The sequence below is a fragment of the Nonomuraea sp. NPDC050404 genome (assembly GCF_040655495.1).
Taxonomy (GTDB): domain Bacteria; phylum Actinomycetota; class Actinomycetes; order Streptosporangiales; family Streptosporangiaceae; genus Nonomuraea.
In genome coordinates this window covers 1-56,355 of the sequence record NZ_JBFAKB010000041.1, presented here as the reverse complement: position 1 = coordinate 56,355, position 56,355 = coordinate 1, and the positions used below count along the sequence as shown (strand labels likewise).

At 69.1% G+C, this 56,355-nt stretch carries 53 protein-coding genes and 2 tRNA genes (1 of these 55 only partly in view); 21 read left to right on the top strand and 34 right to left on the bottom strand.

Annotated elements, in window-relative coordinates; genetic code table 11:
• A protein-coding gene (locus AB0I81_RS57795) for a hypothetical protein (RefSeq protein ID WP_360677830.1) crosses the window boundary here: on the top strand, nucleotides 1-617 show its 3' portion. 19 nt of this gene lie to the left of the window's left edge; only the last 617 of its 636 coding nucleotides appear in the window; its start codon lies off the left edge, out of view; its stop codon occupies nucleotides 615-617.
• Here the strand turns inward: AB0I81_RS57795 and AB0I81_RS57790 are convergent.
• The gene (locus tag AB0I81_RS57790) at nucleotides 607-1,785 is read right to left on the bottom strand and encodes a pyridoxal-phosphate dependent enzyme (RefSeq protein ID WP_360677828.1); all 1,179 of its coding nucleotides are present in this window, start codon (nucleotides 1,783-1,785) and stop codon (nucleotides 607-609) included. The genes AB0I81_RS57795 and AB0I81_RS57790 overlap by 11 nt on opposite strands.
• Before the next feature lie 55 nt (nucleotides 1,786-1,840).
• On the opposite strand from AB0I81_RS57790, the gene AB0I81_RS57785 reads away from it, so the two are divergent.
• Together AB0I81_RS57785 and AB0I81_RS57780 are read left to right on the top strand one after the other, a co-directional pair.
• Nucleotides 1,841-3,283: an amidase family protein gene (locus tag AB0I81_RS57785; protein WP_360677826.1), complete on the top strand. Its 1,443-nt coding sequence runs from the start codon at nucleotides 1,841-1,843 to the stop codon at nucleotides 3,281-3,283.
• 23 nt (nucleotides 3,284-3,306) lie between these two features.
• The gene (locus tag AB0I81_RS57780; protein WP_360677824.1) at nucleotides 3,307-4,659 is read left to right on the top strand and encodes a hypothetical protein; all 1,353 of its coding nucleotides are present in this window, start codon (nucleotides 3,307-3,309) and stop codon (nucleotides 4,657-4,659) included.
• Nucleotides 4,660-4,677: 18 nt separating this feature from the next.
• Here the strand turns inward: AB0I81_RS57780 and AB0I81_RS57775 are convergent, their stop codons facing one another.
• The 3 genes from AB0I81_RS57775 to deoC all read right to left on the bottom strand — a co-directional run bounded on the left by AB0I81_RS57775 (nucleotide 4,678) and on the right by deoC (nucleotide 8,054).
• A complete protein-coding gene (locus AB0I81_RS57775; RefSeq protein WP_360677822.1) occupies nucleotides 4,678-5,523 on the bottom strand; it encodes an aldehyde dehydrogenase family protein in 846 nt (281 codons plus the stop codon).
• A 179-nt stretch (nucleotides 5,524-5,702) separates the two neighbouring features.
• Complete coding sequence (locus tag AB0I81_RS57770; RefSeq protein WP_360677820.1) at nucleotides 5,703-7,121, bottom strand: aldehyde dehydrogenase family protein; 1,419 nt, start codon at nucleotides 7,119-7,121, stop codon at nucleotides 5,703-5,705.
• A 3-nt stretch (nucleotides 7,122-7,124) separates the two neighbouring features.
• A complete protein-coding gene (gene deoC, locus AB0I81_RS57765) occupies nucleotides 7,125-8,054 on the bottom strand; it encodes a deoxyribose-phosphate aldolase (RefSeq protein ID WP_360677931.1) in 930 nt (309 codons plus the stop codon).
• A 202-nt stretch (nucleotides 8,055-8,256) separates the two neighbouring features.
• On the opposite strand from deoC, the gene AB0I81_RS57760 reads away from it, so the two are divergent.
• The 4 genes from AB0I81_RS57760 to AB0I81_RS57745 all read left to right on the top strand — a co-directional run bounded on the left by AB0I81_RS57760 (nucleotide 8,257) and on the right by AB0I81_RS57745 (nucleotide 13,893).
• Nucleotides 8,257-8,403 (top strand): hypothetical protein, encoded by a 147-nt coding sequence (locus tag AB0I81_RS57760; RefSeq protein WP_360677818.1) that lies wholly within the window; start codon nucleotides 8,257-8,259, stop codon nucleotides 8,401-8,403.
• 110 nt (nucleotides 8,404-8,513) lie between these two features.
• Complete coding sequence (locus AB0I81_RS57755; protein ID WP_360677816.1) at nucleotides 8,514-11,363, top strand: AAA family ATPase; 2,850 nt, start codon at nucleotides 8,514-8,516, stop codon at nucleotides 11,361-11,363.
• A gap of 344 nt (nucleotides 11,364-11,707) precedes the next feature.
• Nucleotides 11,708-12,886, top strand: a complete 1,179-nt coding sequence (locus tag AB0I81_RS57750; protein ID WP_360677814.1) for an ATP-binding protein — start codon at nucleotides 11,708-11,710, stop codon at nucleotides 12,884-12,886.
• Complete coding sequence (locus AB0I81_RS57745; protein WP_360677812.1) at nucleotides 12,883-13,893, top strand: ParA family protein; 1,011 nt, start codon at nucleotides 12,883-12,885, stop codon at nucleotides 13,891-13,893. Before AB0I81_RS57750 ends, AB0I81_RS57745 begins: the two co-directional genes overlap by 4 nt.
• A 26-nt stretch (nucleotides 13,894-13,919) precedes the next feature.
• Here the strand turns inward: AB0I81_RS57745 and AB0I81_RS57740 are convergent, their stop codons facing one another.
• From AB0I81_RS57740 to AB0I81_RS57685, 12 genes are all read right to left on the bottom strand, one after another.
• The gene (locus AB0I81_RS57740; protein ID WP_360677810.1) at nucleotides 13,920-14,486 is read right to left on the bottom strand and encodes a TMEM165/GDT1 family protein; all 567 of its coding nucleotides are present in this window, start codon (nucleotides 14,484-14,486) and stop codon (nucleotides 13,920-13,922) included.
• 226 nt (nucleotides 14,487-14,712) lie between these two features.
• Complete coding sequence (locus AB0I81_RS57735) at nucleotides 14,713-15,750, bottom strand: UDP-N-acetylmuramate dehydrogenase (protein ID WP_360677808.1); 1,038 nt, start codon at nucleotides 15,748-15,750, stop codon at nucleotides 14,713-14,715.
• 11 nt (nucleotides 15,751-15,761) lie between these two features.
• Nucleotides 15,762-16,844, bottom strand: a complete 1,083-nt coding sequence (locus AB0I81_RS57730; RefSeq protein ID WP_360677806.1) for a hypothetical protein — start codon at nucleotides 16,842-16,844, stop codon at nucleotides 15,762-15,764.
• Between the two features lie 86 nt (nucleotides 16,845-16,930).
• Nucleotides 16,931-17,359, bottom strand: coding sequence for a MaoC family dehydratase (locus AB0I81_RS57725; protein WP_360677804.1), 429 nt, complete (start codon nucleotides 17,357-17,359; stop codon nucleotides 16,931-16,933).
• A gap of 1 nt (nucleotide 17,360) precedes the next feature.
• Complete coding sequence (locus tag AB0I81_RS57720) at nucleotides 17,361-17,810, bottom strand: MaoC family dehydratase N-terminal domain-containing protein (RefSeq protein ID WP_360677802.1); 450 nt, start codon at nucleotides 17,808-17,810, stop codon at nucleotides 17,361-17,363.
• A 201-nt stretch (nucleotides 17,811-18,011) separates the two neighbouring features.
• Nucleotides 18,012-18,176: a 50S ribosomal protein L33 gene (gene rpmG / locus AB0I81_RS57715; protein ID WP_101786011.1), complete on the bottom strand. Its 165-nt coding sequence runs from the start codon at nucleotides 18,174-18,176 to the stop codon at nucleotides 18,012-18,014.
• Between the two features lie 71 nt (nucleotides 18,177-18,247).
• Nucleotides 18,248-18,321, bottom strand: a tRNA-Met gene (locus AB0I81_RS57710).
• Nucleotides 18,322-18,636: 315 nt separating this feature from the next.
• Nucleotides 18,637-18,709: transfer RNA gene (locus tag AB0I81_RS57705), tRNA-Thr, on the bottom strand.
• Nucleotides 18,710-18,748: 39 nt separating this feature from the next.
• Entirely contained in the window at nucleotides 18,749-18,991 is a 243-nt protein-coding gene (locus AB0I81_RS57700) for a transposase (RefSeq protein WP_360677800.1), read from the bottom strand.
• An 81-nt stretch (nucleotides 18,992-19,072) separates the two neighbouring features.
• Entirely contained in the window at nucleotides 19,073-19,594 is a 522-nt protein-coding gene (locus AB0I81_RS57695; RefSeq protein ID WP_360677798.1) for an NlpC/P60 family protein, read from the bottom strand.
• 42 nt (nucleotides 19,595-19,636) lie between these two features.
• The gene (locus AB0I81_RS57690; protein ID WP_360677796.1) at nucleotides 19,637-20,599 is read right to left on the bottom strand and encodes a GH25 family lysozyme; all 963 of its coding nucleotides are present in this window, start codon (nucleotides 20,597-20,599) and stop codon (nucleotides 19,637-19,639) included.
• Nucleotides 20,600-20,649: 50 nt separating this feature from the next.
• Complete coding sequence (locus AB0I81_RS57685) at nucleotides 20,650-21,192, bottom strand: ATP-binding protein (RefSeq protein ID WP_360677794.1); 543 nt, start codon at nucleotides 21,190-21,192, stop codon at nucleotides 20,650-20,652.
• Between the two features lie 240 nt (nucleotides 21,193-21,432).
• On the opposite strand from AB0I81_RS57685, the gene AB0I81_RS57680 reads away from it, so the two are divergent.
• Genes AB0I81_RS57680 through AB0I81_RS57670 form a run of 3 tightly spaced genes read left to right on the top strand, consistent with a single transcriptional unit; the run spans nucleotide 21,433 to nucleotide 23,651 of the window.
• Nucleotides 21,433-22,374, top strand: coding sequence for an ATP-binding cassette domain-containing protein (locus tag AB0I81_RS57680; RefSeq protein WP_360677792.1), 942 nt, complete (start codon nucleotides 21,433-21,435; stop codon nucleotides 22,372-22,374).
• Nucleotides 22,355-23,098 (top strand): ABC transporter permease, encoded by a 744-nt coding sequence (locus tag AB0I81_RS57675; protein WP_360677790.1) that lies wholly within the window; start codon nucleotides 22,355-22,357, stop codon nucleotides 23,096-23,098. Before AB0I81_RS57680 ends, AB0I81_RS57675 begins: the two co-directional genes overlap by 20 nt.
• 43 nt (nucleotides 23,099-23,141) lie before the next feature.
• On the top strand, nucleotides 23,142-23,651 hold the full coding sequence (locus AB0I81_RS57670; RefSeq protein ID WP_360677788.1) for an NUDIX hydrolase: 510 nt from the start codon (nucleotides 23,142-23,144) through the stop codon (nucleotides 23,649-23,651).
• Between the two features lie 37 nt (nucleotides 23,652-23,688).
• On the opposite strand, the gene AB0I81_RS57665 is transcribed toward AB0I81_RS57670, so the two are convergent.
• Nucleotides 23,689-23,925, bottom strand: coding sequence for a hypothetical protein (locus AB0I81_RS57665; protein ID WP_360677786.1), 237 nt, complete (start codon nucleotides 23,923-23,925; stop codon nucleotides 23,689-23,691).
• Between the two features lie 126 nt (nucleotides 23,926-24,051).
• Between AB0I81_RS57665 and AB0I81_RS57660 the strand changes: the two genes are divergently transcribed.
• Nucleotides 24,052-25,362, top strand: coding sequence for a family 43 glycosylhydrolase (locus AB0I81_RS57660; protein ID WP_360677784.1), 1,311 nt, complete (start codon nucleotides 24,052-24,054; stop codon nucleotides 25,360-25,362).
• 11 nt (nucleotides 25,363-25,373) lie between these two features.
• On the opposite strand, the gene AB0I81_RS57655 is transcribed toward AB0I81_RS57660, so the two are convergent.
• From AB0I81_RS57655 to AB0I81_RS57630, 6 genes are read right to left on the bottom strand one after another with little or no spacing between them, the layout of a single operon-like run.
• Complete coding sequence (locus AB0I81_RS57655) at nucleotides 25,374-26,579, bottom strand: HAMP domain-containing sensor histidine kinase (RefSeq protein WP_360677782.1); 1,206 nt, start codon at nucleotides 26,577-26,579, stop codon at nucleotides 25,374-25,376.
• Complete coding sequence (gene cseB / locus AB0I81_RS57650) at nucleotides 26,576-27,253, bottom strand: two-component system response regulator CseB (RefSeq protein ID WP_360677780.1); 678 nt, start codon at nucleotides 27,251-27,253, stop codon at nucleotides 26,576-26,578. The genes AB0I81_RS57655 and cseB overlap by 4 nt, the downstream gene beginning before the upstream one ends.
• 15 nt (nucleotides 27,254-27,268) lie before the next feature.
• Nucleotides 27,269-28,450, bottom strand: a complete 1,182-nt coding sequence (locus AB0I81_RS57645) for an ABC transporter permease (RefSeq protein WP_360677778.1) — start codon at nucleotides 28,448-28,450, stop codon at nucleotides 27,269-27,271.
• Nucleotides 28,451-28,481: 31 nt separating this feature from the next.
• The gene (locus AB0I81_RS57640) at nucleotides 28,482-29,156 is read right to left on the bottom strand and encodes an ABC transporter ATP-binding protein (RefSeq protein ID WP_360677776.1); all 675 of its coding nucleotides are present in this window, start codon (nucleotides 29,154-29,156) and stop codon (nucleotides 28,482-28,484) included.
• Nucleotides 29,149-30,861, bottom strand: a complete 1,713-nt coding sequence (locus AB0I81_RS57635) for a peptidoglycan-binding protein (protein ID WP_360677774.1) — start codon at nucleotides 30,859-30,861, stop codon at nucleotides 29,149-29,151. Before AB0I81_RS57635 ends, AB0I81_RS57640 begins: the two co-directional genes overlap by 8 nt.
• Nucleotides 30,858-31,664: a hypothetical protein gene (locus AB0I81_RS57630; RefSeq protein ID WP_360677772.1), complete on the bottom strand. Its 807-nt coding sequence runs from the start codon at nucleotides 31,662-31,664 to the stop codon at nucleotides 30,858-30,860. Before AB0I81_RS57630 ends, AB0I81_RS57635 begins: the two co-directional genes overlap by 4 nt.
• Before the next feature lie 214 nt (nucleotides 31,665-31,878).
• On the opposite strand from AB0I81_RS57630, the gene AB0I81_RS57625 reads away from it, so the two are divergent.
• Nucleotides 31,879-32,538, top strand: a complete 660-nt coding sequence (locus AB0I81_RS57625) for an SDR family NAD(P)-dependent oxidoreductase (RefSeq protein ID WP_360677770.1) — start codon at nucleotides 31,879-31,881, stop codon at nucleotides 32,536-32,538.
• Between the two features lie 131 nt (nucleotides 32,539-32,669).
• On the top strand, nucleotides 32,670-33,932 hold the full coding sequence (locus tag AB0I81_RS57620; RefSeq protein ID WP_360677768.1) for an erythromycin esterase family protein: 1,263 nt from the start codon (nucleotides 32,670-32,672) through the stop codon (nucleotides 33,930-33,932).
• Here AB0I81_RS57620 and AB0I81_RS57615 read toward each other — a convergent pair.
• Nucleotides 33,907-34,578 (bottom strand): L-2-amino-thiazoline-4-carboxylic acid hydrolase, encoded by a 672-nt coding sequence (locus AB0I81_RS57615; RefSeq protein WP_360677766.1) that lies wholly within the window; start codon nucleotides 34,576-34,578, stop codon nucleotides 33,907-33,909. The genes AB0I81_RS57620 and AB0I81_RS57615 overlap by 26 nt on opposite strands.
• 213 nt (nucleotides 34,579-34,791) lie before the next feature.
• Between AB0I81_RS57615 and AB0I81_RS57610 the strand changes: the two genes are divergently transcribed.
• A complete protein-coding gene (locus tag AB0I81_RS57610; RefSeq protein WP_360677764.1) occupies nucleotides 34,792-34,983 on the top strand; it encodes a hypothetical protein in 192 nt (63 codons plus the stop codon).
• Here the strand turns inward: AB0I81_RS57610 and AB0I81_RS57605 are convergent.
• Both AB0I81_RS57605 and AB0I81_RS57600 read right to left on the bottom strand, forming a co-directional pair.
• Nucleotides 34,970-35,887 carry a GNAT family N-acetyltransferase gene (locus tag AB0I81_RS57605; protein ID WP_360677762.1) on the bottom strand — a complete coding sequence of 306 codons (918 nt, stop codon included), beginning with the start codon at nucleotides 35,885-35,887 and terminating at the stop codon, nucleotides 34,970-34,972. The two genes, AB0I81_RS57610 and AB0I81_RS57605, sit on opposite strands and share 14 nt — an antisense overlap.
• Nucleotides 35,884-36,747, bottom strand: a complete 864-nt coding sequence (locus tag AB0I81_RS57600) for a hypothetical protein (protein ID WP_360677760.1) — start codon at nucleotides 36,745-36,747, stop codon at nucleotides 35,884-35,886. The genes AB0I81_RS57605 and AB0I81_RS57600 overlap by 4 nt, the downstream gene beginning before the upstream one ends.
• Before the next feature lie 119 nt (nucleotides 36,748-36,866).
• Here AB0I81_RS57600 and AB0I81_RS57595 point away from each other — a divergent pair, with 119 nt between their 5' ends.
• From AB0I81_RS57595 to AB0I81_RS57565, 7 genes are all read left to right on the top strand, one after another.
• Entirely contained in the window at nucleotides 36,867-37,385 is a 519-nt protein-coding gene (locus tag AB0I81_RS57595; RefSeq protein WP_360677758.1) for a CGNR zinc finger domain-containing protein, read from the top strand.
• A 302-nt stretch (nucleotides 37,386-37,687) separates the two neighbouring features.
• The gene (locus tag AB0I81_RS57590; RefSeq protein WP_360677756.1) at nucleotides 37,688-40,498 is read left to right on the top strand and encodes a BTAD domain-containing putative transcriptional regulator; all 2,811 of its coding nucleotides are present in this window, start codon (nucleotides 37,688-37,690) and stop codon (nucleotides 40,496-40,498) included.
• 87 nt (nucleotides 40,499-40,585) lie between these two features.
• Nucleotides 40,586-40,816, top strand: coding sequence for a hypothetical protein (locus tag AB0I81_RS57585; RefSeq protein WP_360677754.1), 231 nt, complete (start codon nucleotides 40,586-40,588; stop codon nucleotides 40,814-40,816).
• Between the two features lie 219 nt (nucleotides 40,817-41,035).
• A complete protein-coding gene (locus tag AB0I81_RS57580) occupies nucleotides 41,036-41,761 on the top strand; it encodes a LuxR C-terminal-related transcriptional regulator (RefSeq protein WP_360677752.1) in 726 nt (241 codons plus the stop codon).
• A 78-nt stretch (nucleotides 41,762-41,839) separates the two neighbouring features.
• Nucleotides 41,840-42,406, top strand: a complete 567-nt coding sequence (locus tag AB0I81_RS57575) for a hypothetical protein (RefSeq protein ID WP_360677750.1) — start codon at nucleotides 41,840-41,842, stop codon at nucleotides 42,404-42,406.
• A gap of 519 nt (nucleotides 42,407-42,925) precedes the next feature.
• Nucleotides 42,926-44,335, top strand: coding sequence for a hypothetical protein (locus tag AB0I81_RS57570; RefSeq protein WP_360677748.1), 1,410 nt, complete (start codon nucleotides 42,926-42,928; stop codon nucleotides 44,333-44,335).
• A 10-nt stretch (nucleotides 44,336-44,345) separates the two neighbouring features.
• Entirely contained in the window at nucleotides 44,346-44,693 is a 348-nt protein-coding gene (locus AB0I81_RS57565) for a hypothetical protein (protein WP_360677746.1), read from the top strand.
• Between the two features lies 1 nt (nucleotide 44,694).
• Here the strand turns inward: AB0I81_RS57565 and AB0I81_RS57560 are convergent, their stop codons facing one another.
• The 8 genes from AB0I81_RS57560 to AB0I81_RS57525 form a co-directional block, all read right to left on the bottom strand.
• Nucleotides 44,695-46,023, bottom strand: coding sequence for a hypothetical protein (locus AB0I81_RS57560; protein ID WP_360677744.1), 1,329 nt, complete (start codon nucleotides 46,021-46,023; stop codon nucleotides 44,695-44,697).
• Nucleotides 45,998-46,831 (bottom strand): PP2C family serine/threonine-protein phosphatase, encoded by an 834-nt coding sequence (locus AB0I81_RS57555; RefSeq protein ID WP_360677742.1) that lies wholly within the window; start codon nucleotides 46,829-46,831, stop codon nucleotides 45,998-46,000. The genes AB0I81_RS57560 and AB0I81_RS57555 overlap by 26 nt, the downstream gene beginning before the upstream one ends.
• Complete coding sequence (locus tag AB0I81_RS57550) at nucleotides 46,828-47,511, bottom strand: hypothetical protein (RefSeq protein ID WP_360677740.1); 684 nt, start codon at nucleotides 47,509-47,511, stop codon at nucleotides 46,828-46,830. The genes AB0I81_RS57555 and AB0I81_RS57550 overlap by 4 nt, the downstream gene beginning before the upstream one ends.
• 163 nt (nucleotides 47,512-47,674) lie before the next feature.
• Nucleotides 47,675-49,192: a hypothetical protein gene (locus AB0I81_RS57545; protein WP_360677738.1), complete on the bottom strand. Its 1,518-nt coding sequence runs from the start codon at nucleotides 49,190-49,192 to the stop codon at nucleotides 47,675-47,677.
• Nucleotides 49,193-49,278: 86 nt separating this feature from the next.
• Nucleotides 49,279-51,765, bottom strand: coding sequence for a GTPase-associated protein 1-related protein (locus tag AB0I81_RS57540; protein WP_360677736.1), 2,487 nt, complete (start codon nucleotides 51,763-51,765; stop codon nucleotides 49,279-49,281).
• Nucleotides 51,765-52,733 (bottom strand): hypothetical protein, encoded by a 969-nt coding sequence (locus AB0I81_RS57535; RefSeq protein WP_360677734.1) that lies wholly within the window; start codon nucleotides 52,731-52,733, stop codon nucleotides 51,765-51,767. Before AB0I81_RS57535 ends, AB0I81_RS57540 begins: the two co-directional genes overlap by 1 nt.
• A 223-nt stretch (nucleotides 52,734-52,956) precedes the next feature.
• The gene (locus tag AB0I81_RS57530) at nucleotides 52,957-55,092 is read right to left on the bottom strand and encodes a fibronectin type III domain-containing protein (protein WP_360677732.1); all 2,136 of its coding nucleotides are present in this window, start codon (nucleotides 55,090-55,092) and stop codon (nucleotides 52,957-52,959) included.
• Between the two features lie 71 nt (nucleotides 55,093-55,163).
• Nucleotides 55,164-55,319, bottom strand: coding sequence for a hypothetical protein (locus tag AB0I81_RS57525; RefSeq protein WP_360677730.1), 156 nt, complete (start codon nucleotides 55,317-55,319; stop codon nucleotides 55,164-55,166).
• Between the last annotated feature and the right edge of the window lie 1,036 nt (nucleotides 55,320-56,355).

The window sequence follows — 56,355 nt, the reverse complement described above, 5'->3', positions numbered from 1 at the left end:
TCGCGGCCCATGACAACGCGCAGTGGTGCGACGCGATGTGCCGCGCCCACGACATACCGGGCATCTTCACCGACCACGCCTGGACCAACCCCGTCAGGACTCCGCCCTTCTACCCCGACGCGGTCACACTCTCCCCGCAGACCACGGCGGACGAGGTGCTGGAAGGCATCGACGCGGGCCCGGGAGCGTCGATCAAGGACAGCTTCGCCACGCTCGACCTGCCGGGCTTCGACGTGCTGTTCGAGGCCCAGTGGATCTACCGCGAGGCCCCGGAACCCACCGGCGCCACGTGGCAGGTCGTCAGGGACGAGACGGCGCTGGCCCGCTGGGAGCAGGCGTGCGGTGTCAGCGACCTGTTCCGCCCCGCGCTCCTGGCCGAGGCGACGATCGTGCACGCCCCGGCCGACGGTTGCGGCGCGGTCCTGACCGCGACAGGCCCGGCCGTGGGCGTGTCCAACGTGTTCGGCGACCCGGACCTCGCCTGGCCCGGCGTCCTGGCGACGGCCGCGGAACTGTTCCCCGGCCGCCCTCTGGTCGGCTACGAGAGCGACCCGGATCCGGCCCTGCGCCACGGCTTCACCACGACGGGCGCACTCCGCGTATGGCTCAGGGCATGAGGTCGTCCAGGGTCGGGTTCTCGACGACGGGATAACGCTCGCCCCCGACCCCCACGTCCTTGAACCCGCTGGAGGTGGCCAGGCACACGACCGGCCCGTCGAAGTCGCGCCGCAACCGCCGGTGCCCGGCCAGCCCGGCCGCCCCCGACAACTCCTGCCACAACCCGGCCCGCGCCAGGTCCCGCTGTGCCCGCCGCATCTCGTCGTCGGTCACGAGCACGGCCTCACCACCGCTGTCACGCACGGCGAGCACGCCACGGTACCCGCCGACCGTCCCGCCCACCGAGTACGCGTCCGTCGGCCCCATCTCGACGATCGCGGCCGGCGCGCCGGTGGCCAGGGCCTTGGCGTGCGGCCCGCCCGCGGCCGACTCGCAGGAGAACATCCGCGGCGTCTTCTCCGTCAGCCCGAGCAACATCAGCTCCACGAACCCCTTCCACACCCCGAAGAGCAACTCGGCGTACCCCGTGGGCGCGAAGACGGCCGCGGGCACCTCGCCGAGCTGCAGGAACACCTCGTACGCGATCGTCTTGTACCCCTCGGGCCCGAACGGGTGCCCGGTGTGCGTCACGGTCTGATTGCTGACCGGGTGGTAGCCGAGCCGGTCCACGACCTCCCGCAACAACGGCCAGCGCGCCTCGGCGGGCACGGAGACGACCTTGGCCCCGTACGCCCGCACGAAAGCCTGCACCGCCGGCGGCGAGTCCGCGGAGGTGAGCACGATGGCGCGCAACCCGGCCCTGGCCGCGTAGGCCGCGGCGGAGGCGCCGTGGTTGCCCGAGGAGGCCACGACCACGCCAGGCGCGCCGGCGGCGACGGCGGCGCTGACGGCGACGCGGTTGAGCCGGTCCTTGTGCGACCAGGTCGGGTTGCGCGACTCGTCCTTGATGTGAACGTCCTCGAACCGCACCAGCGGCGTGCCGCCCTCGCCCAGCGTGGGCACCTCCAGCGGCGGCAGCAGCGGCGACCAGCGCGCCAGGTCGGGGCCCGGCTCCTGCTCGAACAGGCCGCGATCCACCTTCGCGTAGTCGTAGACGACCTCAAGCGGGTAGGCGATCTCATCGGTGCTGGTCTTGGGGCAGCCCCGCGTCAGCGGTGGAAACAGCGGATATTCGGCGGAGGGGTCGCTCAGGGAGCGCTGACGGAGGGCGAGCGAAGGTCCGTTCACGTGAATCGACCCTATCGACCTCGCCACGATGAGTGAAAACCTGCACACTCTAGTCATGTTGTGGGCAGGCAGGTCCGCCATCGAGATCGCGACGGCCGTCCGGCACGGGGACGTCAAGGCCACGACCGTCGTCGAGGAACATCTCCACGTCATCTCGGAGCGGGACACCAGGGTCGGGGCGTTCCGCCGGGTCAGGGAGCAGGCCGTGGACGAGGCGCGGCTGCTGCAGAAGCGGCGGGACCTGGCGGACCTGCCGCTGGCCGGGGTGCCGGTGGCGGTCAAGGACAACCTGGAGGTGGCCGGCGAGTCCACCCGTGGCGGTTCGGCCGCCACCCCGGACGCGCCCGCGCCGCAGGACCACGAGACGGTGGCGCGGCTGCGGGCGGCGGGGGCGGTCGTCGTGGGGGTGACGAATCTGCCGGAGCTGGGGCTGGTGGCGTTCGGCGACAGCGCGTACGGCACCGTACGCAATCCCTGGAACCTCTCGCGCACCTCAGGCGGCTCGTCGGCGGGCAGCGCGGCGGCGGTGGCGGCGGGCATGGTGCCGATCGCGCTCGGCAACGACGGCATGGGCTCCCTGCGCATCCCGGCGGCGTGCTGCGGCGTGCTGGCCGTCAAGCCGGGCACCGGCCTGGTGCCCCCGCCGTCGGACGACTGGGACGGCCTCACCGAGAACGGCCCGCTGGCCACGACCGTCGCGGACCTGTCGCTCGCGCTGTCGGTGCTGGCCGCGGACCCGGCGCTGGCCGAGGCGTGGCGCGGCGGCCGGCGGGCCGAGCCGCCGCCGCGCATGCTCCGCTCGGTGTGGGCCGACGACGACCAGGTGTGGGAGCCGCAGCCGCCGCCCGACAGCCCCGAGCCGTTCGACCTGCGGGTGGCCTACGCCCCGCAACCGCTGCCGGCGGGGCTGCGGATGGACAGGGAGTTCAGGTCCGCGGTACGCGGTGCGGCCGAGACGCTCCGGCTGGCCGGGCACACGGTGGTGGAGCACGGCCACCGGCTGCCCGCCTGGCTCGGCCCGGCCACGATCGCGACCTGGCTGGCCAGGGCCGCCGCGTCCGTCGATGGCCTGGACCGGGACCGGCTCGAACGCCGCAGCCGGGCGCTGGCCCGCGCGGGCAACACGTTGCGGGCGCTGCGGCTGACCGGCGTACGCGGCCGGGAGCGCTGGCGCGGTTACGGCGCCGACCAGTGGTTCGGCGAGGCCGACGCCCTCATCATGCCCGCGCTGGCCGCCATCCCGCCCAAGGCCGATCGCTGGGGCGAGCGTGGTTTCCTGCGCAACGCCTCGACGAACGTCACCTACGCCCCGGCCACCGGCGCCTGGAACATGTGCGGCTGGCCCGCGCTCACCGTCCCCGTGGCCACCCACTCCACCGCGCTGCCCATCGGCGTCCAGCTCATCGCGCCGCCCGGCGGCGAGCCGCACCTCCTGGGCCTGGCCGCCCAGCTCCAGGCCGCCCACCCGCCGCTCAGGCCGCCCGGTTTCTCCTACTGAAAAGCCGCGTAAGGTCTCGTGGCATGATCCAGCCATCAGACCTGACCGCCCTGCGCGCCAAGCTGGCGACCGCGTCCGAGGCCAACGCCTGGAAGGCGGTGCGCAAGCTGGTCCTGGGCGGGCGCGGCGACGACGTGTTCGACCTGGCCGCCGACTACGCCGAGATCGCCAAGCGGCCGTCGGACGACCTGCTCAAGCTCTGGTTCCAGGCACTCGACCGCGACGGCTTCGCCGAGCGCCTGCTCGCCCCGGCCTTCACCGCCGAGGGGCGCACCGAGCTGAGGCTGACCAGGCGCGACTCGCTCACCGGGCTCCGTCACCTGACGATGCTGGAGAGCCTGACCCTCGATCACTGCAAGCGCTTGACCGACCTGTCCGAGGTGTCCGCCCTGACCGGGCTGCGCGTGCTGGAGCTGGATGGTTGCGCGGCCGTCAGAGATCTCAAGCCGCTGTCCGGGCTCACCGGGCTCATGACGCTCCACCTGCCCAACTGCCGCATGGTGGCCGACCTCTCCCCGCTGTTCGGCCTGTATCGCCTGCGGCGGCTCGACCTGAGCGGTACCGGGGTGGTCAGCGTCGCGGGGTTCGGCGACGCCTTCTCCGACCTCGAAGAGCTCGACCTGGGCGGCTGCCGGTTCATCGAGGACGTGAGCGGCCTGTCGGGCCTGCGCCGCCTGACCGAGCTGGACCTGTCCCGCACGAAGATCACCTCGCTCGCGGGGCTGCGTGACCTGGACGCCGTCGCGAAGCTGACCATGTACTGCCCCCGCCTGACCAGCCTCGACGGCATCGCCGCCATGCCGGCGCTGGAGACCCTGTGGCTGAGCAGTTGCACGAAGCTGAAGAGTCTCGACGGCCTCGGCCACCACCCTCGACTCAGGGCGATCGGCCTGCCCAACGCGGCGCTCCCCGATCTGCGACCGCTGTCGCGGCTGCCCGCACTGACCAGGGTGACCATCGACAGGCACCAGGAGCTGACCTCGCTCGACGGGCTCGAAGGGCACCCGTCGCTCGAGGAGGTCAGCCTGGTCTACGCGACCGACCTGCGCGACTTCTCCGCGCTCGCCCGCATGCCCCACCTGCGCCTGCTGACCCTCCAGGGGATGGAGCAACTCGCCGACCTCACCCCGTTCTCAGGGTTGCTCCAGTTGGAGGAGCTCCACCTGGCCTTCATCGGTGACCTGCGCACGATCGGCGACCTCGACCGCCTGCCCGCCCTGCGCAAGCTGGACCTCTACGCCTGCGCCAAGCTGAGCGACCTGGGCACGGTCCCCGGCTTCCCGTCGCTCAAGGAGGTCCACGTGGACGACTGCCGCGCGCTGCCGCGCGACCTCCTCGCGGACCTGGATGCCCGGGGCCTGCTCACTCGGCGCTGAGGCCCCGGGCCGGGCGTCTCAGATGCCGACCGGATGCCAGACGGTCTTGGTCTCCAGGAAGCGCGTCATGCGGCCGGTCCCCGGATCGGCCGCCCAGTCCTCCCGTACGGGCCGCAGCACCCGCTTGAGGTTCTCCGCCGCCGCCTGCTCGCAGCTCAGCGCCAGGTCGGCGTCGCCCACCCCGGTCAGGTCGATGGCGTTGACGTCCATGTGCGCCGCCAGCCATGGAGCCAGCTCGGCCTGGTGCCCGGTCAGCACGTTCACCACGCCGCCGGGCAGGTCGGAGGTGGCCAGCACCTCGGCCAGGGTGATCGCGGCCAGCGGCGTGGTCTCCGAGGCGACCACGACGCAGGTGTTGCCGGTCACGATCACCGGCGCGACCACGGACACGAGCCCGAGCAGCGGATCGGCCGGCGCGACCACGGCCACCACGCCGGTCGGCTCGGGGGTGGACAGGTTGAAGTAGGGCCCGGCCACCGGGTTGGCCACTCCGTGCACCGAAGTGATCTTGTCGGACCAGCCCGCGTACCAGACCAGCCGGTCCACCGTCGCGTCCACCTGCTCCAGCGCGGCCCGCTTGCCGCCGCCGAGCTCCTCGGCGAACTGCGCGCGCCGCCCCTCCAGCATCTCGGCGACGCGGTAGAGGATCTGCCCCCTGTTGTACGGCGTCGCGCCCGACCAGCCGGAGAACGCCTTGCGCGCGGCCACCACGGCGTCACGGGCGTCCTTGCGCGAGGCCCGCGAGGCGTTGGCGAGGAAGTCGCCCTTTGCCGAGGTCACGGGGTAGGACCTTCCACTCTCCGAGCGCGGGAACGCCCCTCCGATGTACAGCTTGTAGGTCTTGTTGACGGACAACCTACTCATCGCCCCGGCCCCTCCACGTGGATTCCTGCGAGGTCTGGACCGGCGCGAAGACCTGCCCGCACCGGCTCACGCCGCAGCGATGGGCGTACCAGCCGGTGCGTACCGGACGTCCTGCCCTGGCGAAGGCGTGCCCCCTGGTCGCCTCCGCCCGCCGCCTGGCGCGACGGATCCGGCGGTGTTCACACATCAAGGTAGGCCTCCAACCCGAGCAACCCGCCTTCTCGGCCGTACCCAGACTCCTTGTAGCCCCCGAAGGGCGAGGTCGGATCGAACTTGTTGAACGTGTTGGCCCACACCACGCCGGCCCTGAGCCGGTCGGCCATCCACAGGATGCGTGAGCCCTTCTCGGTCCACACCCCCGCCGAGAGCCCGTACGGCGTGTTGTTGGCCTTCTCCACGGCCTCGGCCGGCGTACGGAAGGTCAGCACGGACAACACCGGCCCGAAGATCTCCTCCCTGGCGATGCTGTGCGACTGCGCCACCCCGGTGAACAACGTCGGCGGGAACCAGAAGCCCTTTCCGGGCAACTCACAGGCGGGCGACCAGCGCTCGGCCCCCTCCGACTCCCCGAGCTCGCTGAGCCGCCGGATCTTGGCGAGCTGCTCGGCCGAGTTGATCGCGCCGATGTCGGTGTTCTTGTCCAGCGGGTCGCCCAGGCGCAGCGTGCCCAGCCGGCGCTTGAGCGCGGCCAGCAGTTCCTCCTGGACCGACTCCTGCACCAGCAGGCGCGAGCCCGCGCAGCACACGTGCCCCTGGTTGAAGAAGATCCCGTTGACGATCCCCTCCACGGCCTGGTCGATCGCCGCGTCGTCGAACACGATGTTCGCGGCCTTGCCGCCCAACTCCAGGGTGAGCTTCTTGTCCGTGCCCGCCACCGACCTGGCGATGATCTTGCCGACCTCGGTGGAGCCGGTGAAGGCCACCTTGTTCACGTCGGGGTGCGCCACCACGGCGGCGCCGGTCTCGCCCGCGCCGGTGACGATGTTGACCACGCCGGGCGGCAGCTCGGCCTGCCGGCAGATGTCGGCGAACAGCAGCGCGGTCAGCGGCGTCGTCTCCGCCGGCTTGAGCACCACCGTGTTGCCGCAGGCCAGCGCGGGCGCGATCTTCCAGGCCAGCATCATCAGCGGGAAGTTCCACGGGATGACCTGGCCCGCGACGCCGAGCGGCTTGGTGCCGAAGCCCGCGTAGGCGAGCTTGTCCGCCCAGCCCGCGTAGTAGAAGAAGTGGGCCGCCACCAGCGGCACGTCCACGTCGCGCGACTCGCGGATGGGCTTGCCGTTGTCCAGCGACTCCAGCACGGCCAGTTCCCTGGCCCGCTCCTGGATGAGCCGCGCGATGCGGAACAGGTACTTGGCGCGCTCGGCGCCGGGCAGCGCGCTCCAGACGCCGAACGCCTTGCGCGCCGCCTGCACGGCGCGGTCCACGTCCTCGGAGGTCGCGGTGGCCACCTCCGCCAGCGTCTCCTCGGTGGCCGGGTTGACGGTCTTGAACGAAGGGCCGGAGCCGTCGACGAACTCGCCGTTGATGAACAGCCCGTAGGAGGACCTCAGATCAACGATGTCGCGCGACTCGGGTGCGGGTGCGTATTCGAACATCGTCTAGTCCTGGGTGAAGTAGTCGGGGCCCGCGTACCGGCCGGTGGACAGCTTCTGGCGTTGCATCAGCAGATCGTTCAGCAGCGAGGAGGCGCCCAGCCTGAACCAGTCGGGGGTCAGCCAGTCGTCGCCGGCGATCTCGTTGACCAGCACCAGGTTCTTGATGGCGTCCTTGGTCGTACGGATGCCGCCCGCCGGCTTCACGCCGATCTGGCGGCCGGTCACGTCGCGGAAGTCGCGCACCGCCTCCAGCATGATCAGCGTCACCGGCGGCGTGGCGGCCGGCGCCACCTTGCCGGTGGAGGTCTTGATGAAGTCGGCGCCGGCCAGCATCGCCAGCCAGGACGCCCGCCGGACGTTGTCGTAGGTGGACAGCTCGCCGGTCTCCAGGATCACCTTCAGGTGGGCCGCCCCGCAGGCCGCCTTCACCGCGACGATCTCCTCGAAGACCTTCATGTAGTGCCCGGACAGGAACGCGCCCCGGTCGATCACCATGTCGATCTCGTCGGCGCCCGCGGCCACCGCCAGCGCGGTGTCGCTGACCTTGACCTCCAGTGAGGTGCGCCCGCTGGGGAACGCCGTGGCCACCGAGGCGATCTTGACCTCGGCGCCCTTGAGTGCCTCCGCCGCCACGGAGACCAGGTCGGGATAGACGCAGACGGCCGCCACCGAAGGCGCGTCACCGCCGGGCCGCACGGCCTTGGCGCACATCGCGCGCACCTTGCCGGCCGTGTCGGCCCCTTCGAGGGTGGTCAGGTCGACCATGGAGATGGCCAGGTCAATGGCCTGTGCCTTGGCAGTGGTCTTGATCGAACGGGTGCCGAGCATCGCCGCCCGCTGGTCTGCGCCGACCCGGTCGACTCCGGGCAGGCCGTGCAGGAATGCTCGCAACGCGGTGTCGGACGAAGCGACGTCCGCGAGCGAGGTAGTCACAGTTGACACCTAGACAGCATCGCCGACCAGGGCCTCTACCTCCAAACCGGACCACCTTAGGGCACCGCGGGCGCAGGTCCTAGGTATGTCCGGGGCCCGCGTACGGCAGAGATAGGGCATCCACCCGATGTGGCGGGCGGGGCCTTAGCACGAACCTTGAAGGTGTCGGGAGAACGACACGAACACTCACACAGGAGACACCATGCACGCCGAGATCGAGTACGAGCTCATGAAGAACCAGGCGAGCGAGCTGCGCAAGGCCGCCGCCGAGCACCGTCGGGTACAGGAGGCCATGCGCGGCAACCGGAGCGAGCGCCGCTCGTTCTTCGGCAAGCGCCGTTCCTCGTGACCGCCCGCAGAAGGCCCGGCCACACCCTCGCTCGTGGCCGGGCCTCAGTACCTCCATAACTCTCATAAAAGCGTCGAAAGCATCGGATGTTGCATGACATGCTGGATGACATGCGGGGACGTTCTGTCAGTCCTGTCTTCGTCGGGCGGGAAGATGAGCTCGCGGCTCTGTCGGAAAGCTTCGACGAGGCCAACAAGGGCACCGTGACGGCCGTCCTTCTCGGCGGCGAGGCCGGCGTCGGCAAGACCAGGCTCGTCCAGCGCTTCGCCGAGCAGCGCGCGGCCGACGGCGCGCACGTGTTGTTCGGCGGTTGTGTCGAGCTGTCCACGGAGGGCCTGGCCTACGCGCCGTTCACCGCCGCCCTGCGCCAGCTCGTACGCGAGCAGGGCCCCGCCGCCGTGGCCGGCCTGCTGCCCGACGGCGCCGAACGCGACCTGGCCCGCCTGCTGCCCGAGTTCGGCGACCCCAGCGGCGACGGCGAGACCGGCACCGACCGCGCCCGCCTCTTCGAGCAGATCCTCACCCTGCTCGAACGCCTCGCGGACAACCGCCCCACCATCCTGGTCATCGAGGACATCCACTGGGCCGATCGGTCCAGCCGCGACCTCATCGCCTTCCTCAGCCGCAACCTGCACAGCCCGCAGGTGCTGATCCTGATGACCTACCGCTCCGACGACCTGCACCGCCAGCACCCGCTGCGGCCCGTGCTGGCCGAGCTGGGCCGGGTCAACGGCGTGCACCGGCTCGACCTGCCCCGCCTGTCGCGGGACGAGGTCGCCCAGCAGATGACCGGCATCCTCGGCAAGATCCCCGAATACACCAAGGTCGAGAAGGTCTACGAGCGCAGCGAGGGCATTCCGCTGTTCGTCGAGGCCATGCTGGAGAGCGGCGACGAGTGCACGTTCCCCGACTCCATGCAGGACCTCATACTCGACTCCGTCGAGCGGCTGCCCGAGGAGACCCAGCGCGTGCTGCGGGTGGCCGCCGCGGGCGGCAACCGGGTCGGCCACGCGCTGCTGGCGGCCGTCAGCGGCCTGTCCGACCTCGACCTGGAGGCCGCGCTGCGCCCGGCCATCGCGCGCAACGTGCTGCAGATCGCCGACAACCGCGCCTACGTCTTCAGGCACTCCCTCATCCGCGAGGCCGTGCACGACGAACTGCTGCCCGGCGAGCACCAGCGGCTGCACGCCGGGTTCGCCGAGGAGATCTCCAAGGACCGCACGCTCGTACCGCCCGGTCGCGCCGCCGTCGAGCTGGCACACCACTGGTACGGCGCCCGCGACGACCGCTGGGCGCTGATCTCGGCCTGGGAGGCGGCGCGCAAGTCGTTCAAGGCGTTCGCCTACACCGAGGCCGTACCACTGCTGGAACGCGTCCTGACGCTCTGGGACCGGGTGCCCGACGCCGCCGAGCAGATCGGCGCCGACCACACCGCCGTGCTGGAGCGGGCCGCCTCGGCCGCCAGCGCGGGCGGCGAGGTGGACAAGGGCACCAGGTTCGTCAAGGGCGCGCTGTCGGAGCTGGACGAGACCGTGGAGCCCGCCCGGGTGGCCCAGCTCCTCGTGCGCAGGGCGGGGCTCAAGAACTCCAAGGGCCAGCCCGGCGTCATCGACTGCCTCAGGGACGCGCTGCGGCTCGTCCCCGGCGACAGCCTCGACCGGGCCGAGGTCGTCACGTCGCTGAGCCGCCACCTGATGCTGCGCGGCAAGATCGAGGAGGCCGGCGAGCTGATCGCCGAGGGCCTGCGCCTGTCCAGAAAGTACGGCGACCGCTGCCTCGAAGGCGACCTGCTGATGAACCAGGCGCTCGGCCACTCGCTGAACGGCGAGACCGAGGCCACGATCGCGCTCAACGACCAGGCGCTGCGGATCGGCCACGAGGAGGGCTCCGGCCGGCTGATTGCGCGGGCGATCGGCAACAGCATCGACTCCCTGATCGAGATGGGCCGCGAACAGGACGCCCTGCGCACGGCGGAGGACGGCTGGCTGGTCGCCAAGAAGTACGGCCGGCTGCGCGTCAGCGGCACCTTCATCGCCAACAACTGGGCCGAGTCACTGGAGGTGCTGGGCCGCTGGGACGAGGCCATCGAGGTGGTCGAGAACGCGCTCAGCCACGGCCCCGCGCTGCGCACCAGGTTCGCCCTGCTGCGCGTGCGCGCCGACATCGCCATGGCCAGGGGCGAGGTGCAACTCGTAGAGGCCCTGCTGGCCGAGCTCGGCGCGTTCAAGGACCGCGCGGAGGAGTTCGTCCAGGACATCATCAACAACGCCCGCCTGCGCATGACCTACTACATGGCCACGGGCGCGCCCGGCACCGCGCTGCAGGAGGCGGAGCGGGTGCTCGCGCGCTACCAGCCGAGCAAGGGCATGCTCGGCTGGCGGCTGCTCTCCTCGGTGCGCGTGGTCTGCGACGCCGCCCAGGAGATCGAGCCGGAGCGCACCGCCGACGTACGCGCGCAGGCCGCGGCGGTGGCCGCCGAACTGCGGGTCAACGGGCCGGTCGTGGAGGCGTACCGGCTGACGTACTCCGGCGACTTCGACGCCGCCGCGGCGGCCTGGCAACGGCTCAAACGCCCGCACAACGAGGCCAAGGCCCTGCTGCGGGCGGCCGGCGTCGCCGCACGCGACGGCGACAGGGAAGGCGCGGCAAGCCGGCTGCGAGCGGCACACCCACTGGCCATGGCGCTGCGCGCGACCCCGCTGGTGGCCGAGATCGAGGCGATGTCACGCCGGGTGGGCGGCGCACAACCGGCCCAGGAACCATCGGAGCTGCTGACACCTCGTGAGCTGGAGGTGCTGCGGTTGGTGACACAGGGGCGCACCAACCGCGACATCGCCGCCGAACTGTTCATCTCGGCGAAGACGGTCAGCGTGCACGTCTCCAACATCCTGGCCAAACTCGGCGTCACCAGCCGCGGCGAAGCAGCCGCCGCCGCCCACCGCCTGTCACTGCTGTCGTGATGGGCGCATGCTCTTGGAGCAGGAGGCGACATTGCACGAGTCTTGCGACGGAGAGTAGCGTATCGGATACGCAATACACGGGATGAAGCGGTCCCGCCAGGCGGTGAAGCACCTGACAGGACCTGGACCCATCCTCATCGAGGCCCTCTACTCGGCTCCGGACCGCTTCAGGCCGGCATACGCAAACTGACGCTCCCGCCCATGACGGGACGCCGTGCCTCCGGCCCTCCCAACCTCCCTGTCCGGGACTGCGGCTTGGGGCCGGCCTCTGCAGGGCGATCCCGTGGACATCCGACTCAGCGCTCTAGACTGCGACTACGTGATCGGACGGCAGGGAGATGGGAATGACCACGGATCTTTTCGATCTCCTGGGCGATAGGGAATCGGCCGTTCTCGAGTTCAAGGAGTCCCAGAAGGACAAGGACAAAATCGGCCAGGCCATCTGCGCGCTCGCCAACGACCTCTCCGGGCGGGGAGGCGGCGACCTTCTCATCGGCGTGAAGGTCTCAGGGCAGCCGCTGCCAACCGTCGATACGGGTGACAGAGCCCTCCTTCAACTCAATGACCTACGTGACAACGGCCTGATCCTGGACCGGCCGTCGATCAGCGTTGAACGGGCGGCCTTCAAGGGACAGACCGTCATTCGCATCCATGTCAGGGCCTCATCGACCCCTCCCGTACGGCACAAGGGCGTCGTGTGGGTACGCCCGGGGCCTACAACTCGCCGAGCGACCCGAGAGGATGAGCGGGTCCTGGCCGAACGCCGCCGGTCACTCGACGGGCCGTTCGATGGGCGGTCCCTGATCGGCACAAGCTTGGATGACCTCGATCTCCCGGCCTTCCGCTCCACTTACCTGCCCTCGATGGTTGATCACGAGGTGATCGAGGAGAATGGCCGCCCCGAGTCTCTGCAGTTGGCCACGCTACGCATGACCGACCTGAACGAGTCCCCCACGGTTCTCGGACATTTGGTGCTGGGTTTCGATCCCAGTAAGTACATCCCAGGCGCCTACGTGCAGTTCATTCGCTATGACGGCACCGATCTGGACGCGGCCATAGCCGACGACCAAGAGCTCCGCAGCAACATGATCGACCTCACGAAGCAACTCGAGGCCACCCTGAAGGGGCATCTACATACCAGGATCGTCGACGACGGGGGATTTGCCGAGAGTCCTCGTCCCGACTATCCGATCATGGCGTTGCGCGAGGCATGCATGAACGCCGTCATGCACCGCAACTACGAGACCTCCAACGCGCCCACTCGTATCGCGTGGTTTTCAGACCGGATCGAAATCACCAACCCGGGCGGGCCATTCGGCCAAGTACGCGCCGACAACTTCGACAGGGTAAGTGACTTCCGAAACCCCTCACTCGCGGCGGCTTTGAAGTCGCTCGGCTACGTAAATCGCTTTGGGCGTGGCATTGGCAGGATCAGGAAGGCGCTCGGAGACAACGGAAACCCATCTCCCGAGTTCATTGTGGACAACGAGTCATGGTCGGTCACCATGCGGCGGGCCACATGATCTCGATTGCTCTGTTCAGCAACAAGAGCGGCGTTGGAACGACCACGCTGACATATCACCTGGCCCATATGTTCCAGAGAATGAACCATCGGGTGCTGGCGGTGGATCTGGATCCGCAGTCCAATCTGACTTCAGCCTTCCTGGACGAGGATGACCTGGCCATCATCTGGGAAGGGCCGGAAACCCCCGTGTGGGGCGAAGCTCGTGATCGCGGCAGCACAGGAACCGTCGCGACCTCGGTTCTGCCGATCATGGAGGGGACCGGAGACGTTCGGTCCTTCGACCCGGTTGAGATTCTCGACGGACTCTGGCTGATTCCAGGAGACTTGAGACTCAGCACATTCGAAGACCGGTTGTCAGCTGCCTGGCCTCGCTGTCGCACCGGAGAAGCAGACGCGCTTCGCACCACGACGGCCTTTTATCGGATCATCGTGGACGCGGCTGCCAGGGTCGACGCCGACATCGTTCTCATCGATGTCGGCCCCAACCTCGGCGCTGTCAGCAGAGCAGCTCTCCTTGCCGCAGACAACGTTCTCATCCCGCTGGCCGCAGACCTTCTCTCCTTGAGAGGCCTGCAAAATCTTGGTCCCACACTCCGACTTTGGCGCTCGGTCTGGCGCGGGGCGATCCTGCCGCAAGTTCCTCCGGGGATCGTCGCTCCAGAAGACGTCATGGCACCTCTCGGCTATGTCATCATCCAGCCAACCATGAGGCTGGACCGCCCGGTGAACGCTTATCGCCGCTGGCTGACCCGTATCCCCTACGTCTTTCACGATGCCGTCCTCGATGAGCCGGGCACAGCCGCGGAAGATACTCGCGACTACGAGATCGCCACGCTGAGGAACTACCAGAGCCTCATGTCCCTGGCGCACGATGCGCGCAAACCGATGTTCGACCTGACAGCCGCAGACGGAGCGTTGGGAAGCACGCAGTCCTACGTACGCAAATGCCGCGCCGAGTTCGCGCAACTGGCCAAGCGCGTACTTGAACGCCTCTCATCCACTTGAACATGCATCCAAGCTGGAGGCCCCTGTTACAGAAGCGCCTCGGCCAAGAGCACCACGCCGAAGACGGCGAAGGCGGTGGCGGCGCCGTAGCGGATGACCTTTTCCGGGAGGTGCCTGCCCAGGAGGCGGCCGACCAGGATGGCCAAAGCGTCGGCTGCGACCATGCCGATCGTGGAGCCGATCCAGGTGCCGAACCAGTCGTGTTTGGTGGCCAGTGTGATGGTGGCCAGCATGGTCTTGTCGCCGAGTTCGCTGAGGAAGAACGCCACGGTCACCGCGATCAGCGCGTGTCTGGTGGTGCGCTGGGCCTTCTTCGACTCCTCCTCGGTCAGTTCGTCGCCGCGCAACGTCCACACGGCGAAGCCGAGGAAGGCCAGGCCCGCCACGACGGCGATCGCCGTCGTCGGAAGCACGTCGCCGATCAGGCCGCCCGCCGCCACGCTGACCAGGTGTACGACGGTGGTGGCGATCGTGATACCGAGAAGCACGGTCCAGGTTTTGAAGCGGGTCGCGAACGTCATCGCCATGAGCTGGCTCTTGTCGCCCAGTTCCGCCACGAAGATGGCGACGAGACTGATCCAGAACGCTTCCAAACGGTCCTCTTCCGCGCGACCGAGCCGGAAGCAGGCACCCGGGGAGTTTTCGGGCACGACTTCGGCCCGGCAGCGTCTTTCTCATATGGCTGCCAGGCCGAAGGTCTCGTCCGCCCGCGAAGGCCCGCGTGACCGGGCGCCGCGAGGGCGCCAGTGTGTCGATCACGCGATTGGGACTACTCCCCTTCGGTAATTCCAACCAACCATAACAGGCCGGTTCGGGCGGCTATTCCCCCAGGGCGCAGCCCACCATCACCGGCTCGTTGACCAGCGTGACCCCAAATTTCTCGCGCACCCCGTCACGTACCTCCCTGGCCAGGGCCAGCAGGTCGGCGGCGGTGGCCCGGCCGGTGGGGTTGGTGAGCGCGAGGGTGTGCTTGGTGGAGATGCGTACGGGGCCGCGCTCGTAGCCCTTCGGATAGCCCGCCTGCTCGATCAGCCACGCCGCAGGCACCTTGACCAGCCCGCCGGGCATCGCCCAGCTCGGGTGGCCGGGAGCGCGTACCGCCAGCTCCCGCGCCTGTTCCGCCGTGAGCACCGGGTTGGTGAAGAACGAGCCCGCGCTGCGCGTGTCCGGATCGTCCGGGTCGAGCACCATGCCCTTGCCCCGCCGCAGGCCCAGCACGGCCTCTCGGGCGCGTTCGAGCGGCACCCGGCCACCGGCCTCGGTGCCGAGCCTCCTGGCCAGCTCCTCGTACGCCACAGGGCCGGACAAATCCGAAATATCCAGCGCGTACGTCACCGCCAGCACCACGTACCGCGCCAGATCGCGCTTGAAGAGGCTGTCGCGATAGGCGAACCCGCACTGCCGCGCCTCCAGATCCACCACCTGCCGGGTCAGCCGGTCGTAGGCCCGCACACACCTGACGGTCTGGGAGACCTCCTGCCCGTACGCCCCGACGTTCTGGATCGGCGTCGAGCCCACCAGGCCGGGCACGCCGGACATGCACTCGATGCCCGACCAGCCCTCGGCCACCGCGCGGACCACCAGCCGGTCCCAGTCCTCGCCCGCCTCGACCGTCACCACGGCCTGCCCGCCGTCCCGCGAGACCGTCACGCCTTCGGTGGCGACCTTGATGACCAGCCCGTCGAAGCCCTCGTCCGCGATCACGAGGTTGCTGCCCCCGCCGAGCACCAGCGTGGGGACCGCGTTCCTGTCGGCGTCGGCGATCAGTGACACCAACTGCTCCGCCGAGGTCGCCTCGGCGAAGTCGCGGGCGGGACCACCCAGGCACAGCGTGGTGTACGGCGCGAGCATCTCCATGAGCAACTAGCTTATGAGGCGCGCAGCAGATGCAGCACCCCGTCATAGTTGCGCCTGGACTCCCTGTCGGCGTAGTCGGCGGGGACGTCGTGCCGGCCCAGCGACTCGACGGGCAGCGGCTCGCGGGGGACGACCAGGTCGCCGGGCAGGGCCAGGGAGAGCTCCAGATCGGCGTATCTGCCGTAGTGGGCGTCCTCGGGCAGCGCGTTGAAGGCCTGCGCCCTGCGTACCGCGATCAGCTCTCCCGTCAGCGCCCGCACCCGGCCGGAACCCGCCTCCCGCAACGTCTCTCGGGGTGTGGGTTCCGCGCCGCCGTCGTCCACGAACTCCAGGCCCTTCCGCCCGGCCGCCACCGCGCCCTCCGCGATCTCGGCGAGCAGTGGGGTCAGGGCGTCGCCGCGCAGTACGAGGTTCGTCTCCATCAGCACGTGGACCTCGGCCTCGTCCAGCCGCAGCAGCTTGGCCCTGCTCTCACCCCAGGTCGCCGTGCCCCCGCGCCAGTGCGGCCGTTCCTCCACCTGCCAGGCCGTGATCCGCTCCGGATAGCGTTCGGCCAGCTCGCGCAGCACGTCGCCGGCGCCGTCCACGTTCCCCAGGTCCAGGGCGAGCACCCGGGCCCGCGTGTGGTCCATCAACGACTGCAGGCACTGCCTGACGTCCTGCGGCCAGCCGTCCACGAGCAGCCCCACCGACGCGGTGACGTCCTTGGTCTCGACGCGCTGCCGCTCGGTGTTGACGCCCAGGTCGTCGAGCCGGTTGGTGGCCAGCGTGCCGTCCCAGACGCGCTGGGCGTGCAACATCTCGTCGCCCGGGTCGCCGTGCTGGCCGGGATCGCCGGAGAAGCCCAGCTCGGCGGCGGGGTTGATCCTGGCGTGCTCCCCCCGGGGCCTGCCTCCCGGCCGCTTGGCACCGGCCGTACCGACACCGAGCGCCGGCCCGCCACCTCCGGTCGCGGCGCCACCTGCCGTGTCGCGCCCGCTGCCGGTGGTGCCCGCCACCTTCTCGACCCGGGCGGCCCGCAGGTGGCCGGGGCTCTTGGCATCGGTGATTGCCGAAACTCTGATCGAACGTACCGTCGGCCAAACCTGTCGCACAGCATCACTCATACGGACACGCGCTACCCGAGAGCCGCCCGGGATATCATCCCGGGCCGACCTCAGCGGAGCCGTCCTCCCATGCCTCAGGCGAGCTGGACCACCGCGCGCGCCTTGGACAGCACCTTGGCCTCCCCCGACCTGGCGGTGAGCCCGATGACCACCCGCTTGTCCTCAAGCTTCTCCTCCACCACCCCGCTGACCGAGATCGTGGCCCCGCGATCGTCGTCGGGCACGACCACCATCGAGGAGAACCGCACCCCGAAGTCCACCACCGCGCCGGGATCCCCCACCCAGTCGGTGACGAACCGTCCGGCCTGCGCCATCGTGAACATGCCGTGCGCGATCACGTCGGGCAGCCCCACCATCTTGGCGAACCGCTCGTTCCAGTGGATCTGGTTGAAGTCCCCGGAGGCTCCGGCGTACATCACCAGATTGACCCTGCGCGCCCCGTAGTCCACCGCCGGGATCTCCTGCCCGACCTCGACCTCGTCGTACTTCACCGTGGCGGTCATCTCAGGCGGCCCCTCCACGCTCGACGATCGTGTTGTACGTCACGCACACCGGCTCGCCCGCCACCGTGCTCACGTCGCTTCTGACCGTCAGCAATTCGTTGCGGCCGGCCGTGCGGATGTCGGTGATGGTGGCGGTCATGACCAGCTCGTCGCCCGCGTAGACAGGGCGTACGTACTCGAACCGCTGCTCACCGTGGACCACCATGGCGAAGTTGAGCCCCAGGCCGGGATCGACCAGCACGTTGCCCCCGCTCTGCAGGCTGAAGACGATGGGGAACGTGGGCGGCGCGATCACGTCGGGGTATCCGGCGGCCTGCGCGGCTTCCTTGTCCCGGTAGAGCGGGTTGTTGTCGCCGATCGCGGTCGCGAACTCCCTGATCTTCACCCGGCTGACCTCGTACGGGGCACTCGGCGGATACTTCTTGCCCACGAAGTCACGGTTCAAGGCCATCGCAGCTCCCTCGCCTGTCTACGACCCAGCGCTGATGACGCCGACGCTAACAGAACAAGGTTCGGCTGTCCCTGGTCATGGGCTGCATTTTGCCCGGCGGGCGAAAGAGGTCCTCAAGACGCGACAAACCGGCGCCACCCTGTGCGGGGACGCCGGTTGTGCGTTAAGGCATGGTGGAGCGCAAGCTCTGCCCGGGAGAACCTAGCGGGTCTCGCGGTGCGCGCGGTGCGTGCGGCAATTGGGGCAGTACTTCTTCAGCTCAAGCCGGTCCGGGTCATTGCGCCGGTTCTTCCGCGTGATGTAGTTGCGGTGCTTGCACTCCTGGCAGGCCAGCGTAATCTTCGGCCTAACGTCTGTGGCAGCCACTTGGGAGTGCCTTTCTACGTTTGGGACATGGACACACCCGTGCCCAGGCCGGTCGACCTGGGATTGGGCAGTAGCGGAGGCCGGACTTGAACCGGCGACACAACGATTATGAGCCGTTTGCTCTGCCTGACTGAGCTACTCCGCCTTTGAGCCGGAACGACCCGACCCGTAGAGGATACCCGACGCGGCGAGCACATTCGTAACTCACCCGGTCAGGTGGGGTGCCCCCAGTATGCCCCAGGAACCCCCGACAATCGAAATCCATTAACGACAGCCCCATCTGTCGCTCCCCGCACGAGGAACATCCCGGGTGCGGGGGTTTTCAGCGTAGCAGCGGCCGGCAACAGCCGCGAACCCCTGCGCCCCGCCGTCGGGCCCGCCTCCCGCCGCCAGTCCCGCCAACAGAAAAACGCCCGCTCCAAGATCCTTGGAGACGGGCGTCTGATCCGTTCATGTGGAGAGCCCCCAAACGGAATCGAACCGTTGACCTTCTCCTTACCATGGAGACGCTCTGCCGACTGAGCTATAGGGGCCTGTCCGGCGCTGCGGACAGGTGTAACCATACACGGCACTCAGCGATGATGCGAACTGGTTCCGGCCCCCTGAAGACGGCCCGCCGCAGGCTCCGCCCGCCGCTGCGCCGGCAGTTCGATCACCTCGCACAGATCGGCCAGATCGACGTGCCTGGCGACCTCCGCGACGGAGGTGCAGTCGGCGATCACCCACCCGTTCCTGCGCACCCGCAGCACCTGCCGCCCCGCGCGCACGGCACCCACGACCTCAAGCCCGTCGAGCCCGACCCATCGCCTGTCCATAGCGGCACACACTAGCCGTGGGGTCTCTCATTTTTCGCTGTGCCACAGGCGTTCCAGCCATACCCAATCGGCACTTGACCCTCAGAAGCGGTAGTACCCCGCGAAGCCCTTCTTGCGGGCGATCTCATCGATCCGCACCACGGCGCCGGTCTCCGGGGCGTTCATCATCTTCCCGCCGCCCAGGTAGATGCCCACGTGATGGGTCTTGACGGTCCTCTTCGTGATCTTCCCGAAGAAGACCAGGTCCCCCGGCCGCGCCTTGGAGACCCGGCGCATCTTGCGTACGTGGTCGTCGGTGTTCCCCGGCCCGAGCACGTCCTCGCCGTGCGCCAGCGCGTACACCCACCGGGCGAACCCCGAGCAGTCCAGCCCGCGCGTCCTGGCGGCCGGGCAGGGCTTGATCCTGCCCTTGTACCCCCTGCAGGTCCCCTTGGACGGCCCCGGGGCGGCGGCGTGGCCTCCGCCCCACGAGTACACGACGCCGCGCTGCTCGATCTCGTACGCGAGCCGCACGATCAGCGGCGGCGCGGGCAGCCCCAGCGGCACGGAGGCGGTGGCGGTCAGCAGGAGCAGCACCGCTGCCAGGGCTAACCGCCGTTTCATGCCTGACCCCCCAAAAGCTGACGCCTTGGGATTTATCCTGCCTTATCGGGCTCTAAGGGTGAGTTCCACCGAACCGACCGTCACATTCATACCCACGGTGCCCTTCGACTTCCTGGGCCTGGTGGTGAAGGTGAACGTCTTCTTCTGCCCCCGCGCCAGCTCGGCGATCTCGCACCGCACCGCCGTACCGCTGTACTTGCACCCCGGCGCCTTCACCACGCGCTGACCGCCGATCGCCCGCCCCGAGATCTTGACGTCCTTGAGAGGGTGCGGCCCCGTGTTCGAGACGGTGACCGTGTAGGTCTTCCTGTTCCTGGCCACCCCCGACACCTTCGCCTCGGCCGGCGGGTTGGCCAGCGCCGCGAGCGCGGACTCCGAGCCGTTGTAGGAGTTACCGCCGCCGACCAGCGGCCCCTTGTCCGCCGACTGCCAGAACGTGTGCTTCTTCCAGCTCTTCGGCAACTCCCCGGGCTCGCTGCCCCAGCGGGCGAGCCAGAGGGGGTTGGACTTGAACTTGGCCGAGTTGCCCGTGCACGTCTGCCACCAGCTCGTCGTGGTGTAGATGATCGCGTGCCGGCCCGTGGCCTCGCGGTACTTCTTGGTGAAGTCCCCGAGCCAGGTGGTCATGTCCTCGACGGACAGGCCGTAGCAGTTGTTCTTGCCGTTCTTGTCCTTGTACGGGTTGTCCTCGATATCGAGCACACCCGGCAGCGTTTGGCCATCGCTTACCCAGTTCCCGCCGTTCTGCAGGAAATAGTCGGCCTGCGCTGTCCCATCGGATTCGTGCGGTTGCGCGAAGTGATAAGCGCCCCGGATCAGCCCGGCCGACGCGGCGCCGTCGTACTGGGCGCTGAAACGCGGGTTGGTGTAGTTGGTTCCCTCGGTGGCCTGCACGAACGCGAACTTCCCGCCCCCGGAGGCAACGCTCGCCCAGTCGATGTCGCCGGTCCAGTTGCTGACGTCCACACCGGGCACTCCGTCGGCCGCGTGCGCGACCCCGGTCATGCCGGCCATCACAATTGCCGTGGTTAATAAGAGACGTTTCACGCGGGAGATCATTGCGGAGCAACGCACAATTTCGCAAGTCCGGGAATATCAATTACCCCGGAGGTAGTGATTCGATAGACCGGGCCGATTCCCAGCGGCCGCGCCCCCGCCGTCCACTCGCGCCACCGCTCGTCCCCGGCCTCGCCGTCCATGTGGATCGAATGCCGCACCCGCGCCTCGTACCGCCGCCTGGCCAGCTCGGCCGGCACGTCGCACCACACCTCGCGGACGCGCGGTCCTACCTCGAAGCCCGCCCGCGCGAGCCCGGCCAGCACCACGGGGCGCAGTGGCGCGAGCCAGGGGCTCTCCAGCACCGCGCCCCGGCCGGCCGTGGCCAGCAGCGTCCACAGGCTCTCCCCCGCCGCCATCCCCAGTCGCCTGCTCCACTCCCGCTCGCCCACCTCGTCCGGCCGTTCGAGCAGGTCGGCCAGCGTCTCCTTCAGTGCGTCCTTGCTGAAGACGGGCCAGCCCAACTCGCTGCCCAGGGCTCGGGCCAGTGTGGACTTGCCGGAGCCGGGCAGACCGTTCACGAGGACCACAAGATCGCGCATGCGCGGCATGCTGTCAGACCCGTGTGCAGAAATCTTGCACGTTGTGGAGAAACCGCACTTCAGAGGGCCAAAATTCGGCACGTCAGAGTGACGTCTCCTGATGGCGTTTTCGCAGGTCAGAGGCGTATATGTACGTCATCTTCATGTTTGCCAAACCGGATCTGACCTGCGCAAACTAAAAGCCTTCCGACAAACCGCCCCCGACCAGGGGTTCTTTGCCATGCCCGGAGGCGACTGACCATGATCCATGCCCGGGGACTGACCCGAACATTCAAAATGAAGAAAGAGAGCGTGCAGGCCGTCCGCGGCATCGACCTCGACGTGGAGCCCGGCCAGCTCGTGGCCTTCCTCGGCCCGAACGGCGCGGGCAAGTCCACCACCCTGCGCATGCTCACCACCCTGCTGCCGCCCACCTCCGGCACCGCCATGGTGGCCGGCCACGACGTGGCCAAAGATCCGAAGAAGGTACGCGCCCGCATCGGCTACGTGGGACAGAGCAACAGCACCGGCGAGGACTTCCGCGTCCGCGACGAGCTCATCACCCAGGGCCGCTGCTACGGCCTGCGCCCACAGGAGGCGGCCACCCGCGCCGACGAACTGCTCGACCTGCTCGACCTCACGCCGATGGCCAAGCGGCTGCCCGGCACGCTGTCAGGCGGCCAGCGCCGCCGCGTGGACATCGCGCTGGGCCTCATCCACCGCCCCGACCTGCTGTTCCTCGACGAACCCTCGACCGGCCTGGACCCGAAGAGCCGCGCGGAGATCTGGGAGCACATCCTGCGCCTGCGCACGACGTTCGGCACGACGCTGTTCCTGACCACGCACTACCTGGAGGAGGCCGACAGCATGGCCGAGCGGGTGGTGATCATCGACGGCGGCCGGATCATCGCCGACGGCACCGGCGAGGAGCTCAAGAACGACCTGGCCGGCGACCACATCGTCATCACCACCGGCAGCGCGCGGGAGGCGGAGGAGGCCGCCCGCATCGGCGACGGGACCGCCGACGGCACCACCGTGCGCCTGCGGGTCGCCCAGGCGACGGCCGCGCTGCCCGAATACCTGCGCGCCCTGGAGGCCGCGGGCATCAAGGTCCGCACCGCCGAGACCATCCGCCCCACCCTCGACGACGTGTTCCTCACTCTCACTGGGAGAAGCCTCACCGATGACGACGTTCCTGCGTGACACCACCACCGTTTTCTCCCGCGAGTTCAAACCCAGCCTGCGCAACCCCACCGCGCTGCTGTTCGACATGGGGCAGCCGCTGCTGTTCCTGTTCCTGTTCGGGTCGCTGCTGGACGGGGCGGTCGGCTCGTCGTGGCAGTGGTTCGTGCCCGGGATCCTGGTCATGATGTGCCTGACCGGGCCGATGAGCGCCGGCTACACGCTGCTGGTCGAGCTGATCGGGGGCGCGATGGAGCGCCTGATGGTCACGCCGCTGAACCGTACCGCGATGCTGGTCGGCAAGAGCGCCAAGGCCGTGCTCACCCTGCTGGTGCAGGCGGTGCTGATCATCGTGCTGGCGCTGCCCATGGGCTTCGAGCTGCACACGGTCGGCGTGCTGGCCGGGCTGGCGCAGCTCGTGCTCTTCAGCGTGGGGCTCGGGGCGCTCTCGTTCGTGCTGGCCATCAAGTCGGCGCCGGGCGGCACCCTGTTCTACATCGTCAGCCAGTCCGTGCTCTTCCCGCTCCTGCTGTTGTCGGGCGTGCTGCTCCCGCTGGAGACCGCTCCCGGATGGTTGCGGGTGCTGGGACAGGTCAACCCGGTCACCTACGTCGTGGACGCCCAGCGGGCGCTGTTCTCCGGCAACCTGGGCGACCCCTCGGTCCTGTACGGCACCGCCTCCGCGTGCGCCGTCGCCGCGATCGGCCTCTACTGGGGCAACCGCGTGCTTCGCCGGGGCGTATGACGGCGTTTTGACATCCGTTTCCGGCGACCCCGACAGTGAGGCAATGACTCATGTGGTGACGACTACGACGGTGCCCTGGATTCCGGTGGCGCACCGCCTTGATGTGATCCGTACCGAGACCCTTCCGCCCGCCGGCCAGACCACGTCGGCGTTCGCGTTCGTGTCGGACGACGCCGGCCGGACGCTCATGACGTGCGTGGACCGGGAGGGTCGCGGCTGGGACATTCCCGGCGGCCATCTGGAGCCGGGCGAGGACCTGGCCGAGGCGGCGGCGCGTGAGCTGTATGAGGAGACCGGCTTCCGCCTGCCGCCCACGGCCCTGTCCATCTTCGCCTGGCAGCGCATCGAGCTCCTGGAGCCGCCGCCCGCCGACTACCGGTACCCGGCGCTGGCGTACATGGCGATGTTCCGCGCCGTGGTGCCGGGGCCGGGTGCCGCGACCCGGCCGCCGGCGGGGTCGGAGAGCAGTCGCGCGGACTGGCTCACCCGCGCGGAGATCGAACACCGCTGCGGGCCGCGTACCTGGCTGACCCTGCTGGCCGGCCCGTCCTGACCCCCTCGTCGTCCCGAGGCGGTCCGGCCGCAGGGGCTCATCTTCCGAGCGGCCCCCGCAACACGTGCTCGGCGAAGGCGAGCACGGCCGCGTGCAGGCGTGTTCCTGCCGGCCGTCGCACCTCGTCGTCGCGCCACACGATCACGATGTCGAGGTCGCCGCCGGTTGTGAAGCCGCTGAACACCGACCCCTGTCCATAGGCGAAGGCCAGCCCGCCCGATCGGGCGTAGCCCTCGATGATCCGCGTGGCCGCCTTGATCGTTGTTGCGCGCACACCGGACATCCAACACGCACGCCCCGCCGGGAACGCCCGTGAGGGATTTATTCCGGGTTATTGACCAAATAGAAGCGGCTTGGGCAGACTCTGCGGCAAGCAGCACGAGGGCGGAGGACGTACCGAATGACTGATCCCGACAACGAAGTGCCCGTGGGCCGCAGATCCCTGCTGGCCGGTGCCGCCGGAGTGGTGGGAGCCGCTGCCCTGCCAGGGGCTCCCGCGCACGCCGCGGAGATGCCGCGATACCCGGCGAACTGGCCGGACCTCGAACCGTACGGCCTCGCCGACACCCGTCAGGACCTGTGGCCGCGCGAGGACAACTCCCTCATACTCCCGCTCGAAACGCGCCCCCGCGACGAGGAGCTCGGCCGGGTCTGGATGCGCGACACCTACGTCAACCACTTCGTCGTCAAGGGCCGTTCGATCTACGTCGCCACGGGCACCACCAAGGGGCCGGGGCCCACGCCCGCCGGCTCCTGGAACGACGGCATCTTCCTGTGGGTGGCGCAGTCGTTGCGCGGCCCGTGGCGGCTGGCCGACACGACCGGGATCCGGCCGGACGCCGAGAAGGGCAAGGTGTGGTCACCCGAGTTCGTCGGCGAGAACCGGCCGGGACGCATGGTCGTCGCCCCGTGGCAGGAGTACTGGACCGACGACGGGCAGTTCGGCAAGCGCGGCAACGTCTGGGCGCCCGAGGTGCACCGCTTCCGCGGCAAGTGGTACATCGTGGCGTGCATGGGCGACCACTCCATGAAGGTCGGCTCGTTCATGCTGGTGAGCGAGGGCGGGGTCGAGGGGCCGTACCGGCTCATCGAGGGCAACCACGACAAGCCGTTCGGCGAGTCCTTCATCGGCGGGCCCGGCTGGATCAAGCCCGGCGCCTACCACCACATCGACGGCAGCCTGTACCACGAGGGCGACGACGCGTGGCTGGTGCTGCACAACCACCTGTACGCCAAGTTCAGGGACGACATGGAGGACATCGTCCCGACCACCGGCCTGCCGAAGTTCAAGCAGCAGCCCTACTCGCCAGAGCCCTACCTCGAAGGCTCCTACGTCTTCAAGCACGGCGGCAAGTACTTCCTCCTGCACGCCGCCTGGAACCGGCAGTCGGCCAACTCCGACGGCAGCACCCGCAACGCCTACGACCCCCCGGGCACCGGCCGCACACAACACCAGTACGACGCGGTCGTCGCCGTCGCCGACCACTTCGAGGGCCCCTACTCCAAGCGGTGGACCGCGGGCGTCGGCGCGGGTCACAACAACTTCTTCGTGGACCGCGGCGGCCAGATCTGGGCGACGTTCTTCCGCAACCCGAGGTACGGCTACTGGGCCGACCCTTCGCGCTCCGGCGACGCGGCCGTGCCCGGGATCGTCCGCATGGAGTGGACGGGACCGAAGGGCAACCGCCTGTACGTCCAGCGCCGCCGCTGACCCTCGATGAATCAGTCCGGCAGGGCGATGGTGACGCTCGCGCCACCGCCCGCCGGATTGGCGAAGCGCAGGGTCGCCCCGATGACGCGGGCGTGACCGAGCACAATGGTCAGGCCGAGCCCGTGCCCCGCGCCGCGCTCGGCCCGACCGGTGCGGAAGCGCTGCGCCTGTCCCTGGTTCAGGTGCGTGAGCAGGTCGGGCGGGAAGCCCGGCCCGTGGTCGCGGATGACGATGTGGCGGGGGCGCACGGTGACCGTCACCGGGGCGGCACCGTGCGCGCGGGCGTTGAGCAGCAGGTTGGCGACGATGCGCTCAAGGCGGCGCGCGTCCGTGACGGCCACCGGGCCGTCCTGGTCGCCGGCAATGCGCACGTCGGCGGGCACATCGACGCGGTGCAGCGACTCGCGTACCAGGTCGGCCAGCGGCACCGGCTGCCGCTGCGGCGCTTCGCCGTCGGCGTCCAGGCGGGAGATCTCCAGCAGATCGTCGACCAGGCCACGCAGCACGCCGATCCGGTCCCGAACCAGGTCGGTGGCCCGCCCCTCGGGCAGCAACTGGCTCGCGGTGAGCAGCCCCATCAGCGGGGTGCGCAGGTCGTGCGCGACGTCGGCCGTGAAGCGCTGCTCGGCCAGCAGCCGCCGCTGCAGCCCGGCGGCCATGGAGTTGAGCCCGGCGCCGATCTCGGCGATCTCGTCCCGGCCGCGCGCGTCGGTGCGGGCGGCCAGGTCGCCGTCGGCGATCTCGCGTGCGGTACGTGCCACCCGCCGCAGCCGCCGGTTGGGCAGCTCGGCCGCCAGCACAGACAGCGGCACCACCGCCGCCAGAGCGAGCAGCCCGGCCTTGACCATGTCGCGGTCCAGCGCGTGCAGGCTGAGCAGCTCCGAACCCATCGAGATCTGCACGCTCACCGCCTGGCCGCCGCCGTACGGCTGGGCCGCCCACACCCACGGCTCGTCCCGGTGGTCGAGCCCGTACCAGATCACTCGCCGCCCTGACCGCAACCGCTCGGCCAGGGCGTCGGGCAGCCCATCGACGACCACCACGTTCTCGCCGGCGGCCACCGCCTTGTCCAGGGACACCTCGGCGCGCGCCTCGCCCAGGCCCAGGGCACGCTGCCACGTCGCCCGGTGCACCAGGAGCCCTACCATGGCGGCGGCGACGGTGGCGGCGAGCGTGACGAGAGCGGCGATCTTCCAGCGCAGCGAGGCCGGATTCATGTGGGGCTCAGCTTGTAGCCGAATCCGCGTACCGTCTCGATGCGCTCGGCGCCGATCTTCTTGCGCAGGCGCTGCACGCACAGGTCGACCACGCGGCTGTCGCCGTCCCATCCGTAGTCCCACACGGTACGCAGCAGCGTCGCCCGTTCCAGCACGATGCCGGGGTGGGCGGCGAACTCCAGCAGCAGCCGGAGCTCGGTCGGGCTCAGCTCGACGCGGTGCCCGGCCCGCCGTACCTCCAGCGAACCGGTGTCGATGCTCAGCTCGCCGAAGGTGAGCGCGACACTCGGCTCCGCCGCCTGGGCCGGGGCGATGGTGGCCCGGCGCAGCAGCGAGCGGATCCTGGCCACCAGCACCGGCAGGTCGACGGGTTTGACCACGTAGTCGTCGGCGCCGCCCTCCAGCCCGGCGACGATGTCCAGGCCGTCGCCGCGGGCCGACATCATGAGGATCGGGACCTGGCTGGTCTCCCGGATCCTGCGGCACAGGCTGATGCCGTCGAGGCCGGGCAGCATGACATCCAGCAGCAACAGATCATGGCCGCCCGCCCGGGCCGCCTCCAGGCCGCTCAGGCCGTCGGCGGCGGTGGTCACCCGGTAGCCGTAGCGTTCCAGGGCCAGGCCAACCGACTCGCGGATCACCGCGTCGTCCTCGACGAGCAGCAAAGATGTCATGAAAATGCACCATATCTACCGAAGTGCGTTGACTGGTTCCATGCGAGCGGCACGCAGCGCCGGGTACAGGCCGGCGAGCAGCCCGACGACGGCGCCGGCGACTGGAGCCGCGACCGCCAGCCGTACGTCCATGACCGGTGTCCACTGCTTGGCGGCGCAGACCGCGACGATCACCGCGATTCCCCCGGAAGCGCCGATGACGCCGCCGGTCAGCCCGGTGAGCGTGGACTCCAGCAGGAACTGTGCGGCGATGTGGCGCCGGGCGGCGCCGAGGGCACGGCGAAGGCCGATCTCGGCGGTACGCTCCATCACGGTCACCAGCGTGACGTTGGCGATGCCGACCGCGCCGACGACCAGGGAGACCAGCCCGAGGATCAGGAACAGGGCGTTGACGTCGCCCTCCACCGCGTCGCGCGCCCTGGTGGGGCTGGCCGGCGAGCTGACCTGGAGGATGGCCTCGTGCCCCGGGCTGAGCGCGGACGGAGCCTGCCCGGCGATCAGCTCCGCGGCTCCGAGCCCGGTGTTGACCAGCACCCGGGTCACGATGTCCAGGCCGTAGCGCTTGCCCGCGGTGGGCGGCATCATGACCGCGCCGGCCAGGCTCTTCTCGCGCTGCGGGTCGCCGAGCACGCCGATGACGGTGTACGCCTGCGTACCGATGAAGACGGCCGGAGCCCTGGCCAGCCCGGTGATGCCCAGCAGCCTGGCCGCCTGCCGGCCCAGCACGACCACCTTGTCCCCGCGCGCGATGTGCCCGGCGTCGAAGTAGCGGCCCTCGATCATCCGGCCCTTGACCGCGGCGGGCAGGCCGGGGCCGCTGGAGACCACCGTCAGCGTCTGGTCGGTGACCCTGGCCGGGTCCACGATGTCGTTGGAGCGCACGCTGAGGTTGGCGCTCTGTTCCGACTCGGCCAGCGCGACGGCCGAGACCACCCCGCGCAGCCGGGTCACCCGGCCGACGTCGGCCCAGTCGACCAGCGGGAACGGGTGCTCGGGGACCTCGACCGTGACGGAGGTCGCGGTCAGTTCGTCGAAGCGGCCGACGATCTGGTTGCCGGCCGTCGCGGCGATGCCCAGGGTGACGACGAGCGTGGTGATGCCCAGTACGGTGCCCAGCGTGGTCAGCGCCGAGCGCACCGGGCGGGCCAGCAGGCCCGCCACGGCCTCGGTCAGCAGGTCACGAGGGTGCACGTCCATTCCTCCGTCAGCAGGTCACGAGAGCGCACGTCTACTCCTCCGTCAGCACGCCGTCGGTGATGCGCACACGGCGCGCGGCCCGGTCGCTCACGTCGCTCTCGTGCGTGATCACCACGATGGTCATCCCCTGGGCGCGCAGGTCGTCGAACAGGTCGAGCACGGCGTCGGTGCTCCTGCTGTCGAGGTTGCCGGTGGGTTCGTCGCAGAGCAGCAGGGACGGGTCGGCCAGGAGAGCGCGGGCGATGGCGGCGCGCTGGCGTTCGCCGCCGGACAGGCTGCCGGGCAGGAAGGTGACGCGGTGCTCCAGCCGTACCCGCCGCAAGGCTCGCAGCGCGCGATCCTTGCGGCCCGCGCGCGGGGCGGCGCCGTAGACCTCGGCCAGCATGACGTTCTCCAGCACGCTGCGGTGCGGCAGCAGGTGGAAGGACTGGAAGACGAAGCCGATGCGGCTGCCTCGGATGGTGGTCCGCGCGCCGTCCTTCAGCGTGCCGGTCTCGATGCCGTCGAGGCGGTAGCCGCCGCTGGTGGGGCGGTCGAGCAGGCCGAGCGTGTTGAGCAGGGTGGATTTTCCCGACCCTGAGGGCCCGACAACGGCCACATAATCCGATTTTTCGACTCTTAGGTTGATAGCGCTGAGGGCTCTGACGGGAGGGTCCCCGGGAAATTCCTTGGTCAGGTCGGTGAGCAGGATGACCGGCTCAGGCACTGTTGATCACCACCCGGTCGCCCGGTTCGAGGTCGCCGGTCACCTCCACGGCGCCTTCGGCGGACAGGCCGGTTCGCACGCCGACCTCGCTGGTCCGGTCCGGCGCGACCTCCACCTGCACCCGGGCTCTGCCGTCCGCGGCGGTGACGACCGCCGCCGCCGGGACCACGAGCACCTCCCGGTCGGTCGCGCCGATCGTCACGCGAACCGTCACGGGCGCGCCGATGAGCTTCTTGAGCCCCTTCATCGAGACAGGGGTGACCGTCACCGGCACGGCGCCCTTCGCGTCGCGCCCGCCGAGAGAGGTCACCGTCGCGGGAACGATCCTGCCCGTCTCGGTCTCGATGCTCGCCTTCAGCCCCGTCTTCACCCGCTCGGCCTCGGCCACGTCCACCGAGCCGGAGACCATGAAGTCCGAGCTGGTCACCGTGGCGACCGCCTCGTCGACCAGCCCACCCGCCTTGACGGACGGCTTGTGCAGGCGGGCGGGCAGCCTGGGCAGGAACACGATCTCCCCCGGCGGGACGGTGGTGCCGTAGGTCCTGGCGAACTCGGCCAGCAGCGCCCGCGCCGCGGCCAGGTCCTGCCGGGCGCCCGCCACTTTCAGCTTGACGGGCGAGAGCTGCCTGGCCCGCCGGAGCGCCTGCTCGGCGGTGACCACACTCTCGCGCGCCAGCCGTACGTTCTTGCCCAGCTCGGTCAGCCGCCCGGCCCGCGCGCTCGCGGCCTCCTGCCGTACACGCCCCAGCGCCGACCTGGCGGCGGCCAGCTCCTCTTCGGCGTTGGCCACCCGCAGTTCGAGCAGGCGAGTGTCAACGGGCGGTCCGGTCGAGGCGGTCAATGTCGGGGTGGGAGTGGGGATTGGGGTTGGGGTCGCCTGGGCGAGTTCCTGCCGCGCCGCCAGCAGCTTCTCCTCAGCCGCCCGTACGGCACTCGCGGCCGCTTCCGCCTTGGCCTCGTCCTCGGCGGTGAACTCCTGGGCCCGCGCGCTCCGCAACGCCTGCTCGGCCTCCTTCAGATCCTGCCGCGCGTTGGCGAGCTTGACCTTCAGCGGAAGCACATCCTTGCCCTGGTCAAGGGCTTGCTGCTCGGTCGCGAGCACTTCCTGGGCGGTCCGTACGGCCCGGCGCAGTTCGTCGCGCTGCTGCCGCTGCTCCAGCGTGGGTTGCTGGGCCTCATAGCCCCGCTTGGCGTAGAGGCGCGACACCGCGGCGATGGTCGCCCGGTCGAACACGCCGGTCGCGGGCACGCGGTGGCCGAGCCTGCGCAGCGCCTTCTGCAACTGCTCGACATCGGCCCCCGTGGCGCCGGGGACGATGCCACGGTGCATCGGCACCTTGCCGGAGACGACGAACACCGGGCGGCCGTTCACCTCCATCAGCACCGCGCCCTCCGCGAGGGTGCCCCGCCGGGGAGCGCGGGTGGCGCGCTGAGCGGTCTCGCCGCCCGCCGCCGACCCGCCCACCACCCCGGCCAGTGACACCGGGCGGGGCGAGCCGTACTCCAGCGTGCCGCTGACCACGACGGAGGCGACCAGCTTGCGCCGCTCGACCGCGGCGGTGACCAGCGACGGCCTGGGCGGTTTGCGCGCCGCCGCCTCGTCGGCCGGGGAGCGCAGCAGGGTGCCCACTCCCCAGCCGGTGCCCGCGACCGTCACGACCACGGCCAGCACGAGCAGCAGCTTGCCGCGCGGGGTGGCCGTCACCGCTCCTGGAACCCGTACTTCACCCTGGCCTCGTTGGTGAGCCGCTGCTGCTGGGGGAGGAAGGCGGCGTAGAAGTCCTTGCCGCACTCCAGGTCGGTCAGCGCCGACTTGATCTCCTTGGCGAGGTACGGCCTGGCTTCCGCCGCCGAGATCTTGCCGAGCTGCTCGGACTGCTTCATCCACACCTCGATGCCGCGCACGCTCAGCGCGAGCGGCTTGGTGGAGGTCACCCGCTCGCCCTTGGACTTCAGGCACTCGGCGAACGGCGCCGCGAGCTGGAGGAGCTTGGGGTCGCCGTCGAGGACCTTGTCGATGTTCTCGATCTCGGTGCTCATCTGGTCCTGGTAGTCCTCGACCGAGGTGACCTTCAGGCCGTTCACCTGCCGCAGGGCGCTGACCCTGCATTCGTTCAGCGCCTTGAGGTAGGCATCCCGTTTCGCGCCGGAGAGGCTCTCGATCGCCGCCTGGTTGGGGTCGGGTGCCTGGGATTGCGGTGGCTGCGAATAGACGACGGCGGAGAAGACGCCGAAGCCGTTCTTGGCGCGGTCGGCCTTCATCACGGCGTAGTCGGCGGGGTTCGCGGCCGGCTTCTTGGGCCTGCTGACCGAGGGGGTGTAGTCGAAACCCCGCTGCTTCATGCAGGTGGCGACGACGGTCTCGCGCTCGCGCGCCTTGTCCACCGTGGCACCGCCGCTGCTCCCGCTGTTTGAGCTGCCCCCGGTGCCGTCGGCGGCGGCGCTCGTGGCCGCCCCGCAGCCGGTCAGCACCGCCATACCGAGCAGGCCGTACATCAATACACGCATCGTGGACTCCTTGCCGATGGGATCAGGACGTCGTGCCGACCACTCTTTAGCCGCATTCCGTCCGCCCCGTATTGGCCGGGTTTCTCCGGACGCTCAGCCGTGTATCAACCGGGTATCAACACCGCCCCCGCCCGTGGGGCATCCTGGTCGGCATGCCCGGGTTCATGCGATCCGGCGTCCGAGCTGCGCAGATCGATGTGGAGAAGTGATCGTTATGGGCGACGTGCTGGTGACCGGGGCCACGGGCGGGATCGGAACCGCGCTGGTCGACGCGCTCGTGGCGGCCGGGCATCGGGTGACCGCCGTGGGACGGGATGTGGCCCGGCTGAACGTGCCGGGAATCGAGGCGGATCTGGCCGAACCCGGCACGCTGGCCGCCGCCGTGGAGAAGCTCGGGGAGGTGCGGGCGCTGGTGCACTGCGCGGGCATCTCGCCCATCGAGGCCGTCGCCGACGCGAGCCCCGAGACCTGGCGGCGGACGCTGGCGGTGAACGTGGCCTCGGCCGCCGAGCTGGTACGGCTGGCGCTGCCCGCGCTGCGGCGCTCCAGAGGCCACGTGATCTTCGTCAACGCCGCACCCGGCATGACGGGCGTCCCCCGCTGGTCGGCGTTCGTCGCCAGCAAGGCGGCACTGCGGGAGCTGGCCGAGTCGCTGCGTGAGGAGGAGGCCGTCCATGGGATCCGCGTCACCACGGTCTACCCGGGCGCGACGGCGACCGACCTGCTGGGCGAGGTCAGGAGCACTTTCGGGCGCCCGTACGATCCCGAGGCGTGTATCCAGCCGCACTCCCTGGCGGCCATGATCGTCTGGGTGCTGAACGCGCCGGCCGACTCCTACCCCTGCGAGTTGTCCGTCCTGCCGTCGCCACGCTGAGGCCGTACTACCGGCGTGGTAGTTCAGGCCCCGGCTACTCCGGGCCGCGTAGCCGAACCGCCTTCCCCCGGACGACGACCGCCCCCGGCGTACCGCGACATGATCTTCCTCGAAGACGAGGGAGGCGAACGATGACCGATTTCGCGAGCTGGGTACGTGATCACGGGACCACCATGGACACCCTGGACCTTGAGGCGGCCCTGGACGACCTCGAACCGCTCCGGGAGATCATCGGCGGCGCGCGGGTGGTGGCGCTGGGCGAGAGCTCCCACCACATCAGGGAGTTCTACCAGGTACGCCATCGCATCCTGCGCTTCCTGGTCGAACGCTGCGGATTCCGGGTGTACGCTCTGGAGGCCCCGTTCACCCAAGGTCAGGCCCTGGACGCGTGGGTCGGGGGCGGCCCTGGCACGGTGGAACGGGTCGCCGAGACGGGCATCGCCATGTCGCTCGGGCAGTGCCGGGAGATGCACGAGGCGCTGACCTGGATGCGGAGATGGAACGAGCGGCCCGCGGGAGCGTCGCTGGGATGCGTCGGAACCGACCTGCCCGGCGCGTTCGGGTCGCCGCTGCCCGCGCTCGAAGCGGTGGCCGGCTACCTGGAACGGGCGTGTCCCGAAGCGCTCCCCGCCCTGAAGACGGCCACCGACGTGGCCCTGCGCTTCCACGATCCGGTGACCATGCGGGCCTTCGCCCGCTACCAGGAGCTCGGTCCGGGCGATCGGGACGCGCTGACCAGCGCGCTGAGCCAGTTGACGGCTTTCGTGCGGCGCGCCGGGGGCCGGGATGCCGAGCACGACACGGCCTCGTGGCACCTGCGTGGCGCCTGGTACCTGGACCAGCTCCACCGCGCCACCGCCACCGAGGGCTTCGAGGCCGCGTCGACATTTCGCGACATCTACATGGCGGAGTCCGTACTGCGACTTCTGAACAGCGGCACGCGGGTCGTACTGGCCGCGCACAACTGGCACATCCAGCGAACCCCCACGACCGAGAGCACCGGCCGCCGGCTCCTGCCCGCCGGCGCCCATCTCGCCGCCGCCCTCGGCGACGACTACCGGGCCATCGGCGTGACCGCGAGCCACGGCCGTACCACCGTCGTGGGCGAACCGGCGCCGGACCGCCCGGAGGGCACCTGGTACGACGCGCCGCTCCCGCCGCCCGTCGCCGGCAGCGTCGAGGCGGCCTTCCCCACCGGCCCGCTCTGGACCCTGGCGGACCTGCGCGCGGCCCGCCCGCACATCGACGACGCCGAATCCCTCCAGCACTCCCGCATGGCCGACTACTTCCTCGACCTGCCGGTTTTCGCTGCTTTCGACGCCGTCGCGCACGTGTCCCGGACAACCGGCACCGACTATGTGCGGGCTGCTACCCCGCTGCCGCGTTCCGGGTGAAATGGAACGGGCAATGCGTGCCGCCCGTTCCGATGGTGGTGCGGCGGTCGAACCGGAAGCCGTGCCGGTCCGGCTCGATGGCCTCGATCCAGTTGGCGTCGAACGCGCACATGGCCGGGGTCAGCTCCGGGGCGCCGTTGGCGACCAGCACGTCGTGGTAGAAGCACTGGCGTACATCGAGGTGGTAGCGCCGGTCGTCATCGGCCGGCCTGTCGAAGACGAACCCTTTCCCGAACGCGTGCTCCTCACGCGACTTGCTCAGCTCGACCATGGCCAGGAAGGCGTCCGGCGCGTGGTCCAGCATCGCCCGGGTGCCCCCTTGCATGGTGTCACCGAGCGGTTCGACGAAGGCGGCTTGTACGGCGGCGATGGCCTTCTCCCTGCCCAGCCTGGGCAGGAGCAGTTCGTAGGCCGCCACTAGGGCCAGGGTGAGGCGGAGGTTGTGCCGGGCGGGCTCGTCGACGATCATGGATCGGTTCGCCGCTTCGAGCTCGCTCTGACGTGCCCGCATGGCGCCCGTGAGGTCGCCGGGAAGCTCGTACGCGCTGCGGAGATGCTCGTAGAACGCGTCGAGGAGCAGCGTCGTGTCGCGATCGGGGTCGGGGACGTAGTCGCCTTCGGCGAGCCCGAACTGGTCGGTGGACATGGTGGTCCTTTCGTGTACGGCTCGGCGCGTACACGACCAAGGTCCCGCGTGGCGGCGTGACTGGCCGTGCTCGCGACCGGGCGAGCACGCCAGCGCGCTCCACCAACCGACCGGGCGCTGACAAGCTTGGGTTGTTTCTGTCACAACCAGTCTGGCACGCCTCCGATGTGATCGAACCCTCTCGGGTGGCCGGCCGAACCTGCGCGCCGGACCATGCCGAACCGGTCGATCGAGGTCGGCGCGCTCGATCCCGTCCGTACCCTGATGGCGGGAGGCGACCGTGGGAATGACGCCACCGGGTACCGGCCCGATCGCGCCCGGGTGCGGGCGGTGCTGGCGACCCTCGAGAACGAGCTGCGCCGGACTCCGTCCGAGGTGTCACCCGGCGAGGTCAAGAACCTGTAGCGGTATGCGGCACGACGACCACCTGATCGTCGTCCTCGTAGACGATCCTGCCCGGATCGGCCGATTCGAGGCGCACACACTCCACGCCGTGAGCGGCGAGGATCTCCAGATATCCGGACGCTCTGCACATGAGATGACCGGCTGACGACTTGAACCAGGCCGCGGCCCCCGGATTGACACTCCGGTCATAGACGCTGGGGTCCACGGTCGCGGGATTGGTGAAGTTCGCCTCGTACCAGGCGTTGTTCTCGCGCCTGAACCGCTCTTCCGCCTCCGACAGGCGTCCCTGCATCGCCAGGCCGTTCACCAGGCCGAACACTCCGGGATGAGTTCCCCGCGCGTTCGGTCTCAGGCTCTGGAACCGCACGTACGTCTCCGAGGAAGCGCCGCCAGGACGGCGGGAGAACACCGCCACCTCCGCGTCCGGCCCGGTCAGGCGCTCCCAGCCGAGCCGTTCGTAGAGCCTGACCGCGTCGGCCGCCGCAGGAAGGGTCAGCAGCCAGCAGGTGTCGGCGCCGGCGCACAGCAGGTCTAGGATCCGGCCCGCGAGTCCCCGTCCACGCGCCTGCCGGCACACCGCGAGTTCGTCCACCTCCAGAGCTCCGACCAGGCGCGTTTCCACCTCGTCACCAAGGCCGGCCCGGACCAGGTCGTACGCGCGACCCGTCGGAAAGGGCGCAGGGGTGGGCCAGGCCGTACCGAAGCCCATGGGACGCCCGCCGTCGGACGCCAGCACCGCCGTGAACCCGGGACGCCGCACGTCGGCGGCGAGCCGTTCGGCGAAGGCGGCGGCGTCGCGCTCGTTCTCATGCCAGGGCGGGCCGCTGAACGCGTCGAGGTAGATCTCCACCAGGTGGTCGGTACGGGCGAGCGCCTGCGGCCCGGTGAGGCGTTCGAGTTTCACGCGGGCACCCGTACCTTCCCGATGCCCAGTGTGCTTGTCATCGGCAGCAGCCCCGACTCGAACACGGCGCCCAGCAGGGGACGGTTGAGTTCGGCGAGGCGTGCGGCGCTCGCCTCGCCGAGTGCCCGCCACGGCCCGGCCGCCAGTTCGTCGGTGAGCCGCTCGACCTGCTCGCGCAGGGCGTGTCCTGCCGGGGTGGCCAGGCCGTCGGCATCGACGAGGCCGCGGCCGGCCAGCCGTTCCCGCGCGGCCGACCACTCCTCGGTGCTCCAGCCGCGCCCGGCGAAGTTTTCCACAGGGGCGGCTCCGATGGAGGCGAAGGAGACGAGCGCCTCGCAACCGTCCAGGCCGGCGGCGCGCAGCGCGGTCAGATGTCCGTCGCCGCGGTGTTCGCGCAGCACCGTGTACGCCTGCCACAGGGCCAGATGCGGCTCGTCGGGCCACGGCAGGTCGAGGTTCGCCGCGGCCAGCGGCCGGTGCGGAAGATCGATGCTCTCCGCCGCCCTGACCGCCAGTTCGGCCGCCTCCTCAAGCTCGCTCACGCCACCGAGCCACGGGCTCAGCATGCGGTCAACCGCTTCCCGGCGGGCGTCGAGCACCTGCCCGGGGGTCGCGGTGGCCCAGATGGCGGGCACGTACCGGGCGATCATCGCAGGGCTGAAGCTGTAGTACGTGGCGCTCACCAGGCTCGGCCCGGCGGCGCCCAGCGGCGCGGTGCGCCAGGCGAAGTAGCTCGGCCAGCGCGACTCGACGTCGTAGCCGAGGTTTGCCGCCCGCTCGAAGGCTTGGGGGCTGAAATAGAGCGTGGCGTGCACAGGCTCGATCTGGTGCCACATCTGCCGTGCGAGTGATCCGGTCATCGCCATCTTCCTCACTGTCTATATAAGCTATGCCAGTGACTCTAGATCCATGGCGAATCACTGGTCAACCAGAGATAGACAGTTATGTCGGTAGATGGGTCGACCGTTCGGTCCTCCTGGTGAACCACCTGGCCGTCACCATGGCTCACGGCCGTACCGTCACCCCGCCGCGATCAGGGGAGGACCGGCTCGCCACGATCACCACCGCGCTGACCGGGGGGCCCAGCGCGCTCACCGCCGCCGACGCCGACGGGCTGGCGGAGATCGCCACCGAGTTGCGGCCGGTGTTCGGCGCGAGCGACCGCATCGGCGCGGCCGCGGCGCAGCTCAACGACCTCCTGATCAGGCACCGGGCGGTCCCCAACCTGCACGGCCATCCCGATCAGCCACCCGTGCTCGCCTTCCACCGGCCCGACGCCACCCTCGTGGACGCCTGGGCCGCCGACGCGGGCACGGCGATCGCCATGGTCATCGGCGTCGGCCAGTCGGCCCGGCTCGGCGCCTGCCAGGCCGGCAACTGCTCCCTGGTGTTCTTCGACTCCACGCGCAACGCCTCGCGCCGATTCTGCGACCTGTCCTGCCAGAACCGCGCGAAGGCGAGCGCCTACCGGGCGAGACGGGCGAACAGCTCATCCTGAACCAGGCACCCCCCTCTCATCCCTCTCATCCCTCTCATCCCTCTCATCCTGAACCAGTCACCCACCCTCGAACCCGTCCGGGGCCACCTGGCCGACACCGCACTCGCGGCCCGTCTGCGGACTGCCACCGCCGACCTGACCGGCCTCGATCCGACCTCGAATCTCAGGATCGTCCGCTAACATTTCGAATCTTCGCGAAGCTTCATGGACGGAGCACCCTCATCGGCGTCGAGATCAGGATCCTGGGGCCGTGGCAGGTCACGGCGGACGGCGCCGCGCTGAAGCTGGCGGGAGCGCGGCGAGTGGGAGTGCTGGCCCGGCTGGCGCTGAACGTCGGGCAGGTGGTCACCACCGAGCGCCTCCTGGCCGACGTGTGGGCCGACAGTTCGGCGTCCACCGTGGACAAGCAGCTCCACATCGTGGTCTCCAAGCTGCGGGAGGCCCTGCCGGGTGAGGTCATCGCCACGGTGCCCGGCGGGTACCGGCTCGACCTGCCGCCGGCGAGCGTGGACGCGCACCGGTTCGCCCTGCTGGTCCGGCAGGCGCGCGCCACCTCTGACCGGACAACCGCGATCGACCTGTACGAGCGGGCGCTGACGTTATGGCGTGGAGCGGCGCTCGGGGGCAGGAACGAGACGTGGGCGCAGATCGAGGCGGCGCGGCTGGAGGAGGAACGCCTCACGGCGCTGGAGGACTGCGTCGACCTGCGCCTGGCCGCCGGCGCCCACCATGGCGTGGTGGGCGAGCTGACCGCGCACGTCAAGGCACACCCGTTGCGGGAACGTCCGCGCGCGCAGTTGATGCTGGCGCTGTACCGCACCGCCCGGCCGGCCGAAGCGCTCACGGTGTACCAGGAGGCCCGCCGCGTCATGGTGAACGAGCTGGGCATCGAACCGGGCGTCGTACTGCGCAGGCTGCACCGCGCCGTACTGACCGGTGACCCCTCGCTCGACCTGACCACCGAGCCCGCCGCTCCCCACGCCGAGAGCGTGGTTCCCGCCGAACTCCCGGCCGACACGCCCGCCTTCACCGCCCGCTCCACCGAGTTCACCTGGCTGGACAATCTACTCACCACGACCCCAGCCGACTCACCGAACGCGACCGCGCCCCCAGCCCACTCACCGAACGCGACCGCGGCCCACTCACCAATCGTGGCTGCGACCCCAGCCCGTTCGCCGATCGTGGCCGCGATCAACGGCCCCGGCGGGATCGGCAAGTCCGCGCTGGCCGTCCGGGTCGCGCACGCCGCCTCCGGCCGCTTCGAGGACGGCGTCCTGTACGTAGACCTGCGCGGCGCCTCCACCGGCCTGCGCCCCATGACGCCGATCGACGCTCTCGGCCAGTTGCTGCGCTCCCTCGGTCTGGACGGCGCCGCCGTACCGTCCGATCCGGCCGAGGCCGCCGCCCGTTACCGGTCGCTGACCGCCACCCGCCGCCTGCTCGTCGTACTCGACAATGCCCTGGACGCCCGCCAGGTCCGCCCCCTGCTCCCCGCCGGACCCGCCTGCGCGGTCATCATCACCAGCAGGCAGGCCCTCGTCTCCCTCGACAACGCCGACCATCTCCAGCTCACCGAGCTGGACCGCGACGACGCCGTCACCTTGCTGGCCCGCATCGCAGGACCGGCGCGCGTACAACGCGATCCGGCAGCCGCCGACCAGATCGTGCGGCTGTGCGGCGGCCTCCCGCTCGCGATCCGCGTGGCCGCCGCCCGGCTGGCCGCCCGCCCCGACTGGACCCCCGCCTACCTCGCCGAACGGCTCACCAGCGCCTCCGGCCGCCTCGACACCCTGCAACACGCAGACCTCGAAGTACGCGCTGCCATCGCCGTCAGCCATCACCATCTGCGCGAGGAACCCAGCGGCCATGTCGCCGCCCAGTTGTTCACCATGCTCGGCCTGCTGGAGCTACCGACGTACACGCCGGATGTCGCCGCGGCCCTCACCGACTGGCCGGAACAGCACGCCGCCGCGGCACTGGACCATCTCCTCGACGCCCGCCTCCTCGAACCCGCCGGTCTCGGCCGGTACCGGATGCACGACCTCGTCCGCCTCTACGCCCAGGAGCTGGCGGCCCGCGACCTTCCGGAGACGGACCGGACCGCCGCCGTACGCCAAGCGCTCCACCACTATCTGGGCACGGCCAAGACCGCCAGCCTCCTGCTCGATCCCACGTCGGGTCACGCTCTGTCCGACTACGAGGCCGACCGTCCCGGGATCCCGCTCGCCGGCGCGCAGGAGGCCGGGAACTGGACGTACCAAGAGTGCGACAACCTCGTCGCCGCGGCCCGCCAGGCCGCTGCCGTCCACGATGACCCTCAGACCGCCATCGGCCTGGCCTGCGCCCTCTACTGGCCCTTCACCAGCATGTCCCTGAACAGGGAACTGATCGACATCCATACCCGCGCCCTCGAGATCGCCATCTCGTGCGGCGACCTCGCCGCCCAGGGGCTGGAGCACAACCTCCTCGGCATCAAGTATCAGGCGATGGGGCAGTTCTCCACCGCGGCCGAGCACCTGGAGCAGGCACTCGCCTGCTGGGCACGGGCCGACCGGCCGCGGCGCAGAATATCGGCCTACAACGGCCTCGCCATCAACTACGCCCAACTGGAGCGGTACGACGAGGCCCTCGACGCCCTGGAGAAGGGCCAGGCCCTCGCCGAAGCGGGCAAGCTACCGGATTTCGAGGCAATTTTCCTGAACAACCGCGCGATGATCTACCGCAAGCTGGGCCGGCTGGCCGACGCGATCACGACGGTCCAGGCCAGCCTCGCCCTCCTGGCCAACCTCGACAACCCGTCCAGGGAAGGGAACGCCTACGACACACTGGCGGACGCCTACCGCAGGTCAGGACGGCTCTATGAGGCAGAGTCCGCTTACCGGACGGCCATCGAACTCCAGCACAAGGGCCGCCATCACTTGTGGGAGGCCACCTCGGCGTGGGGGCTCGGCCAGACCTACCACGACATGGGCCGGCACGACGAGGCGTGGACGTGGTGGCGGCGGTCGCTCGACATGCTTCGGGAGGTCGAGCTGCTGACCCAGGAAGAGGTGGAACAGGTCCTGACTCAGGCCCTACCTGACATCCCCCACCCGATCAAGAACATCCTATGAGCCTCGTTTGTCGGTGAGCGTCAACTGACGCGAGTGGCCAATCCGGTCGCTACCGGATCTTGATGACCGTATGGGATGCTCACGCCTGTGACCGAACCGCAAGAGCGATCCCCGGCCGACTGGCGCCGCTACGAAACCTCCGAAAACATCGGGCTTGCAGGCCTCGTCGCCATCGTTCTGGGCGTGCTGCTCGCCATCGTCCAGGCGAATACCGAATCAAACGCTGCGCCCTTGTGGGTAACCATCTTCATCGGGATCGCCCTCATAGGCGTTGGCCTTCGCATCGAGGCCGCCATCCGCGACCGGGCCCGACGCTGAACCCAGGGGCATCGGCTGGCCCCCACTAACCCCCTCGCAGGACCTCTGATCTGCTGCTCCTACTTGGTGTGGCACGCATGGGCCATACCCAACTGCCTGACCGGGCTCAGGCTCCACCGACAGACCCCGATCCAGAACCCCGTGGACATCCCCCACAGCCGCACCGGTCAGAATCTTTCGGGAGATCCACCTCGGGTGCGGGCAGCGCGAAGGAGACGTATGGACGACGGTGTGTCGATGGCTCAGCTCGTCCATCGCCTGGAAGAGGTGGTGGGCGAACTGCGGGGCATCCCCGCCGACGTCGAGCGGGTGGATGACGACGCGCTCGTACGGCAGCGCATCGCGCAGGTCGTCCCCGCGGCCGGCGAACTGCGCGCCCTGCACCCTTTGGGCGAGGCGGGAAAGGGCTCCGAGGAGCACAGGAGCAGGCGTAACGTGCTCGACGCCCTGGAACGCGGCATGACGATGCGTACGATCGTCCACACGAGCGTCATGGACGACCCACGCAAGGCCGTCCGCATCAGGCAGTTGCATGCCGCCGGGGACCTGCATCGGGTCGTCGACGAGCCGATCCAGCAACTGCTCATCTTCGATCGCGCAGTCGCGTTCCTTCGAATGACCCCCTTCGCCTACGCGCCCGGCACCCTCGTAATCAGGCAGCAGAGCGTCCTCACCGCCCTCATCGACCTGTTCGAGCGGACCTGGGCCAACGCCAGGGAGGTCGACGAGCCGACGTACACGCTGAGTGCACGCGAGCGCGAAGTGCTCGCCCTGATCGCGCAGGGACGCTCCAACGGTGCCGTCGCGAGCGCCCTGTCGATCACGGAGGCAGCCGTTGGCAAGCATGTGGCCAGCGTGTTCGCCAAGCTCAAGCTGCCCGAGTCCCCGGACGACAACCGGCGGGTGCTCGCGGTGCTCGCCTACCTGCGCGGTACGGCGAGGTAGTGCCACCCCGACCACGTTCTCGCCCCAGGGCCCGTGCGTACGAAACCCGGCCCGAACTTCAATGACTTCATGCAACGAATGAACGGACTACTGGTTGGCGCCATTTTCGGCGCGGTCTTCGTCATCGTGAACGCGCAGAGCCCGCTCAACGCCGTCACCATCACCCTCCTGCGGGCAGTCGCCTGCGTGGCGGCCACAAGCGTCATCGCCATGTGGTTCGCCATCGCCCGGAGGGGCCGACCCACCGGCCGAGAACAGCGGAACATGTTCAGCCGCGGCTACCTGATCATCGTCCTCGCCGAAGCGATCCTGCTTTTCGGCGGGCTTCGCGTTCTGGCCGCCTGGCAAGCCCCCGAACAGGCCAATGTGGCCTGGGTGGCATTGGTGGTGGGCGTGCATTTCATCGCGCTCGCGCCAGTCTGGAGAACCTGGGGAATCGCCGTACCCGGCGTGATTCTCACCCTGCTCGGCACGGCCGGCCTCGCCCTGGCGCCGACGCCGGCCATCGCCTGGGTACCGTTCATCAGCGGCGTTCTGTCCGGAGCAGTACTGCTGACAGGCTCCGTCACCTTCGGCTGGCGCGCCGCAACAACCGGGAATCCGATGCGGATGGGTGAGAGCCGTGAGGCCGCATCACACCGGTGATCAACGTGAGCAGCCGGACATGAAACCAGCGGCCCGCCACCGTGTTTCAGCTGGTGGCGGGCTCTTCCCGCTGGTGTGTCAGGTGCAAGGCTCGATCTTGCGTAGGCTGGGCCGACGGTTACAGTCCCGTCGCAACAATGTGCCGAACTGGAGTCTCGCATGACCGCCCTGACTTGGCCGCCTATTAGCCTAGGTTCAGCTGAACTCGGCCCTCCGCCCATGTAGTACTCGTTCACCTGCCGCCGCGGCATACGTGTCCGGCCAACTTGTCGCGTTTGATCAGCTGACCGCCCCGGGCACCTCGTGGCGGCGCAGGCCCGCTCCACAGATCCGCCGTTTTTCCCGACCGGCCTTCCGAAGAACGAGGAAAAGCGATTCCTGCCGGGTTAGAATCATTCGGCCAACCCGATATCCCCGTCGAACACATTGCCGGAAAAGCCCTTGGCCGCGAAAAGGTATCCACTGCTTCCGCAATTCAATGAGCAGCTCACCACGCGCATTCTCTGCCACGCCGTGCACATGAACGAGAAGCTGCGCGGCTACATCCACCACACGGTCATCGACCCTCCCCTTCGAGGCGTGTGTCCCTCGTTCGGCGTGGACCTGACCGCTGTCGGGCGACACAGTGCACTGGCGCTGTCTCGGCGGCGCGTTCAGGACAAAGGGATGTTGTGGATTCGGCTGGGACTGGTCGGCTCGCCGGCCCTTCTGGCGTTCGATCCAGCCATCGTGGGATTGAGCGCGGCCGCCCTCTTAGTGGCAGCCTGGGGTCTGGTGTTCTGGCGCGCGTGGAGCGACAGGAAGGCGGCCTTCCAGGTCATCACAGAGGCGCGGCCGGCCAGCGAGCAGGCCCCGCCACTGCACCCGACCGTGGAGGACCGCCTGACGGCGCTGAAGAAGACAAACGTGATCGTATTCGCGGACGGCCAGGGCGACCCCTTCATCGGCAGCGGCAAACGCCTCAACCAATTCCATTTCAACCCCATTGACATCACCCGGGCCAGCGTCGACTCCAACGGGCGCAAGGCCACGCTCAAACCTTTCGACGCGGTGGACCTTCATCACTATCTCGCGACGCATGTGCCGTCACTGGGATTCGACGGGCTACTCGTCCGCAACCGGCTTTATGTGCGCGGCGATTTCGCGCGCCAAGTGTCCGGGTTGCTTCCGGACGCATTCGGCCCGCCTGCGCCCACGGTCGGAAAGGACTGGGTCAAAAGCGGCGCGCTCAACCCGTCGCCCTACGCGCGCACCTTCATCTGCCTGGAGCGGATCCTGTCCGGGGGCGATCTCGTTGTGTGCATGTACGTGCGCGCCTGGCTTGAGCAGAACCTGCTCTCGATCGAGCGGAACATCTATTTCCTGCCTCCCGTCCTCGACCGTTACCGCCCCACGGACGATTTCCTGGTGGGCGGCCGGATCGGCATCGCGGTCCGCTCCTTCGCCCAGGCGTGCCGCTTCACGCTGCCCATCGTCTTCGGGGCGAAGACGCCGCTGTCCACGGCCGACACCCTGCGGCAGCCGTACGGCAAGGAGATGAAGGACGCCAGGAAGAAGATTCAACTCGGGCTCAACCACGACTACGGCGCACGAGTGAGCCTCCGGGAGGCCGTGGCCGCGTACGACACCTCCGAACATTACGAGGACGTCGACGTCATCGACAGCGTCAAGCGGCTCCAGCGGCGGCTGCTGGACTGCATCCAGGAGTTCCTGAAGGACCATGGCGTGGACGACTCCGAGTTTCGTGCACAGCTCCAGGTCATCAACCAGTCGATCAGCAACATCGACACGGTGACCGCCGGCAACGTGGTCATCGGGGGCGAGGGGAACATCATCAGCGGTCATGGTCAGGTCAACAGTCCCGCTCAGGGACAGGGCGGCGCACAGCAGCAGGGTCCGCCGCCCGGCGGCCCGTCATCTCAACACTAGGGAGCACGGCATGGGGGACACCTTCAACATCACCAACCTTCAAGCCGGCAACGCAGTCGTCGGCGGCAGCAACAACGAGATCAGCGGTGCCGGGCGGGTCGAGGTGCACGGTGACCTCGACGCCCTCCGCCCGTTGCTGCACAACCTACTCGCCGCCATCGAGTCGCACCGGCAGTCCGTGTCCGCCGAGACGCGCCACGACGCCGTACAGGCTCTGGCCGAGCTCGACCAGGACAGCCCCGAACCCGGCAGGATCCGGCGCTGGATCGACAACATAGTCGCCGGTTCGGGGAATGTCGCCGCTGTCGCCGACGCAGCCGCCAAGGTCAGCGAGGCCATGACACAGATCGCCACCTGAGCTACCAGGTCGGGGGCTGGATGACCGCCTCCACCGAGCCGATCTGCAGTCGAATACCGGGCTTCAGATCGAGGCTGCGCCCATTCGGCACCTCGTCGGACGTGCCGTCGGGACGGCGGATCTTCCAGGTGCCTGGCATCAGGTTACGCAGGCCGTACCTGCCGGGCACTCGCGGATGCTCGACGACCTCGGCCACCTTGTCCTCGTAGTCGTGTCTGACCGGCTCCCCCACCAGGTGGTGCGCGCAAACACGGGCGTCCCGGGTCAGCGCCACCGTGCGTGTGACGCGTGGACCGGACGTGGTGATGGACAACACCGGTGGCAGCCGCAGCCGCTTGGCACAGGACCAGCAGGTACGGCCCGGCGCAGCGAGATCCACCACATTCTGGCGCTCGCACCCGCCGCAGTGGACGATCAGGTCATGGGCCGCCGCGAGTGCGTCGCGCCACTGCGTCTCCCTGACCCTGGCCTCCGGCCGGGTAAGCCCCTTGGTGAAGGTCTGGATGAACAATGTGCGCAGCGGCTCTGTCGCCGCTTCCCAGGTAGCGCGCACTGTGTCCTGCTCACCGGGCACCGGCCGGTTCCTGTCGTCTGCCGGGTCGAAGAGGAAGACGGGATCCTTTCCGTAGAGTTGCCGCTTGGCCTTCTCGTCCAGGCACCTGATGCGGAACTCGAGCGCGCCTTCGAGCGGATGATGGTTCATCAACATCATGAACAACAGGACCGCCAGTGAGTGCAGGTCAGTCTGCGTACCCGGAGAGGCGCCATCGTCACCACGCACCAGTTCGGGCGCCATGAACTCCATGGTGCCCTCGATGCCTGACAGCCCACCCTCCACGACGGCGTTGTCGTTGTCGCACACCAGCACGTTCCCGGTGGCCGGGTCGAAGAACACGTTGCCATAGGAGATGTCCCGATACGCGATGCCCTGGGAGTGCAGCGCCCGGTACGCCTCCACGAGGTACACGCAAGCGATCACCAGTTCGCGCGAGGTTACGTTTACCTGCCGCCGGAACAGGTCGGACAGCCCGTGGAAGTGCGGGGGACGCAGGTCCATCAGGTAGCCGAAACTCTCCTTCGATCCGAGGACCATGTGCGTCGGCCAGAGGAACCGGTCGTCGTCGAATGCGCGGTTGACGAGGTCCTCCACGATGCTGCGCTGCATCGGAGTGGCGGACTGCTGGTAGTACCACTTGAGAGCCCTGACCCGCCCCCCGTGCTGGACCCGGTAGACCTCCCCTTGGCCGCCCGCTCCGAGATAATCGAGGACCGTCACGTCCTCGCCCTGCGCGGTACGCAGCACCTCACCTGACTTGAGAATTCCTGACATCACTACCCTCCTGTAGACGCGGGTTACACCAGGCCCCCACGAAAGTGGTGTCGTCTCCGGAGTATGAGCTGGCCCGTTTCAGCCACTCCGGCAGGTCCGCTGCCACCTGGTCCGCGCCGTTGTCCGACAATCGGCGGTCGATGCCGCGGACGAAGTCGAGATAGTCAGCCATTGAGACGAAGCTGTTGGACAAGCCATCAGTGGACAACGTCAGCAGGCGCAGAGGCTGCTCGGCCTGCACCGGCGCCCAGTACAGCCGCATCAGATGCCTGGCGCCGGGGCTGCACATGGAGTAGGTCTCGTCACCCGCAGGCTCGGAAGAGTCGTACAGGGGGAGGACCGGCTCCCCGTCGGAGTGCAGGACGCACAGTTCGCCGTCACCGAGTTGCCAGCCCAGGACGAGCCATTCGCTGACGACCGCCCCTAGCAGCGTGGTCCCGTAGATCTCCGGTCCGACCGGAACCGCGCCCGTGAACGGTTCGCGTTCGAGATGGTCGCGGACCCGCGAGCGCCAGTTGTGCACGACGTCTCGCGGCAGGTCCTCCTTAGCCCGAAAATGCACATGCCTGAGCTGATCGTCCCGGTTGCAGGACCGCCAAAACTCGGTCACCACCTCGAGGAACGCCTCCACGGCCAGCCGGGAGCCGATGTCGCTGCGCGGGTAGGCAGCCGAGCCGTGACCGTCCGCGACCGCCATGAAGACCTCTGCGCCGTCGGAAGAAACGTGCATGTCGTGGTAGTCCTGATTGACCTTCTTCTTCGGCCCTTTGGCGGACGCGGCCAGCAGGCGCCAGGCGGAATCGCTCACCAGACATCGTCCGCGTCGTCGTCGACGGACGTGGGAGGCTGCGGGAGGACAGCGGTGTCGCGGCCCCCATGGGGCATGGAGGCCGCCTTGACAGCGACGGTCGACATCCAGCGGATCGCGTCGGCGAGTTGCTTGGGGTTGTTCGCCTGTAGCGGTTGTAGCTCGGGATTGTCCAGGAACTCCTGAAGCATCGCGATGTCAGCGTCCTGCCCGATGGCGACCGCCACGCGCACCGCCCTGCGGCCCCACGGCGTGTCGTCCACGGCCCGCAATCCGGAGCGCCAGTCGTCGGTGGGCTGGCCGTCGGAGACGAGGGCGAGCACGGGTTTCAGCGCGCGCGGCGGCATGGGCGGTGTCCGCAGTTCCTCTGCCACCAGCCGCAGCGCCGCGCCCAGGTCGGTGATCCCGCTGGTCGCCACATCGGTCCAGTGGAAGTCCTCAATGGGAGTCGGCGCTTGGACATGCCACTGCGCGCCGTTGGCGAACATGATCGCCCGCACCATGAGCTGGGCGGAGGCATTGTCCTTGGCCACCCGCTGCATCTCCGGGATCGCTTCCCGAACCGCGAAGTTCAGCGAGCCGATCTTGCCATTGATGGACATCGAGCTGGAGCAGTCGAGCAACCAGAAGAAGTGCACGGGCCGGTGGGCCATCTGGCCACCGGGCAGTTCAGCGGTCATGCCGTTCCTTTCCTGAGACTCCGCGCGGTGGCGGGTTTCATGCGAGCACCAGTGCCGTTGCCACGGCGGCGACCACGAGGACCGCCAGAACGAACATCCCGAAAACGACGATGCGTTGCCGACGTACGTGCGCGGGGACGGATGGCAAGGCTCCTCCTCGGCTTCATGAGCGGATGGGCTTGTCGAAGAGCAGCCACAAGACGGAAGCGGCGACGGCTCTGCGGTCGGCGTCGGTGGCCGCGCCATCCATGCCGGCGTACGCGCTGATGGCCGAGTATCTGAGGGGCCCAAAGTCGTGGCGCAGCGACCGGATCAGGTTGCCGAGCCCGAGCGTGCCAGCGAGCCAGTCTGCCACCGTCTTGCTGTCGTGGGCGCGTTCGGGCGGCGGCAGGTCGTCCATCCGGCCGATGGCGTCCATCTTGGTGACGACCACCGCCACCGGTGTGCTGCCGCGCCGCCTGCCCAGGATCACTCCCAATTCGTTGGTGAAGCGGTGATAGATGGCATCCGGGTGCTCTTTCGATGGCTTGGCCCCGTGAACCGTGTGCCGGTCGGCCTCCGACAGTGGCCTCGGCGGCGGCGCGGAGAACGGGTCGATCACGAACAGCACGCCGCTGGTGTGGTTGAGGTACTGCTGCTCTCGTACGGAGTCGCCACGCTGGAAAGCCTCCCCGCGCGGGTCATAGATATAGAGCAGCCTGCGCCGCTTGGCGTTCCTGCCCAGATAGACCAGAAACGCGTGGGGAACGTCGCTCGCCGTGGCGGCCAGCCCGGCTCCTGCCGCGAGACGTCCCTTGGCCTCGTCGTACTCGCGGCGCGAGCTCTCCGCCGCGAACTCCATGCTCACTTCGCCTTTGGCCGCCATCCATTCGAGACTCGCCATTACGGCCATGAGCAACGTCGTCTTTCCTGCCGACGAGCCGCCGACCAGAGGGACGTGCCGGAGAGGCGCGGAGCCGAGATGATCGGGCAGCGGACGCTTGCAGTGTGGGCAACGAGCTTCCAGCCGATGCCGCTTGAACAGCAGCAACGTGGGCAACCGTTCGTCGCATGCGCAGATCCGCCAGAGCACGCCATATTGCCCCGGTCGCAGCGAGCCGTGCTCGTGCCGACCGCTGCCGCAACGGTAGAAGGGGGTGGCGATCGGCCGGAAACAACCCGGGTAGGGGCAGCGCAAATAGATCCTGCGCACGAGCAGCCGCGCGGCCTCCACCATGCGCAGCAGCACAACCGTGAAAGCGAGCCCGGCGACGACGACGAGTAGGAACACCGCGTGCACGGCGTGCACGGCCACTCCCGCCACGGTCGCCAGGGCGACACCCGTCACCGTGGCAACGAGCGCTGCCACTCCGAAGGGGGCGGTGAAGGCGAGGTGGTGCCGGGGGATCCGGGACAGCGGCAGCTGTGGCGACACGGCGCCGGTGATCAGCCACTCCACTACTCTCTTGAAGGGTCCGCGTAGCAGCCGGACCTCGGCGGCCAGCGCCTGCCGCACGACCGACCGCAGGTCTACCAGGACCTGATCCAGGTAGTACGAGGTGTAGGCGGGTTCTCCCGCGCCCTGCCGGGGCCTGCGGACGTGGGCGTCCTGCCCGGTACCCGAAGGCAGGACGAGCACCTGGACCGCGGCCCACACGTACCGGCCGGCCAGAATGAGCGCCACGACGGGAGCCGCCACCACGACAAGGAACGGACCGACGGGAAAGAGCATTAAAAGCCAGAAAATGATGACCGCGAAGACGTATACGACCGACACGGATCACGCCCTCACGGAGATTTCTTGTAGATCAGCCACGGCAGACCTAGGCGGCGGCCCCGTGTGCGCTGCTGATCCAGCCAGTGCCGCCACTCGGGGTACATCTCGCGCCGCTGCCGGTGGATACGGTCTCCGGCCGTGACCAGGCGCTCCTCGCCGAGTTTCTTCACCGCGGGCGCCAGCACGTCGGCCAGCAGCACCTGCCGGGCCTCGGACCAGTCGTCCGCGCCGCCGTCCGTCTCCGGCCACCACAGGGCGAAGCAGCAGGCGAGAAGTTCGGCCGACTTCCTGACCTCGCGGGACAGCCGTTCTCTCGCGTGCCTGACGTACTCGCCGATTAGTCGCCGCCCTCCGTACCGGGCCAGGCAGCCCAGTTCGTCGGCGAGCCGCTGCGACCACTCCCGCAGGCGCAGCGGATCCAGATACCAGCCGAGCAGCGTCTCCTCGGCGGCCACGCGCAGTTTCTGCGGGATTGGCGGCTGTCGGCCAAGCAGCGACACGGCCTCACACAGGTCGGCCAGGGTCGTCACACCGTTCAGCCTGCCGGTCACGGCGATGAGGACGACCAAGGGCTCTTCCCGCGAGGAACGGTCCCGGGCGGCGATCTGACGCAGCGACTGCGCCAACCCGGTCACGTCCCGATCCAGCGCGCCCGAGTTCGCCAGCAGTGCCAGGCACAACGCCCAGAGCCCGCTTTCCCTGACGGTCTCCGGCACGCGGACGAGATGGACGAGCTCGGCCGCCTCCCGCACGGACACCGGTGTGCCGTTCCAGACGACCTTGATGGCCAGATCGATGACGGCGCCCGCCGGGAGCACGTTGGGTTCGCTGCGGAGCGCGGTCATGACCCGCTGGAACGCCGTGACGTTGTCGCCGGCCGTCCCCTCCGCGCGTGCCCGTACCAGATCGAGGGTGACGATCAGCACGGACCTGCCGGTCAGGTCGGCGGTGGCCAGCCACAGCGCGACTGGGGAGGAGCCGGGCAACGCAGCCAGGAGGACCTCCGGCTCATGCGTGGCCACCTCGTTCAGATAGTCGAGAACTCGGTCGCGCAGGTGCCGGTCGGCGTGCTCTGCCAGGTATTCGGCGACCGCGTCCGTCTCCGGCCCGTGAAGGAGGGCGGGCCCGAGGATGCGCTCCCCCGTGGACAGCAGCGTGTCCTCGAGACCCAATGCCTCGGCCAGCCGGGCCAGCCACAACACCCGGGCCACCGGTAGCGGCCCGCTGAGCACCCGGTCCAGGCCGGACCTGGTACGGGCGGCCACGACCCGGGCGAGCTCCGGCTCAGCACGCAGCCGGGCCAGCAGCCACCGCGTCGTCCCCCCGTCGGGTTCTTCCTCCGTCACGGCGGCCACCAGCCTGCTAACCAGGACGGCGACGAGCGAGCCGGTCCCTGTCTCCCCTGCGCGGCTCGCGGCCTGGCACATCGCGCCCAGCAATGCCAGTGGGATGTCCTCGTGCCGTCTCACGGCGGTCTCCATCAGCCCGCCCCAGAACCGCTCCGCGTCCTGTCCTGTCCTGGACGTGGCCCAGGTGACGGCCGAGACCACTCCTCGTGCGGGCAGCCACAAGCCGTGGGCCGCGGCCGCCGTGGCCAGAACCCCCGTCAGTTCGTCCACATAGCCCGAATCGACAACACCCGGATCCGGCAACCATCCATAAGCGGAGGAGAAGAGATCGATCCGGCACGCCCGCCAAACCTCGGCCGCGATCTCCGCCCACTCCAGCGGGTCGGCCGGGCTGGACCTGTCGGGATCCAGGTGATGCACGCGATAGTGATGGGCGATTTCCGCGTAGGAGAAGGAGAAGTCCGCGTCCGGTGATATGCCGATGACCGCGTGCGGCGACAGGTAGGGACGCCGGGTGTACGTGGTGAACGTGAGCCGCTCGGCCAGTGCGGCGGGCAGCGACGCACAGGCCACGTACAGCCACATCGCCACGTCGTCGGCCTCGTCCTCGACCACGATGACCTGCTTGCCGTCGCCGGGATCGAACCCGCGCAGCACATCGCTCAAGAAACAGGCCAGCCGCGCGTGCCGGTCGGCGCAGAACGCCTGGGCCCTGGCCGTCGTCATTACCGGTCCGGGCTGGAGGGCAGGCCCCGCTCGCGGCGGCTCATCTGCCGAGTGCTGCCAGGACGGCGACCGCCATGCCTCCACGGCCTGCATGCCCAGGGCTTGCGGCCCTTCGGATAGGTACAGGGCGTGGGCATAGAAGTTGCCTGAACGACCGGAATAGTCCAGCCCCGTGTACGTCGTGTTGCACAGCACGGCGCTCCCGTCCGGCAGGCGGGAGTAGCTCAGTGACACCGGCATCCGCTCCAGGTCCTCCGCTGTCGGTCGGGCAGGCGCCGATCGGGGCGGCTCGTACGCGACCAGCGACTCCACCTGACGCAGCACGGACGGATCTGCGTCGGCGGGGGCCTTGACGAACTGGAAGCCGGGCGAGCCGCGCAGACCGCTCTCCGCGGAGGTGTAGTGGAACTCCTGGATAGCCATCAATGCTCCTTCTTCGCCCGGATCAACCCGAAGAGGTGGAAGAGCCACAGGACAGGGTCTTCCGGCCTGATCGGGCGGATGCCGCCCTTCGGCGTCGTCTTGCCGTGGTCCTGCATGTCGGGTTCTCCGCCCAGGGCGGACAGCGCGAAGAAGGCGTGTCTGCTGAAGTCGGCTTCCACCTGTCTGCGCAGTGCGCCCTCGTCCCAGTCCTGCAGGTGGGCCCGGACCTCGTCATCGACCTCCCGCAGATCGGCCCGGTCGAGGGCGCCATCGTGCCACGCGCAGCGCAGCAGCCGCGAGCCCTCGTCCAGGAGCGGCGGGAGCAGATCCACCTTGGTCAGAGCAACGGCCAGCGGAATGTCGAGGCGGCTGCCGCCCGAGCGGTTCCGCCGGTCCCTGATCAACTGCCCGATGATCGCCACGATCCGGTCCGGCGGGGTGCCCTGCTTGGGCATGTCGGTGACCCGGCCGTTGAGCGCGTCGCGTACCGGGCCGAACTGCAGCGGGTCAACCAGCAGGATGATGCCGTCAGCCTCGGCGAGGTAGTGCACGTGCCTGGCCGTGCTGTCGGCCGTCTCCAGATCCTCGCCTGCGGTGTCGAAAAAGACCAATGAGCTCGACCGCGACCTCGTACGCAGGAACCGCCGCACCCGCAGGGTGAACCTGAACAGCAGCGGATAGACGAGGTCCGTTCCCGCGGGCGCCGTCGCCGCAGGTAGTTGCCCCTCGTCGTAGAGCCTGCGCTCACGATCGGCGTACTCCGCCGCCGTACGGTCGTCCATGACGTTGACCGCGGAGTCGAAGGCGTTGCCGACCCGGGTGCGCAGCTCACGCACCAAGATCGTGGTGTAGGTGCTTTTGCCGGACGTCTTGGGCCCAACCAGCGCAATGATTCGGCCGTGCATGTTCGCGTACCCGCCGGGGAGATCGTTGTGGCACTGCGGGCACACCCGCTTACTGGTGATCACCCCGCAGGTCGGGCACGGAGTCCGAGCACGGTTGCCGTTGGCGGAGAAGACCGGCCCAGAGCGCACGGGGGTGGCCCGCCCGAGGAACTGGGTCAGCGGCCCGTCAACCTCTGACGGGCAGGGCTGCCCTGTACGGGTACCGTGCGGCGACTGCAGGCAGCGAAACTGCAGGCGTCTGCTCGTGAACCGGGCGAAGCAGTACGGACAGACGATCATCGACATATCAGCGCACCACCAGCAGTTGGGCACGGTCGGGATGGATGAGCCGGACGGAGGCGTCCGTTCCAGTGAGGAAACCGAGCATGTAGTACGGCGGCGCGAGGTCGGACCGGCCGAGCGGGTACTCCTCGTCACGCTCGGGCAGACGGGCCCGCAGCAACGCGACACCCTGCTGGATCCGAGTCGGGCGAATCTCCCCGGGTCGAGCGATCAATACGAACTCCGCACCGGGCAGCGGTGGGTAAACCTTGATCGAAACCCATCGCGCGTTCTTTCTGCGCACGATCTCATAGGCGAGGTCGTGCCGCGGGGGCACCTCGGCCCAGGCGACGGGTCCCACCGTGACATGCTCCGGATGGTTGCAGAGCGGCGCGACCTCCACACGCTGGGCCTTCTCCGACACGGGGAGAACACACCCGCCCCGGCGGTACCGGTCGAGCAGTACCCTTCTACAGTTTTCGCCGTCCTCGGATCGCCAGCTCACCAGCATCTGAGATACCCCGGCAGGCCAACGCCACATGACATGCACTGTGTCGTCCCGCCGCTCCGCCGTCAGGTTCGCCGCACCCGGCAGGACGTCGACCGTGCGCGTCTGCCCGATCACGGCTCGCCCGTCGAGCACCGTCAGCGCCGTCAGGTGGTGGAGACCGCGATCCGCCAGGACCATGCGGTGCGGTGACCGGACATCCGCCGACTGCTGCACCAACGTCCGGCCCATCACCGCGACCTGTGCCGACGACAGGTCTGTGCCCGGCGCCATCGGTTGCTCAGCGTCGATGACGAGCACGTCCCCGGCTCCTATCGGCTCCCAGCGCACCTCCACGTCCTCACCGCACACGACCACCTCGAAGTCGGCCACCGGACGTGGCCAGGGCCGCACCTGCACGTCTCCCACGACCCCTCGCGACCAGGCACGCTCACCGGACGGCAGGGCGTACGCGCAGCTCACCCGATAACGGAGCCTCCCCAGCGGTGGCCGGTCGTCGTGGAACGCCCCCTCCCGCGCGGGCACCTCACGCTCACCGGCGTCACTCCCGTCGCCCCCGGTACGAATGACCCGCACCGACGCCGCGGCGGCAGGCTCGGCCCACGTACCCATCACCCCCTGGCGCGTGTCGAGCAACCGGAGGCCGCCGACCTCGGGCGTCACCCGGACCGGCGCGCCGGCCGCGCCTCGCGACTCCGTCAGCCCGTTGCGCACGGTCGAGACCTCGTAGACGAGATCCGGCCCGAGCGGCGGCGTGTGATCGTTGAAGGTGACGGACGACACCTCAGCGATCTGCCGGAGTTCGCCATCGCTCCCGCGACGGATCCGATAGGTCACGATTCCCGCCGCCGCCACCTCCCGCCATCGCACCCTGACGGAGTGGCCCGCCACTGTCACACCGACGTCGACGGGCATGGGGGGCGGACATCTGGAGAGGCCGCGCCGCAGGCTCTCGTCCTCCGGCAGGATGGCGAGCGCGGACAGGTACGCCGCCGCCGCATCCTCGCCACGCCCACCACTTTCGGCCGCCGCCGCCTGAGCCCGTAACCCGGCCACCGCAGCCTGATCCTCGCTCACGCGATCGAGGAATTCGGCCAGCACGTGATCCGTGACGACGGGAGCCATGGCTCGTGCCAGCGGGGCGGCTCGATCGAGATCTCCCGATCGCCGCATCCGGACGATCTCCATGACCGCGTCGGCGCTTGGGCCGCACCGGGTGTTCGCGAGGGCTTGGGCGAGATCCTCCACTTCGTCCTCGTCTATACCGAGATCTGTCAGCCACCTCTTGAGCTGGACCGCCGTACCCGTCGCGACCTGCCGGAACTGGAAGAGGATCAACCGGCGCAGGCCGAGCCGGTCCTCGGCCAGCCGATCCCGCAATAGGTCGACCACAAAGTCGATGGAGGGGTGGAGTGCGTGGTCGTAGCGCCCGCGCCAGTGCCGCCGCACCTCGGTGAGCTGCGCCGCGTCCAGGTGCCGCCATGACAGACCTTGGGTACGGATCCAGAATCCATCGAGGATCTTCACTCGCATACCCGAATTTATCCGCACAAAGTCGACAATAAGCACACAGCCGATTTGCCGTAATTCGCTCAATAGATCATCGTAAATGAGCATTCCCGAGTACTGCGGCAGTACGAGATTCGCGGCCATCGTCCTTGACCGACTTTCTTGGATGACAGTTCGAGGTTGCGCGACTACAGCAGTATGACCATCCTCCGCTCTCATGCAAAGAGAAACATCATGATGGGTACGACTATCCGGCCGATTTCCATCGGAGGCAAAACTGCAAAGCCGGGGACGCGACCATAGCCCCCGTCAACAGGGACCGCCACCCCGGCCTTGCCGAGGTCGGAGGCGGCGTAGGTCAGGTAGATCATCCCGACCTCCGGGGCGTACGGGGAGTCACACCGACGGATATCAGAGGCGTGACTCAGGTCGACAGCAGGACCGTCTCCGGCCGTTGCGAGAGCCCGGCGGACAAAGCTGGGATTCTGCCGGGTCCGAAAATGAGGCCTTTGCCCATCCCGCCACACCTGCCGAGCGCCTCGCTCAGCTCCACCCGGTCAACGAGCTTGTGCAGGAGCACCGCTCCCGCATGACCTACCAGCCCTTTTCTGTCGGCTGTGACAGACAACCGGCGGTCCCACCCGGTACGCTCACTCACCAGAAAGGTGCACCTGCTTCTGCACTGGATATGGCGTCGACACCCAAATCCTGGCAGGCCAGGGGCACCTTTTCGCATGTTTCAGGAAGAACTGACTCCCTGGGCTGAATACTCGGGGCCAACTGTTCCGTATCAGCGACGCGGACAGGTGACTGGCCGCAGAACCCCTGACCACCTGGTCGAAGCCCAGGGCATCACGTCGAGGCCACCGCTCCGCCGTCGATCGGGCAGGCGCAGGCCAAGCCTTGGCCCTCTCCCGTCAGACAGGCAAGGACGACCCAGTGCGGTGGTACTTCGGTCACGATGCCGGTTGGAAACTTGGCCGCGAGAGACCGTAGAGCACCGGTGATCACCGTAGGCTGCCAGACACAAAGCGAGAGGCCCGTCACCGCGTTTCCGCTGGTGACGGGCCTCTTCCCGCTGGTGTGGCAGGTGCAAGGTTCGAACTTGCGTAGGCTGAGCCGACGGTTTTACAGCTCGTGACTGTTCTTCGAGCGACATGGCCGCTGACCTGGTACGCAGCACGTTACTGGCACTGCTGCCGCCGTGATCATTGCACGCATATTGCACGTCACGGAAGACGCGGCCGGAAATCCATCCGGCCGATCGACCATCGTCTTCACCGCCCCGCCGGCCCGCCGACCCGCCGATCAGTGAACCTTTTTCAGGCTCCGCGGCGAGTGCCCTGGTCACAGCATGATCGCGATGCCGTGGTTCGACCGGTAACAGCAAGAAGCTCCTGGTAGACG

Bases quoted from the DNA above. Each gene is read 5' to 3' on its own strand.
- AB0I81_RS57785 (WP_360677826.1), top strand. From the start codon at position 1,841: ATGTTGTGGGCAGGCAGGTCCGCCATCGAGATCGCGACGGCCGTCCGG.
- AB0I81_RS57780 (WP_360677824.1), top strand. From the start codon at position 3,307: ATGATCCAGCCATCAGACCTGACCGCCCTGCGCGCCAAGCTGGCGACC.
- AB0I81_RS57775 (WP_360677822.1), bottom strand. From the start codon at position 5,523: ATGAGTAGGTTGTCCGTCAACAAGACCTACAAGCTGTACATCGGAGGG.
- AB0I81_RS57770 (WP_360677820.1), bottom strand. From the start codon at position 7,121: ATGTTCGAATACGCACCCGCACCCGAGTCGCGCGACATCGTTGATCTG.
- AB0I81_RS57760 (WP_360677818.1), top strand. From the start codon at position 8,257: ATGCACGCCGAGATCGAGTACGAGCTCATGAAGAACCAGGCGAGCGAG.
- AB0I81_RS57755 (WP_360677816.1), top strand. From the start codon at position 8,514: ATGCGGGGACGTTCTGTCAGTCCTGTCTTCGTCGGGCGGGAAGATGAG.
- AB0I81_RS57750 (WP_360677814.1), top strand. From the start codon at position 11,708: ATGACCACGGATCTTTTCGATCTCCTGGGCGATAGGGAATCGGCCGTT.
- AB0I81_RS57745 (WP_360677812.1), top strand. From the start codon at position 12,883: ATGATCTCGATTGCTCTGTTCAGCAACAAGAGCGGCGTTGGAACGACC.
- AB0I81_RS57735 (WP_360677808.1), bottom strand. From the start codon at position 15,750: ATGGAGATGCTCGCGCCGTACACCACGCTGTGCCTGGGTGGTCCCGCC.
- AB0I81_RS57725 (WP_360677804.1), bottom strand. From the start codon at position 17,359: ATGACCGCCACGGTGAAGTACGACGAGGTCGAGGTCGGGCAGGAGATC.
- AB0I81_RS57720 (WP_360677802.1), bottom strand. From the start codon at position 17,810: ATGGCCTTGAACCGTGACTTCGTGGGCAAGAAGTATCCGCCGAGTGCC.
- AB0I81_RS57700 (WP_360677800.1), bottom strand. From the start codon at position 18,991: ATGGACAGGCGATGGGTCGGGCTCGACGGGCTTGAGGTCGTGGGTGCC.
- AB0I81_RS57695 (WP_360677798.1), bottom strand. From the start codon at position 19,594: ATGAAACGGCGGTTAGCCCTGGCAGCGGTGCTGCTCCTGCTGACCGCC.
- AB0I81_RS57690 (WP_360677796.1), bottom strand. From the start codon at position 20,599: ATGACCGGGGTCGCGCACGCGGCCGACGGAGTGCCCGGTGTGGACGTC.
- AB0I81_RS57685 (WP_360677794.1), bottom strand. From the start codon at position 21,192: ATGCGCGATCTTGTGGTCCTCGTGAACGGTCTGCCCGGCTCCGGCAAG.
- AB0I81_RS57680 (WP_360677792.1), top strand. From the start codon at position 21,433: ATGATCCATGCCCGGGGACTGACCCGAACATTCAAAATGAAGAAAGAG.
- AB0I81_RS57675 (WP_360677790.1), top strand. From the start codon at position 22,355: ATGACGACGTTCCTGCGTGACACCACCACCGTTTTCTCCCGCGAGTTC.
- AB0I81_RS57670 (WP_360677788.1), top strand. From the start codon at position 23,142: ATGACTCATGTGGTGACGACTACGACGGTGCCCTGGATTCCGGTGGCG.
- AB0I81_RS57660 (WP_360677784.1), top strand. From the start codon at position 24,052: ATGACTGATCCCGACAACGAAGTGCCCGTGGGCCGCAGATCCCTGCTG.
- AB0I81_RS57655 (WP_360677782.1), bottom strand. From the start codon at position 26,579: ATGAATCCGGCCTCGCTGCGCTGGAAGATCGCCGCTCTCGTCACGCTC.
- cseB (WP_360677780.1), bottom strand. From the start codon at position 27,253: ATGACATCTTTGCTGCTCGTCGAGGACGACGCGGTGATCCGCGAGTCG.
- AB0I81_RS57645 (WP_360677778.1), bottom strand. From the start codon at position 28,450: ATGGACGTGCACCCTCGTGACCTGCTGACCGAGGCCGTGGCGGGCCTG.
- AB0I81_RS57630 (WP_360677772.1), bottom strand. From the start codon at position 31,664: ATGCGTGTATTGATGTACGGCCTGCTCGGTATGGCGGTGCTGACCGGC.
- AB0I81_RS57625 (WP_360677770.1), top strand. From the start codon at position 31,879: ATGGGCGACGTGCTGGTGACCGGGGCCACGGGCGGGATCGGAACCGCG.
- AB0I81_RS57620 (WP_360677768.1), top strand. From the start codon at position 32,670: ATGACCGATTTCGCGAGCTGGGTACGTGATCACGGGACCACCATGGAC.
- AB0I81_RS57615 (WP_360677766.1), bottom strand. From the start codon at position 34,578: ATGTCCACCGACCAGTTCGGGCTCGCCGAAGGCGACTACGTCCCCGAC.
- AB0I81_RS57610 (WP_360677764.1), top strand. From the start codon at position 34,792: ATGCCGAACCGGTCGATCGAGGTCGGCGCGCTCGATCCCGTCCGTACC.
- AB0I81_RS57600 (WP_360677760.1), bottom strand. From the start codon at position 36,747: ATGACCGGATCACTCGCACGGCAGATGTGGCACCAGATCGAGCCTGTG.
- AB0I81_RS57580 (WP_360677752.1), top strand. From the start codon at position 41,036: ATGGACGACGGTGTGTCGATGGCTCAGCTCGTCCATCGCCTGGAAGAG.
- AB0I81_RS57575 (WP_360677750.1), top strand. From the start codon at position 41,840: ATGAACGGACTACTGGTTGGCGCCATTTTCGGCGCGGTCTTCGTCATC.
- AB0I81_RS57570 (WP_360677748.1), top strand. From the start codon at position 42,926: ATGAACGAGAAGCTGCGCGGCTACATCCACCACACGGTCATCGACCCT.
- AB0I81_RS57565 (WP_360677746.1), top strand. From the start codon at position 44,346: ATGGGGGACACCTTCAACATCACCAACCTTCAAGCCGGCAACGCAGTC.
- AB0I81_RS57560 (WP_360677744.1), bottom strand. From the start codon at position 46,023: ATGTCAGGAATTCTCAAGTCAGGTGAGGTGCTGCGTACCGCGCAGGGC.
- AB0I81_RS57550 (WP_360677740.1), bottom strand. From the start codon at position 47,511: ATGACCGCTGAACTGCCCGGTGGCCAGATGGCCCACCGGCCCGTGCAC.
- AB0I81_RS57540 (WP_360677736.1), bottom strand. From the start codon at position 51,765: ATGGCTATCCAGGAGTTCCACTACACCTCCGCGGAGAGCGGTCTGCGC.
- AB0I81_RS57530 (WP_360677732.1), bottom strand. From the start codon at position 55,092: ATGGCCGCGAATCTCGTACTGCCGCAGTACTCGGGAATGCTCATTTAC.
- AB0I81_RS57525 (WP_360677730.1), bottom strand. From the start codon at position 55,319: ATGATCTACCTGACCTACGCCGCCTCCGACCTCGGCAAGGCCGGGGTG.